The sequence below is a fragment of the Pseudomonas sp. REST10 genome, assembly GCF_029542605.1.
Classification (GTDB): Bacteria; Pseudomonadota; Gammaproteobacteria; order Pseudomonadales; family Pseudomonadaceae; genus Aquipseudomonas; species Aquipseudomonas khazarica.
This window is the reverse complement of record NZ_CP035677.1, coordinates 4,744,878-4,799,296: the sequence shown is the minus strand read 5'-3', so window position 1 is coordinate 4,799,296 and position 54,419 is coordinate 4,744,878. Positions and strand designations below refer to the sequence as shown.

The window sequence follows — 54,419 nt, the reverse complement described above, 5'->3', positions numbered from 1 at the left end:
CGCTTCGTTGTGCATGCTCAGCACCAGGATCGGCAGCCTGGTGTAGTGCCCGTGGATCCGCGCGATGAGGTCTTCGCCGCTGATGCCGGGCATGCTCATGTCCAGCAGGACCAGGTCGACCTCGGTGCTGCGCAGGCGCTCGAGCACCTGGCCGCCGTTCTCCGCTTCCGCGACCACCTGCAGGCGGCTGTCGAATTCGATCAGCTGCTTGAGCCCGTTGCGCATGATGGTGTGGTCGTCCGCGATCATGATGCGGGTCATGAGTCCTCCTTGGCCGGCGTGATGGGCAGGCTGGCCTGTACCGTGGTGCCTTGTCCGGGATGGCTGAAGATCACCACTTCGCCGCCGAGGCTGGTGCCGCGTTCGCGCATGCCGGCGAGGCCCAGGGAGCGCGTGTTGACGGCCGACGGGTCGAAGCCGCGCCCGTTGTCGGTGATATCCAGCTGGTAGACGTCGTCGAGCCGTTCCAGGCTCACCACCGCCCGGCTCGCGCCGGAATGGCGGGCGACGTTGTTCAGCGCTTCCTGCACGATGCGGAAGGCGGTGGTCGCCTGATCGTCGCTGAGGGCCGGTTCGTCGCTGTGCGTGGTCAGCTCGCACTCGATCCGGGTGTGCTGGCGAAATTCGCTGGTCAACCACTCCAGGGCCGGGTACAGGCCCATGTTGAGCACCGCCGGGCGCAGGCTGGTGGCGATGGAGCGCACCACCTGAATGGTTCGGTCACAGAGCTGCATCAGCCCGTCGACGGCATTGTCGAGACCGGGCGCCTTGGCGCCGAACTGCAGGTGCAGCATGGAAATGCCCATGCGCAAGGCCGTCAGGTGCTGGCCGAGTTCGTCATGGATTTCCTGGGCGATCAGCTTGCGTTCTTCCTCCCGGGCCGACTCCCGGCGGGTGGTCAGGTCGCGCAGCTGCTGGTTGCTCTGCGCCAGGCGCCGTTCGGCCTTGCGGATGTTGGTGATGTCCCTGGCCAGCGAGAGCACGCTGGTGATGGCGCCTGAGGAGTTGCGCTCGGGTACCAGTTGCACCAGGTAGTGGTGTTGCAGGTCGGCGGGGCCGTCGATGCCGTGAATCAGCTCCTCCTCGAGCGAGTCGCCGCTGAGGGCGACCTCGCGCACCAGGTCGGCCATGATGTCGACCTGGGAATTGTCACCGAAGGCATCGCGCGCAGGACGCCCGCGCGCCTCCACCAGCGGCAGCCGGCACAGGGCTTCGAGGGCCGGGTTGGCGTAGATCAGGCGGAAGTCCGGGGTCAGGCGGCCGACGGCGTCGTGGGTGTTCTCGATCAGCGCGCGGAACTGGCGTTCGTTGTGCAGCAGGGTGTCGGCCAGGCGCTGCTGTTCGGTGAGGTCATGCAGGAGTGCCAGGCAGTAGCCCCGGCGATCGTAGTAGAAACGGTTGAACCTCACCGAGACGTGGTAGCGCGTGCCATCCACGGGGTGGCTCAGCTCCAGCTGCACTGGGCCCTGGCCCTGCATCAGCTCGCGCAGCTCGTCATCCGAGTGCAGGGCCAGGGGCACCAGCGCCTGGCCGATGCTCTGTCCCATCAGGTACTGGCGGCGTTGGCCGAGCAGGCGAGTGGCGGCGTCGTTGAGGTAGCAGATGTTCAGACCGTCATCGAGCAGCAGCGCACCGTCGGTGGTGTAGTCGAGGGCGAAGCTGAGCAGGTAGGCCTGCTCGGCACGCTCCTGCGTGGACCGCGTCGGGGTAAAGCGGACCAGGAAGTGATCGATGCCGCTGTCCGCCTGCGACACCCAGCAGACGCTGGTGTGCATCCACTTGTAGGCGCCCTCCTGGCTGTGCAGGCGCAGCTCGCCGCAGGCGATGTCGAGCTGCTGGCGACGGGCACGCTCCAGTGCGTAGTCGAAGGTGTCGCGGTCCTGTGGATGCAGCCACTGCGTCAGCGGTTTGTTGCCGTGCTCGCCGATCAGTGCCTGCAGCGCCGGGTTGCTGTACTGCAGGCAGCCACGAACATCGAGCAGACCCAGGCCGAGAGGGGCGGACTGCCAGGCCGCGCTGAGCAGGGACTCTTCCGAGTGCTTGTCCTTCAAGGCGTTCCTCCAATGAGCGACCTGACCAGTATGGGTCAGTTTCTCGATGAAGGTGTGCCAGGCAGGGCCAGGCTGCGCGGCCGGGGCATTCAGCCCGGGATGTGCGCAGCCTGGCGTGGCTCGCAGGGGCTCAATGCGGTATCTCGATGCCGCGCATGCGCTCCGCACGCCGGCGCAGCAGTTCGATGGTGACCAGCAGGGCGATGGAGACCAGGATCAGCAGGGTGGCGATGGCCAGGATGCTCGGGTTGATCTGCTCGCGCAGGCCGGAGAACATCTGCCGGGGGATGGTGCGCTGCTGTGGGCCGGCCATGAACAGGATCACCACCACTTCGTCGAAGGAGGTGATGAAGGCGAACAGCGCGCCACTGATCACGCCGGGGCGGATCAGCGGCATGATCACGTCGAAGAACACGCGCACGGGCCGGGCGCCCAGATTCAGCGCCGCCCGCGCCAGGCTGTAGTCGAAGCCGGTGAGCGTGGCCGTCACGGTGATGATGACGAAGGGCGTGCCCAGTGCCGCGTGCGCCAGGATCACGCCCAGGTAGCCGCCTGCCAGCCCCAGGTCGGAATAGAAGAAGAACATGCCGGCTGCGGTGATGATCAGCGGCACGATCATCGGTGACAGCAGCAGGGCGGTGACGAAGCGCCTGAAGGGCATCTCGTCACGCGCCAGGCCCACCGCCGCACAGGTGCCCAGCACCGTGGCGAGGAGGGTCGAGAAGATGCCGATGATGAAGCTGTTCTTGATCGCCAGCAGCCATTTCGGGTCGCTGAATATCTCCCGGTACCAGCGCAGCGAATAGGCCTCCGGGTCGAGGGTGAGCATGCCTTCGGTGAAGCTGAAGAACGGCTCGGCGTTGAACGACAGCGGCACGATCACCAGGATCGGCAGGATCAGGAACAGCAGCACCAGCCAGGAGCCGGCCTTGAGCAGCCAGGTGCCGAGGTGGTGCCAGAAGCCGTAGTAGGCTGGGGTCTTCATCGCGTCCTCATCCCAACTTGATATTGCTGGCGCCGACGAAACGGTCGTACACCCAGTACAGCAGCAGGATCAGCCCGAGCAGCAGCGAGCCGAGCGCGGCCGCCAGCTCCCAGTTGTTCGAGCGCTGCATGTGGAAGGCGATGATGTTGCTGATCATCTGCCCGTCGGTGCCGCCGACCAGGGCCGGGGTGATGTAGTAGCCCACCGAGATGATGAACACCAGCAGCGCGCCTGCGCTGAGGCCGGGCAGGGTCATCGGGAAGTAGATGCGCAGGAACGCGGGGATCGGCTTGTCGCCGAGGCTCAGGGCCGCGCGCAGGTAGCTGGGGTCGATGCCGCGCATGACGCTGTACAGCGGCAGGATCATGAACGGCAGCAGGATATGGGTCATCGCCACCACCGTGGCGAACGAGGTGTAGAGCATCTCGATGGGCTGGTCGACCAGACCGAGCCCCACGAGGAAGGAGTTGATCACGCCGTTGGTCTGCAGCAGGGCTATCCACGAGGTGGTGCGCACCAGCAGCGAGGTCCAGAACGGCAGCAGCACCAGCACCAGCAGCAGGTTGGCGCGGTTCGACGGCAGCCCCGCCAGGTAGTAGGCCAGCGGGTAGCCGAGCAGGGCGCAGAGCAGGGTGATCACCAGCGCCATGTTCAGGGTCTTGGAGTACAGCTGCAGGTAGATCTGCGTGTCCTGACGCACCTGGATGCCCGTCTCCGGGTCCAGCTCCAGGTCGAGGGCCGTCAGGTAGTAGTCGTAGGTGTAGACCTTGCCGGCGCGCGCGATGGCGTACCACAGCTCGGGTTTGGCCCAGTTGCGATGGGCCTGCATCAGGGTCTTCACGCCCTGGCTCGGCAGCGCGTCGGCGTCGAGGCGCCCGACCCGGCGGGCACTGGATTTGACCACGCTGGACATGCCGGCGTAGGCGCGGTTGAACTCTTCGGCGAGCTTGCCCGACAGGCGCTGCTGGTTGAGCGCGTGCAGTTCGCCGACGAAGACCTGCAGGGTCTGCTCGTCCGGCAACTGCTGGTGATCGTCCCAGCGCTGCAGTTCGGTCAGGGTCTGCGGAATCAGTTCGGCCACGGTCGGGTGGTACACGCTGCGCCACAGCATGGTGCCGATCGGGGCGACGAAGGTGACGATGATGAACAGCAGCAGCGGCGCCACGAAGAGGAACGCGGTGAGGCGTTTCCGGCGACGGGCGCTGGCGGCTTGGCCGGCTTCGCTGGTGGTCAGGGATGACAAGGCATTACTCCGATTTCAGCATCTCTCCCGTTGCGGCGAGGCGCCGTGGCGAGGGCCCCGGCCGCGAGCGACGCGGCTGGAACCCTCCCACGAAAGCTCCGGGGAGAGCAGGGTCTGGCGCTTACTTCAGCAGCCACTCGTTGAACTTCTCGCCCAGCGACTCGCCGTAGTCGGCCCAGAACTCGGAGCCGGCCTGGATGCCCTGATCCAGGTGCGCGGTCGGCAGGTGCGGCGCGGCGCTCTGGTCAGCCAGCGGCATGGACGACTTGCGGGTCGGGCCATAGGCCACGTCCGGCATGCCGGCCAGCGGCTTGGAACCGGTGGCGAACTTGATGAACTCCATGGCCAGGTCCTTCTTCTTCGAACCCTTGACGATGGCCCAGGCGTCGAGGTCGTAGACGTGGCCGTCCCAGACGATCTCGAAGGGTTTCTTCTCCTGCACGATGGCGTCGTAGAAGCGGCCGTTGGCCGACTGCACCAGCACTGCGCCACCGTCGTTGAGCAGTTGCGGCGCCTGCGACCAGGAGTCGAACCAGACGATGTCCTTCTTGATGCTGTCGAGCTTGGCGAAGGCGCGTTGCTGGCCTTCCGGCGTCGCCAGCACTTCGTAGACGTCCTTCGGTGCCACGCCATCCGCCATCAGCGCCCACTCCATGTTCACCTGCGGGCGTTTGCGCATGGCGCGCTTGCCGGGAATCTTGCCGGTGTCGAAGAAGTCGCCGATGCTCGCGGCCTTGGTGCCACCGATGGTGTTGTCGTTGTAGGCGAACACCACCGACCAGACGATGTTGCCCACCGCGCACTCGCTGGCGAGGGCTTCCGGGATGAAGTCCTGGTCGGCCGGGGTGCCGTCGATGCCGGCCGGCAGCACGCTGTGGTCGACGGTCTCCAGCAGGCCTTCGGAGCAGGCGCGCTCGAGGTCGATCACCTCGAAGTCGACCACATCCCACTGGATGTTGCCGGACTCGACCTGAGCCTTGATCTCGGCGACACCGCCGGAGTAGTCCTCGAACAGTACCTTGACCCCGGACTCGGCCTGGTAGGGATCGATGACGTGCTTCTTCTGCGCCGCCCCGTAGGCACCGCCCCAGGACACCACGGTGAGGCTGTCCTGGGCGGTGGCGTTGCCGGCGGTGAGCCCCAGTGCCGCCACCAGGGCGAAGGTGGAAACGCTGGTAGTCAGTGATCTAGCCATTGCTGTGCTCCATTTGCTTCTACTAGTTGTGGGTGGGGACTGCAGATCGATCCAGCGCCTGGCTGTCTTCCGGCAGCCAGGTCAGGGCGACCTCTTCCTGAGTGCTCAGTTGCGGGGCTGAACTGTCGTTCAGGTTCTTCACCACCAGCTCGCTGCCGCTGGCGGTCTCGAAGTGGTAGCGAATGTATTCGCCGACGTAGTGGCGGGTGATGAAGCGCGCCTTGACCTGGTTGCCACCGCCGCCGAGGCGGTCGATGAAGCTGAGCTTCTCCGGGCGCACGGACACCGTGGTGGCCTGGCCGACCTCGCTGCAGTTGGCCTTGAGCGTGCTGACCAGGCCGCCGTCGTCGAGGCGCACCTGCACGCGATCGTCAGCGACCGCCTCGATCACCCCGGACAGTTTGTTGCTCTCGCCGATGAAGTCGGCGACGAACAGGTTGGCCGGGCGCTCGTACAGCACGTGGGGGGCTGCGCACTGCTGCACCACGCCGTTGTTGAACACGGCGATGCGGTCGCTCATGGTCAGTGCTTCGGTCTGGTCGTGGGTCACGTAGATCACGGTGAAACCGAGCTGCTCATGCAGGCGCTTGATCTCGTACTGCATCTGCTCGCGCAGCTTCTTGTCCAGCGCGCCGAGCGGCTCGTCCATCAGCACGATGTCCGGCGCGAAGATCAGCGCGCGGGCCAGTGCCACGCGCTGGCGCTGGCCGCCGGAGAGCTGGCCGGGATAGCGGCCGCCGAAGGCCTGCAGCTCGACCAGGGCCAGGTACTGCTCGACCTTGGCGCGAATCTCGTCCTTGGGCAGCTTGCGGATCTTCAGCGGGTAGGCGAGGTTCTCGCGGATGGTCATGTGCGGGAACAGCGCGTACTGCTGGAAGACCATGCCGATGTTGCGGTCGTAGGGCGCGATGCTGGTGACGTTGCGGCCGTTGATCAGGATCTCGCCGCTGGTCACGTCTTCGAAACCGGCGAGCATCATCAGGCAGGTGGTCTTGCCCGATCCGGAAGGGCCGAGCAGGGTGATGAACTCGCCCTTGGCCACGTTGAGGTTGAAGTCCTTGACCACCAGGGTCTTGTGATCGTAGGTCTTCTTGACGTTGGTGAATCGCAGGAACGCTTCGTTCCCAGCTTGCGCAGTCATAGTCCTCCCCATTGCCCGCAATATGGAGCCAGCTCGTGACCGAGGCTCCAACACCTGAGTCGATTCGTCCCTGTCGTGTGGGGCGATCGTTATGTCGATAACCAAAAGCAATAAGCAAGCCAGCCGATGAACGGTCATCTGCTAGCGCTCTGCCATGCAGGTTGAAGACTAGCTCAGGCAGCGCAACACGCGAGGAAGGTGTGGGGAGAGGTAACAGCGTGGCGAGGAGGGGGCACCTGCCGAAACGCACTCGGCAGGTGCAGGTTGCTCAACTGTTGGGCAGCAGGCGAACGGTCAGGCTCTTGATGTAGCGGGTCTCGGCGATGGCCAGGTGCACCGGGTGGTCAGGCCCCTGGGTGCCGCGCTCGAGCAGCTGGATATTGCGATCCAGGTGGCGTGCGCTGGTCAGCAGGATGTTCTGCAGGTGGTCTTCGTCGAGGTGCATCGAGCAGCTGGCGCTGACCAGGATGCCGTCCTTGTTGAGCATGCGCATGGCCGTTTCGTTGAGGCGGCGATAGGCGGCCTCGCCGTTCTTGATGTCCTTCTTGCGCTTGATGAAGGCGGGCGGGTCGGCGATCACCACGTCGAAGCGTTCTTCGGCGGCCTTCAGTTCACGCAGGGCGGCGAAGGCATCGCCCTCGACGCAGGTGACGTTCTCGCCCACGCCGTTGAGTGCGGCGTTGCGCTCGACACCGTCGAGGGCGAACCCCGAGGCGTCGACGCAGAACACTTCGCTGGCGCCGAAGGCGGCGGCCTGCACGCCCCAGCCGCCGATGTAGCTGAACAGGTCGAGCACGCGCTTGCCCTTCACGTAGGGCGCCAGGCGCGCGCGGTTCATGCGGTGGTCGTAGAACCAGCCGGTTTTCTGCCCGTCGATCACCGGGGCTTCGAACTTCACCCCGTTCTCTTCCAGCGCGACCCACTCCGGCACCTCGCCGTAGACGGTCTCGACGTAGCGCTGCAGGCCTTCGGCGTCACGCGCGCTGGAGTCGTTCTTGAACAGGATGCCGCTGGGCTTGAGTACCTGGATCAGCGCGGCGACGACGTCGTCCTTGTGCGCTTCCATGGTCGCCGAGGCCAGTTGCACCACGAGGATGTCGAAGAAACGGTCGACCACCAGGCCCGGCAGCAGGTCGGAGTCGCCGTACACCAGGCGGTAGCAGGGCTTGTCGAACAGGCGCTCGCGCAGGCTCAGGGCGACGTTGAGGCGATGCACCAGCAGCGACTTGTCCAGCACGTGCTTGACGTCGCGCGACAGCAGGCGGGCGCAGATCAGGTTGTTCGGGCTCATCGCGACGATGCCCAGCGGCTTGCCGCCGGCCGCTTCGAGGATGGCCTGGTCGCCGGCGGCGAAGCCGTGCAGCGGGGTGGCGGCGACGTCGATCTCGTTGCTGTAGACCCACAGGTGGCCGGCGCGCAGGCGTCGATCGGCGTTGGCTTTCAGGCGCAGGCTGGGCAGGGAGGGCATGAGTTCGGGCTCCGCAGATAAAAGAGCGGAATTATAGCGGGTTGCGCCTGCGCCCGCTGTTTACAAAAGTCTGCTGCTGGCCGGGTCGGGCTTTGGCTAAACTGTGGCGTATTTCTCATTTCGTACGTGCGTGCCATGGCCTTCGAACTCTCCGCCGAACAGATCCAGCAAGCCCTGCAGGGCATCAGTGTGCCGCCGCAGCCGCAGATCATGGTGGATCTGCAGATGGAGCAGATCATGCCCAACCCCGATCTGCGCACCATCGCCAAGCTGATCAGCCAGGACCCGGGGCTGTCCGGTGCGCTGCTGAAGATCGTCAACTCGGCGCATTTCGGCCTGTCCAACCGCATCGCCTCGATCCAGCAGGCGGTCAACCTGCTCGGTTGCAACACGGTGATCAACCTGATCAACGCGCAATCGATCAAGGGCGAGCTGACCGATGAGGCGATCCTGGTGCTCAACCGCTTCTGGGACAGCGCCCAGGACGTGGCCATGACCTGCCTGACGCTGGCCAAGCGCCTCGGCTACCAGTCGCCCGACGAGGCCTACAGCCTGGGTCTGTTCCACGATTGCGGCATCCCGCTGATGCTCAAGCGCTTCCCCAACTACATGGAAGTGCTGGAGGAGGCCTACGCCAGTGCCAGCGACGAACGCCGGGTGGTGGATACCGAGAACCGCATGCTCACCACCAACCATGCCGTGGTGGGTTACTTCACCGCACGCTCCTGGCGGTTGCCGGAGCACCTCTGCGAAGTCATCGCCAACCACCACAACGCGCTGTCGATCTTCAGCGACGAATCCTCGCGCGATGCGCAGCTCAAGACGCTGCTGGGCATCCTCAAGATGGCCGAGCACATCTGCGAGTCGCACCGTGTGCTCGGCGGGCAGGCCGTCGACCTGGAGTGGCAGTACATCTCGCAGCCAATCCTGGAATACGTGGGCCTGTCCGAGTACGACTTCGAGAACCTGCGCGAGAGCATTCGCGACCTGGCAGTGATGTAGCCAGGCGCCCCATGGCGGGCGGGCAGCGCCGCTCGCCGTGGCGCGCTACCGTTCTGCCTGTCGCTCCTGCTAAGGTGGCGCACCGCCGTTGTCCTGTCCTGCTGCCATGCCCGAACTGCCAGAAGTCGAAACCACCCGTCGCGGCATTGCGCCGTACCTCGAAGGCCAGCGCGTCACGCGCGTCATCGTGCGCGAGCGCCGTCTGCGCTGGCCCATCCCCGAAGACCTGGACGTGCGCCTGTCCGGCCAGCGCATCGAGTGCGTCGAGCGGCGCGCCAAGTACCTGCTGATCAAGGCCGAAGTCGGCAGCCTGATCAGCCACCTGGGCATGTCCGGCAGCTTGCGCCTGGTCGAATGCGGCCTGGTCGCGGCCAAGCACGAGCACGTGGATATCGAGCTGGAGTCGGGCCTGGCCCTGCGTTACACCGACCCGCGTCGTTTCGGCGCGCTGCTGTGGAGCGACGACCCGTTGCGCCACGAGCTGCTCAGCAAGCTCGGCCCCGAACCGCTGGGCGGTCTGTTCGACGGTGAGCGCCTTTTCCAGCTTTCTCGCGGGCGCAGCATGGCGGTCAAGCCCTTCATCATGGACAACGCCGTGGTGGTCGGGGTGGGCAACATCTACGCCACCGAGGCCCTGTTCGCCGCCGGTATCGATCCACGGCGCGAGGCCGGGGTGATCTCGCGGGCGCGCTACCTGCGCCTGGCCGAGGAGATCAAGCGCATTCTCGCCCACGCCATCGAGCGTGGCGGCACCACCCTGCGTGACTTCGTCGGCGGCGACGGCCAGCCTGGCTACTTCCAGCAGGAACTGTTCGCCTACGGGCGCGCTGGCGAGTTCTGCAAGGTCTGTGGCAGCACCCTGCGCGAGGTGAAACTGGGCCAGCGCGCCAGCGTGTACTGCCCCAAGTGTCAGCGCTGAGACGCTGACGGCGGCCCGCCGGATAGCCTGCGGCGGGTAGCCTGATACCCAGAATAAGAACAAGAGGTCGATCGATGTCCGCTAACTACCTGCCGCCCAATCCGGCTGCCGAATGGCTGGGACGCAGCGTGCTGAAACTCATGGGCTGGCGTATCGAGGGGGCGCTGCCGAAACTCGACAAATTCGTCGCCATCGGTGCCCACCACACGTCCAACTGGGACTTCGTGATCTTCATCGCACTGAAATTCGTGCTGCGCCTCAACGCCCGCTGGTTCGGCAAGCACAGCATCTTTCGCTGGCCGTTCGGTGGCCTGATGCGCGCCTGGGGCGGTATCGCCATCCGCCGCGAGCGTCAGCTGAACACCGTCGAGCAGGCCGTACAGGCCTTTCGCGAGCATGACGAGTTCATCCTGGTGCTCTCGCCCGAGGGCACGCGCAAGAAGGTCGAACGCTGGAAGATGGGCTTCTACCACATCGCCCAGGGGGCTGGCGTACCCATCGTCCTGGCGGCGCTGGATTACCAGCATCGCCGCGTGGTGATCGGCCCGACCTTTCAGCCCAGCGGCGACGAAAAGGCCGATCTGGCAGCTATGCTGGCGTTCTTCCGGCCTTATGTACCGAAAAAGCCGGAGTACGCGTTTCATGGCGATTGACGTCCGTCACGCTGACAATTGCCAATGCGCTGTTATAGTTACTGGCACTTTCCCGAAAAACCTGAAGGATCGATCCATGAAAGCGTTCCGCACAACCGCTGCTGTCCTGGCGCTGACCTCTGGCCTGCTGGCGCTGCCGGCACAGGCGGAAGTGGTTCAGCAGAACGCCAGCGGCGACCCGATCTACTCCGTCGAAGCCCCGAAGGGCTACGCCATGGTCGGTGACCTGGTCATCGCCCGCCCGCTGCTGATCGGCGCGACCGCCATCGGCGCTGCGGCCTTCATCGTCAGCCTGCCGTTCACCGCACTGGGCGGCAACGTCGGTGAAGCCGCACAATCCCTGGTGGTCGAGCCGGGCAAAGAGGCGTTCGTACGCTGCCTCGGCTGCACCAGCAGTGGCTACAAGCAGGACTGATCCGCTGTAGGCTCCTGTACACGGCCCCTCGCCTCGGTTTCGAGGCGAGGGGCCGTTTGCGTTTGTACACCGCTAAAAGGATGGAACGGTGCCGATGAAGTACCTGCGCTGGGTGATGCTGTGTCTGCTGGTCGTGGGCTTGATCGCCTCGTTCTGGTTCAGCCAGGGTTGGTTGCAGTTGTGCGCCGGCCTGGCGGTGTTCCTGTTCGGCATGCAGTGCCTGGAGGAGGGCCTGCGCCAACTGGCCGGCAGCAAGCTGGAGCAGATCCTCGCGCGCAGTACCTCCACGTCCTTCAAGAGCCTGCTGTTCGGCATCGGTGGCACGCTGCTGCTGCAGTCCAGCACCCTGGTGTCGCTGCTCACCATCGCCTTCATCAGCACCGGGCTGATCCAGCTGGCCGGCGGCATCGCCATCCTGTTCGGCGCCAACCTGGGCGCCACCAGCGGCATCTGGCTGCTGGCGCTGGCCGGGCAGAACCTCAGCCTCAGTCCCCTGGCGCTGCCGCTGCTGGTCTTCGGCGTGCTGGCCGGTTTCTTCGGCACCCGGAGCAAGGCGGCAGGGCGCATCGTGCTGGGCATTGCCTTCATCTTCCTCGGTATCGACCAGATCAAGGACGGCTTCGCCAGTTTCGGTGACCTGGACATGACCGGCATGCAGGCGGGCGGGCTGGCAGGCGCACTGCTGTTCACGGCCATCGGCATGGCCATCACCGTGGTACTGCAGTCTAGCCATGCGACCCTGATGCTGACGCTGGCGGCCCTGGCCAGTGGTCAGCTGGAACTGGGGCAGAGCCTGGCCATCGCCATCGGCTCGAACGTCGGCAGCAGCGTGACCACGGCGTTCGTCGGCTCCCTGGGCGGCAACCGCAGCGGCCAGCGCCTGGCCCTGGCCCATGTGCTGTTCAACATCACCACCGGGACGTTGGCCTTCTGTCTGCTCGGGCCGTTGACCTGGCTGGTGCACGCCCTGGCCGAACCGCTGGGGCTGGGCGACAACAGCCTGATCCAGCTGGCGATGTTCCACACCCTCTTCAACGCCATGGGCGTCGCCCTGTTCTGGCCATTGCAGGAGCGCCTGGCGCGCGTCCTGATTCGCTGGTTGCCGGAGCGCGCCGAGCCTCAGGTACTGATCACCGAGCTGCTGCCCGAGCAGGTCGTCGAGCCCCAGCGCACTCAGGCCCGCTACCTCAGCGAGCGCGCACTGGACTCGGTCGAGGCCGCTTCCGGGGCCGTGGTGCAGGAGCTGGGGCACCTCGGGCGCCTGAGCCTGGAGGTGATCTGCCACGCCCTCTACCTGCCCGTGGACCAGCTGGCGCGCTCGCGGGCCGACGAGCAGCTGCTGCAGGCCAAACCCTCGCACGCCGGCTTCGATGCCGAGCACCTCTACCAGTTTCATATCAAGGGCGTTTACGGCGACCTGCTGAGCTTCATGGGGCGCATGGAACTGCCGATGGACGAGGCGCACCAGCAGTTCTGGGTGAGCTGTCAGCTGGCCGCGTTGCAACTGGTGGATGCGGTCAAGGATGCCAAGCACCTGCAGAAGAACCTGGGGCACCACCTCGATGCGCCGCCATCGGCGGTGCGCGATGCCTACGTGGAACTGCGGCGCCACCTGCTGACGACCCTGCATGAGGTGCGCGAACTGGCGCGCAGCGATCTGCCCGAGGATGTCTGGCAGTCACGCCTGCGCTGGCTCGACGAGCAGGCGGCGGGTTTCGATGCGGGCTTCCGCCAGCGGCTGTTCGCCGATGTGCGCAGCGGACGCCTGGATGGCCTGCAGACCAGCTCGCTGATGAACGACCTGGGCTATGCCAGCCGCATCTTCCAGAGCCTGCGCAACGTGCTCATGCTTGGCAGCGAGCAGGCGCTGTTCCGCGAGCTGCGCCAGTTCGGCGACGAGCAGGAAAGCCTGATCAAGCTCTCGTAGCGGCCCGCCCCTCGCACGGGCTCCGTGGGAGGGGCTTCACGCGCTGGCGCCTGCGCTACTCGCTCGCCGGCACCAGCGCCTCACCGATCCCGCGAGGGTCGCTGGCCGCCTGGACGGCGCCACTCACCTTGTTCCAGAACAGCACCTGCTGGTTGCCGTACTGCCGGTCCAGGCGCTTGAGCTGGTAGCCGCGCTTCTGCAGCTCGGCGATCTGCTCGGCGCTGAAGGTGTCCGGCTCGTGCTCGATCACATCGGGCAGGAACTGATGGTGGTAGCGGGCCACGGCCGGCCAGCGCTCGATGGGCTGATCGTCCAGGTACTCCAGCATCGACAGCAGCACCATGCTGGGGATGCGGCTGCCGCCGGGGGTGCCGAAGGCGGTGAATTCGTCGTTGCTTTCGAGGAAGCTCGGGCTCATCGAGGACAGTGGGCGCTTGCCGCCGGCGATCGCGTTGACCTCGCTGCCGGCCAGGCCATAGGCATTCGAGCCCTGCACGTCGGCGGCGAAATCGTCCATTTCATCGTTGAGCAACACACCCGTGCCGGGCACGGTGAAGGCGGCACCGAACGGCAGGTTGACCGACAGGGTGGCGGCAACCGAGTTGCCCTGGGCGTCGAGTACGGCGAAGTGCGTGGTGTGGTCGCCTTCATGCCAGGTGCCGGCCGGTGGCAGGGCGGAGCTCGGTGTGGCCTGCTCAGGGTCGATGCTGCCGGCCAGCACGGCGAGGTGGCCGGGCGAGAGCATCTCCTGCAGCGGGTTCTTGACGAAATCCGGGTCGCCCAGCAGGGCGCGATCACGGTAAGCGCGGCGCAGGGCCTCGACCACGTAGTGCACGCGCTGCACCGGTTCGGCCTCCTGCCAGGGCAGTTGCTGGAGTATCGCCAGGCTCTGGGCCAGCGCCACGCCGCCTGCCGAGGGGGGCGGCGCGCTGATCAGCTCGTGGCCGTCCTCGAGGCGGAAGCGCAGCGGCTCGCGGCGCGCCACGCGGTACTCGCGCAGGTCGTCGAGCGTCCAGATACCGCCGGCCTGGCGTACGCCCGCGGCGAGGCGCTCGGCAATCGGGCCCTGGTAGAAACCAGCGCGGCCGTGATCGGCCAGGGCCTGCAGGGTGACGGCCAGGTCCGCCTGGCGCAGCAGCTGGCCTTCGGCGGGCACGTCGCCCTGGTCGAGGAACAGCTTCGCGCTTTCCGCATCGTCACGCAGCGCGGCCAGGCGCCAGGTGGCCCGTTCGCGGTAGACGCGGTCCACGGCAAAGCCTTCCCTGGCCAGGCGAATGGCCGGTGCCAGGCTGGTTTTCAGCGGCAGGCGCCCGTGATGCTCGGCCAGCTCCACCAGGGCGGCCGGCAAGCCGGGAATGGCGGCGGCCAGTGCGCCATTGAGCGACAGCTCGCGCTGCACCTTGCCGTCACGCACGTAGAGGTCCGCCTTGGCCTCCAGCGGCGCCCGTTCGCGTGCGTCGATGAAGTCGTAGCGGGGCGTGTCGCCTGCAGTGCGCAGGAGGAAGAAGCCGCCGCCGCCCAGGCCGGAGCCGTAGGGCTCTACCACGGCCAGCGCAGCGCTGGCGGCGACGGCAGCATCGAAGGCGTTGCCGCCGGCGTCGAGTATCTGCTTGGCGGCCGCGGTGGCGGCCGGGTGAGCGGTGGCGATGGCGGGCTGGTGCGGTGCTGCCTGGGCCAGCAGGCTGGCGCCGAGCAGCAGGGTCGATAGCAGGAGGTTGCGCAACATGCGATCTACCGGGGCGGCTGAAGGAGGCTGCAAGCTTAGCAGCCCTGGCCTGGCGATGGGCGATGCGCAGCCGCCACGGACGGCCTGTCGCCTCCCGGGCGGGGAGGAGGGATCAGGCCTTGCCGGTGATGATGCGGTACTTCTGCATCAGCTCATCCTTGCTCTCGACGTTGTTCTCGTCGAGCGGGATGCAGTCGACCGGGCACACCTGCTGGCACTGGGGTTCGTCGTAGTGACCGACGCACTCGGTGCACAGGTTGGGATCGATCACGTAGATCTCCTCACCCTGGGAAATGGCGCCGTTGGGGCACTCGGGTTCGCAGACGTCGCAGTTGATGCAGTCGTCGGTGATGATCAGGGACATGAAAACAACTCCTGTCGAGGCGACGCCGCGACACTGGCAGACAACGATGAGGCGAATTGTGCCGGATCGCTGCGTCTTGTGCCATTAGCTCGGCCGGTTGGGCGCTTTGCGTGCCTCTCCCGTTTACGGGGAGGGGCGGGGTGGGAATCGTGGCGCCGCTTTGCCCCTCTCTCATGAATGGGAGAGGGGCATCCGACAGGCGTGAACGGCCGGTGCTTATTGCTTGCGGAAGCGCTCGTTCAGGGCGTCGGCGACGGCCGGATGGACGAACTTGCTGATGTCGCCACCGAGCGCGGCGATCTCGCGGACCAGGGTCGAGGAGATGAAGGAGTACTTTTCCGACGGGGTCAGGAACAGGCTCTCGACATCCGGAGCCAGTTGCCGGTTCATGTTGGCCAGCTGGAACTCATACTCGAAGTCCGACACGGCGCGCAGGCCGCGCAGGAACACGTTGGCGCCCTGTTCCTTGACGAAGTGCGCAAGCAGGCTGGAGAAGCCCACGACTTCGACGTTGGGCAGGTGCCTGGTGACCTCGCGGGCCAGCTCCACGCGTTGTTCCAGCGGGAACAGCGGGTTCTTCTTGGGGCTGGCGGCGACGGCGATGATGACGTGATCGAACAGGCGCGCAGCGCGTTCGACCAGATCACCGTGGCCCTTGGTGATGGGGTCGAAGGTGCCGGGGTATAACACTCGATTCATCGGGACGTCCTGGCGGGTCGAAAAGGAGTCGGATGGTAGCGCAGCGCATCCCGGCGGCCAAGCCGCAGGGATGCGCCGTCTGTTCCTGACTCAGGGGCGGTGCGTCTAGCTCGGGCTTTTCAGGCGCTCGGCCAGGAGCGTCGCCAGTTTCGCCGTGAGCCCGTAGATCGACAGCTGCGGGTTGGCACCGATGCTGGTGGGGAACAGCGAGCCGTCATGGACTGACAGGTTGGCCAGCTGGTGGTGCCGGCCGAGGCTGTCCACCACCGCCGTCTGCGGGTCTTCACCCATGGCGCAGCCGCCCATCACGTGGGCGCTGCCCAGGCGCGTGCGGTACAGCGCCAGGTCGAGGTTGTCGATCATCTCCCGGGCCTCGCGCCAGGTGCTGACGAAGCGCGCATCGGCATGGGTCGGCATCACCGCCTTGGCGCCGGCGGCGAACTGGATCTCGGCCATTGTCAGGAAGGCCCGGCGCACACCGTCCCAGGTGTAGTCGGTCATCTGGTAGTCGAGCACCGGGCTGCCGTCGCCGCGCAGTTCCACGCGTCCTTCGGCGCTGTCCGGGTGGAAGCCGTCACGCAGCAGGGCGAGCATCACGTTGGTGTAGGGCAACTGCTCCATGCGCAGGGCATTCTCGCGGCCGAATTCGCCGAGCAGGGTGCTGGTCAGCGCCGGTTGCAGCGGCGGCACTTCCAATTTGTAGGACAGGCGCCCGGTGGTGCCGTCGTCCCACTGGAAGTGATCGGAATAGAGCGACTGGGGCGCGCCGTAGAAGGGGTTGATCACCTGCTCGAACTGCGCGGCGGAGAAGTTCACCAGGTGCAGGTAGGTACGACGGCCGATGCGCTGGTGCGGGTCCGGCGCTGCGGAACGCAGCAGGATGCCGGGGGTGTTGATGCCGCCGCCGGCCAGCACGTAGTGCCGTGCCTTGACGCGGATGCGCTTGCCGTTGGGCGCCACGCAGCGCTCGTCCATGCCCAGGCAGTCGAGGCCGACCACCTGATCGCCTTCGATCACCAGTTTGTCGGCGCGGGCCAGGTAGAGCAGCTCGCCGCCTGCCTCGAGAGTGGCGGGGATGGTGGTGACCAGCATCGACTGCTTGGCGTTGGTCGGGCAGCCCATGCCGCAATAGCCGAGGTTCCAGCAGCCGCGCACGTTGCGCGGGATCACCGCCCAGTGATAGCCAAGCTTGTCGCAACCGGTGCGGATCACCTCGTTGTTGGCATTCGGCGGTACCACCCAGGGTGCTACCCCCAGGCGCTGCTCCATCTTCTCGAACCAGGGCGCCATCGACTCGACGTCATGGCCTTGCACGCCATGGGCTTCGGCCCAGTGCGCCAGGGTCTGCGCGGGCGTGCGGAAACTGCTGGTCCAGTTGATCAGCGTGGTGCCCCCGACGGCGCGGCCTTGCAGGATGGTGATGGCGCAGTCCTTGCTCATGCGACCGATGCCTTCCTGATAGAGCGTCGGGTAGGCCTCGGCTTCCTGCATCTTGAAGTCATCGCTGGTCTTCAGCGGGCCTTCTTCGATCAGCAGCACCTTGTAGCCGGCGGCGCTGAGGATCTCCGCCGTGGTCCCGCCGCCGGCACCGCTGCCGACGATGGCGACATCCGCCTCCAGCGTCAGGTCGTTTTCCAGACGCGAACCGTCATGGGTTTTCCAGCCTTTGGCCAGGCCTTGCTTGAACAAATCGGGTACGGGCATCGTTTTTCCTCGGGCCACTGAAACCTGCTGTGCGGTCCGCGTGCGGCGTCAGGTCCTCGCCCGTGACTCGGCGTACTTCTGTACGGCCTCGTCACGTGCTGCGAGCCTTCCTTGCACTCGAATCGCTCGCTGCGGTTCCAGAGGCATCATTCTGATAATGGCGGTTGGCTGAATTCAGACGGTGGGCGGGCCGGGATAGCCGCAGTGCGCCCAGGACTCCGGCCGGCCATACCAGGCCATCATCACCAGTTGCAGCAGCGAGGCATGGCCCATGCGCAACAGGCTCAGGCTGCTGTTCTGCCAGCGATCGAGGAAGTGCCGCACATCGTCGGCACTGGCGTTCTCCCAACTGCCCCAGATCCCGGTCAGCGGGCCGCGGGTGATGGTCAGTGCCAGCACGTCGAACAGCTGCACGGTGAGCTTCCGCATTTCCGGGGAGAAGTGCGCCAGGCCGTTGTCGATGCTGCGCAAGGTGCCCTCGACGGCCTGCGGCATGCGTTCGCTGGCGACGGCGCCGTCGAGCATGACCGGGATCAGCGCCCTGAAAAACGGCAGGTCGCTGCTGCGCAGGATCAGGTAGCCGCTAGCCGGCGTGCCGGCCGAGCAACCACTGAGCGTGGCGGTGAGTCCGGCCGTGCCGAGCAGCGCCGTACCCATCAGGCCGACTTTGAGCAGGCTGCGCCGCGACAGCTGCGGCGCATCTGGAGTGGTGTCGTTCATTGTTGTTATCACCAGGCGTAGAGCGGGCCAGGCCCGCGTTGATCAGCGCACGAACAGTTTGTAGACCAGCTTCTGGATCGACTTGCCATAGGGCGGGTAGATCAGGCGTGCCGCGTTGAAGCGCTGCTTGATGAACACCCCCTTGGCCTTGCTGAACGTCAGGAACCCTTCGTGGCCGTGGTAGTGGCCCATGCCCGACGGGCCGATGCCACCGAACGGCATGTCGTCCTGGGCCACGTGCAGCAGGGTGTCGTTCAGGCACACGCCACCGGAATGGGTTTCGTGCAGCACGCGCTGCTGCTCGTGCTTGTCGTAGCCGAAGTAGTACAGCGCCAACGGGCGCGGCCGCGCGTTGACGTAGGCGAAGGCATCTTCCAGGCGGTCGTATGGCACCACCGGCAGCAGCGGGCCGAAGATCTCGTCCTGCATCAGCTTCATCTCGTCGTTGACGTCCAGTACCAGGCTCTGCGGCAGGCGCCGGCCCTGGGCTTCGGGGTAGAGCGGGACGATGCGTGCGCCCTTGGCCTCGGCGTCCTGCAGGTAGCCGTTGAGGCGTGCCAGCTGGCGCTCGTTGATGATCGCCGTGTAGTCCGGGTTGTCCTGCAGTTGCGGGTAGAAGCGCTGCACCACCTCGCGGTAGGCGCTGACGAAGCCTTCGACGCGGTCACGCGGTACCAGCACATAGTCCGGGGCCACGCAGGTCTGTCCGGCGTTGAGGGTCTTGCCGAAGGCAATGCGCTCGGCGGCGTCCGCCAGCGGCACCTCGGCCGATACGATGGCCGGCGACTTGCCGCCCAGTTCCAGAGTCACCGGGGTGAGGTTTTCCGCGGCAGCACGCATCACGTGCTTGCCGATGCTGGTGGCGCCGGTGAACAGCAGGTGGTCGAACGGCAACCTGGAGAAGGCCACGCCCACCTCGGCCTCGCCCAGGGCGACGCTGACCAGGTCCTCGGGGAAGATGCGCTCCAGCAGGTCCTTGATCAGTTGCGAGGTGGCCGGGGTGGACTCGCTCATCTTGATCATCACCCGGTTGCCGGCGGCCAGGGCGGCGGTCAACGGGCCGATGGCCAGGAACAGCGGGTAGTTCCACGGCACGATGATGCCGGCCACGCCCAGTGGCTGGTAGATGACCTTGGCCGAGGCCGGCAAGAACTGCATGCCGACGCTGCGGCGCGACGGCTTCATCCACTTGCGGATGCGTCGGGTCGCGTAGTCGATGCCATGCAGGCTCGGCATCAGCTCGGCGAGCAGGGTCTCGTCAGCGGAGCGGTTGCTGAAGTCTTCGGAGATCGCCGCGACCAGGGCGTCCTGCTGCTGGACCAGCAGCTCGCGCAGGGCCTTGAGCCACTGGATGCGCTGCTCGGCTGACGGCATGGGGTTGGCGCCGAAGGCAGAGCGTTGCAGGGCGAAGGTGCTGTCCAGCTGGTTGATCTGCTGTTGGCTGTGCTGCAGGTAGGCGATGTCGGCGACCATGGGGATTCTCCTCGACGTTCCAGCTGGGCGTGGTTGCACGCTCCGATTCGACTGAACTGGATTTTTAGAGCAATTACTCTAATGTGTCAAATAGGATGCCGCGCGACGCTGTCCGCTGCACCCTAACCAAAGGTCAGCGAAAGCCTGCCGGTTGCACCGGGGGTAACACTTCGCCGGTTTCTGCCTGTACCTTTGCCTCTTTTCGACGTCGAGACCGAGCTGCGAGATGGCGCCACCCAAGACCCGCGATCGCATCGTTGCCGAGAGCCTGGCCCTGTTCAACAGCCAGGGCGAGCGCAATGTCACCACCAACCACATCGCCGCGCACCTGGGGATTTCGCCGGGCAATCTGTATTACCACTTCCGCAACAAGCAGGTGATCATCGCCGAGCTGTTCGCCCAGTACGAAGCCCAGGTCGACAGCTTTCTGCGCCTGCCCGAGCAGCGCGCGCTGACGGTGGACGACAAGACCTTCTATCTGGAGGCGCTGCTGGCGGCGATGTGGCACTACCGCTTCCTGCATCGCGACCTGGAGCACCTGCTGGAGTCCGACGCCGAGCTGGCCGAGCGCTACCGCGCCTTCGCCCGGCGTTGCCTGGTTGGCGCGCAGTCCATCTACCAGGGGTTCGTCGACGCCGGCATCCTGCTGATGACCCCGGCGCAGATCGAGGCGCTGACACTCAACAGCTGGATCATCATGACCTCCTGGGTGCGCTTTCTCTGCACCGCCGGCGCCAACCCGGACAACCTCAGTCAGGACATGCTGCGCCGTGGCATCTATCAGGTGCTGGCGCTGGAAGGCGGCTACATAGCGCCCTCGGCACGCGAGGCGGTCGAGGCGCTGTACGGTCGTCTGCATGTGCCGCTGGAGCAGGTGCTGGGCTGATTGCCTCTCGTCTCCGGTCTCGGCAGGAGGGGCTACGTCAGCGCATGCCGCGCAGGAACGGCGTCGGTCGCGATCATTCGAGGCTCGCCAGCCACTGTGGGATACGCCGCTCCAGGTAATACACCGGCTTGCGCGGGCTGCCTTCGACGAAGCCGACATGGCCGCCCCTGGCGTGCAGTTCGAACTCGGTGCCGGGTGCCAGCTCGCTGGCTTCGGGCAGGCTGTGGCGGAAGATGAAAGGGTCGTCCGCCGCCTGGATCAGCAGGGCAGGGGTGCGGATCGCGCCGAGGTAGAAACGGCTCGACGCGCGGCGGTAGTAGTCGTGGGCGTCGGCGAAGCCATGCAGCGGCGCGGTGATGCGACCGTCGAAGTCCCAGAAGGTGCGCATGCCGTCCAGCGGTCCCAGCCGTTCCAGTACCGACAGGCGCTCGCCCTGGCCCTGCTCGGCGAACAGGCGCTGCTTGTCGTTCACGTAGGCGACCATCTCGCGCATGAAGTGCGCCTGGTATACCCGCGAGAAACCCAGGCCGATGCGGTCCGCGCACTGGTCCAGGCGAAACGGCACGGACACCGCCACGGCGCCGCGCAACTGGCTCTGCGCGCCGCTTTCCCCCAGGTACTTGAGCAGCACGTTGCCACCCAGCGAGTAGCCGACCGCATACAGCGCTGCCATCGGCCGTTGCGCACGCAGGTGGGCCACGGTCGCGGCCATGTCCTCGCTGGCCCCGGAATGGTAGCCGCGTGGCAGCAGGTTGGGTTCGCCTGAGCAGCCGCGCCAGTTCAGCGCCACGCTGGCCCAGCCGCGTGCAGCCAAGGTCTGCTGCAGGCCCAGCACGTACAGCGAGTCGGAGCTACCGGTCAGGCCGTGCAGCACCAGTACCAGCGGCGCGTGGGCGTCGTGCGGGCCATGCCAGTCGAGGTCGAGGAAGTCGCCGTCGTCCAGCCACAGACGCTCACGCCGGCGCTGCAATTGCGGCGGCTTGCGGCAGAAGGGGTTCCACAGCGTCTGCAGGTGCGGGCCGGGGAGCCACCAGGCGGGCTGGAAGGGCGTCATGGAACTGTCCTGTCGGGGGATGGTGTTTTTACCCATATACCGCCGTGTTGGTGGATGTAAAAGGCGACATCCACCCTACATGGCGTTCAGCGTGGCCTGGTCGGGTGGATGGCGCTTGCCTCGCCAGCACTCACCCCAGGCAGGTCACTGTGCGCTGCGTTGCCACAGCGCATAGTGCACCTGGCCGGTGTGTTTCTCGCGGTGCAGGCGCCAGTTGCCGGGCAGGCCCAGGGTCGAGGGCGCCGTTTCGCTTTCGGTATAGATCCAGGCGTCAGCGGCCAGCCAGCCCTGCGTTTCCAGCAGCGTGCAGGCAGCTTGCAGCAGGTCCTTGTGGAACGGCGGGTCGAGCAGGACGATGTCGAAGCATCGCGGGGCCGGGCGCGCCAGCAGCTGCAGGGCGTCGCCCAGCTGGATCTCGCCGGCGCTGCACTGCAGGGTCGCCAGGTGTCCGCGCAGGGCGTTCACCGACGCCGGGTTGAGATCGCAGGCCAGGCCGCTGGCGGCGCCACGCGACAGCGCTTCGAGCAGCAGGGCGCCGCTGCCGGCGAAGGGGTCGAGCACGTGGGCGCCCTCGACATGGGGTGCCAGCCAGTTGAACAGGGTCTCGCGCACCCGGTCCGGGGTCGGGCGCAGGCCCGGCCCGTCGGGAAAGGCGAAGCGCCGCGAGCGCCACTCGCCACCGATGATGCGCAACTGGCCCTGGCCGCCATGGGCCTTGCCGGGCGCCTTCTGCGGGGTACGGCCGCGCATCAGTGCGGCACCGTGCTGGGCAGCTCGCTGGGGCGCTCGGTGGGCGGCGGCAGTTCCTTCTGCGCTACGGTCGGGCCGGCAGTGACCACCACCAGCGCGGCGGGGTCGAGGTGCCTGGCCATCGCGGCCTTCACCTGCTCGGTGGTCAGGCCCTGCACGTCACGCATGAAGTCGTCCAGGTAGCTCAGCGGCAGGTCATAGAAGCCCATCGAGGCCAGTTGCCCGACGATATCGGCGTTGCTCGCGGTGGACAGCGGGAAGCTGCCGGCCAGCTCGCGCTTGGCGTTGTCCAGTTCCTGCTGGGTCGGGCCCTCGCGCAGGTAGTCGGTGAGCAGCTGTTTGACCAGCGCCAGGGTGCCCTCGCTGAGTTCGGCGCGGGTCTGCAGGTTGATCATGAACGGCCCGCGCGCCTGCATGGCGCTGAAGCCGGAATAGACGCCGTAGGTCAGGCCGCGTTTCTCGCGCACTTCGCTCATCAGGCGGGTGCCGAAGCCACCGCCGCCGAAGATCTGGTTGCCCAGGTACAGGGCGGCGTAGTCCGGATCGCGGCGGTCGATGCCGAGCTGGGCCAGCATCAGGTGCGTCTGGTTGGACGGGTACTCGATGTGGCTGCTGCCGGGCTTGGGCGTTTGCGGCTGGGCGATCGCGGCCAGCGCCGGACCCTGCGGCAGGGCGGCGGAGACCTGCCTGGCGATGGCCTCGGCCTCGCTGCGCGACAGGTCGCCGACCAGGGCGATCACCGCGTTGCCAGGGGTGTATGCGCGGGCGTGGAAGGCCTGCAGCTGCTGGCGGGTGATCGCCGGGATCGACTGCGGCGTGCCATCGCTCGGGTGTGCATAGGGATGCTTGCCGTACAGGTGCTCGAACAGTTCCAGGCTGGCCAGCTTGCCGGGGTTCTGCTTCTGGTACTCGAAGCCGGCGAGCAGCTGGTTCTTGATGCGCGCCAGCGAGTCGGCCGGGAAGGTCGGCTTGCCCAGCACCTGGCTGAACAGCGCCAGGGCCGGCTCGCGCTGCTCGCGGGCGCTGAGGCTGCGCAGGCTGGCCACGGCCATGTCGCGGTAGGAGCCGTTGCCGAAGTCGGCGCCGAGGCCCTCGAAACCGGCGGCGATGGCGCCGACGTCCTTGCCTGGCACGCCCTCGTTGAGCATGGCATTGGTCAGGGCCGCCAGGCCCGGCACGTCACCATCCTGGCTGCTGCCAGCGGCGAAGGTCAGGCGCAGGTCGAACATCGGCAGCTCATGGGCTTCGACGAACAGCACCTTGGCGCCTTGTGCGGTGTTCCAGGTCTGGATGTCCAGCGTGCGCCGGGTCGGTGCCTGGTTGTCGAGGGCCGCCAGTGATTGCAGCTTGGCGCCTTCGCCGGTGGCTGCTGGCGTGCCGACGACGCTGCAGGCGCCCAGTGCCAGGGCGGTGGACAGGGCCAGGCCGAGGAGACCCAGACGGCGGTGCTCAGTCTTCATGACGGGACTCCTGGTTACGGGACGCTTCGGGCAGGACGTGGGCGACGCTCAGGCGGTCGCGGACGAAGAAGGTGCGGGCAGCCTGCTGGATGTCGGCCGGGGTCACGGCTTCCAGCTCGGCCAGTTCCTGGTCGATCAGCTTCCAGGACAGGCCGACGGTCTCCAGCTGGCCGATGCTGGTGGCCTGGCTGGTGATCGAGTCGCGCTCATAGACCAGGCCGGCAATGACCTGGGCGCGCACCCGGGCCAGCTCGGCGGCGGATGGCGGCGTCTTCTTCAGGGCTTCCAGCTCGCGCCACAGGCCCGCTTCGGCCTGTTCCAGGGTCTTGCCTTTCTGCACGTTGGGCGTGGCCGTGAGGACGAACAGGCTGTCGCCACGGGTGAAGGCGTTGTACCAGGCGCTGGCGCCGGAGACGAGTTCCTCGCCACGTTCCAGGCGCGTGGACAGGCGCGCGCTGTAGCCGCCGTCGAGCAGGGCCGCCGCCAGGCGCAGGGCGTAGACCTGGCGCGGCGTCGCGGTGGTGGCCAGGCTGGGCACGTTGAAGCCCATCATCAGGTTCGGCAGCTGGGTCTTGAGGTAGAGCGTGGTGCGTCGTTCACCGGCGGCCTGCAGCTCCAGCGGCAGCTTGGCCTTGGGCACCTCGCGGCGCGGGATGGCGGCGAAGTAGCGCTGGGCCAGGCTCTTCACCTGATCGACGCTGACGTCGCCGACCACCACCAGGGTGGCGTTGTTCGGCGCGTACCACTGGCGGTACCAGGCGCGCAGTTCGTCGATGTGCATGCGCTCCAGGTCGGCCATCCAGCCGATGGTGGGGATGCTGTAGCCGCTGGCCGGGTAGGCCATGGCCTTGAACAGCTCGAAGGCCTTGGACGAGGGACGGTCGTCGGTGCGCAGGCGGCGTTCCTCCTTGATCACCTCGATTTCCTTGTCGAACTCGTTGGCCGGCAGCTGCAGGCTGGCCAGACGGTCGGCCTCCAGCTCCAGCGCCACGCCCAGACGGTCGCTGGCCAGGACCTGGTAGTAGGCGGTGTAGTCGTCGCTGGTGAAGGCGTTCTCTTCCGCCCCCAGGTCGCGCAGCACCTGCGAGGCCTCGCCCGGGCCGAGCTTGGCGCTGCCCTTGAACATCATGTGCTCCAGGGCATGGGACAGGCCGGTGGAGCCGGGTGTCTCGTAGCTGGAACCGACCTTGTACCAGAGCTGGGAGACCACCACGGGGGCGCGGTGGTCTTCGCGCACGATGACCTTGAGGCCATTGTCGAGACTGAATTCGTGGGTGGGTTGAGCGGGTGAGGCGAAGGCCACCATTGGCGCGCAAAGGGCGCCGAACAGCAGGCCGAGGGAGCGGCGGGCAATGGCATTCATCGAGAGTCTGACCTGTCGGATAGCCTGGGCGGTCGTACCGCCAGCGGGCGAAGAGGTGCTAGGATACCCCATCCTTTTCCGGGGCGGCGCAGCAAGGCTTTGCAGCCTGTGAGCGAACGCTCCCTTGAGATGCAAGCGACCCATGTTTGGTTCCAATGACGACAAGAAGTCGCCGGCCGATGCCGGCGCGCAGAACCCGCCTGTGACCGAAGAAAAGAAATCCCTGTTCAGCTGGTGGCGCAAGAAGCCCGCCGCGTCGACGCCTGAGTCGGCGCCCGAGTCCGTGCCGGGCGTGGCTGACGAGGCCGCGAATGCGCCTGCTGCCGAGGTGCAGGAGACGCCTGCGCCGCGCCTCGACACACTCCCCGAGCCGCAGCCGCAGCCGCAGCCGCAGCCGCAGCCGCAGCCGCAGCCGCAGCCGCAGCCGCAGCCCGAGGCCCCGGCGCCTGTCGTCGACGCCACGCCGGTGGTGCCGAGCCCTGCTCCGGCACTTGCCCCGGTTGTCGAGGCGGCGCCGAGCCCGGCTGTTGTCCCGGTCGCCGAGCCCACGCCGAGCCCGGCCATCGCAGTAGTGCCCGAGCCGGTCGCAGTCGCCGAACCGGCTGCCGCGGAAGTGCAGGCACCCGCCGCGCCGGTTGCTGCCACCCAGGACAAGCCGGGCTTCTTCGCCCGCCTCAAGCAGGGCCTGTCCAAGACCAGCGCCAGCCTGGGCGAGGGCATGGCCAGCCTGTTCCTTGGCAAGAAGGCCATCGACGACGACCTGCTCGACGACCTGGAAACCCGCCTGCTCACCGCTGATGTCGGCGTCGAGGCGACCACCGCGATCATCGGCAACCTGACCAAGCGCGTGGCGCGCAAGGAGCTGGCCGACAGCGGCGCGCTGTACAAGGCGCTGCAGGAAGAGCTGGTGACCCTGCTCAAGCCGGTCGAGCAGCCGCTGCAGATCGACAGTGCCAAGCAGCCCTACGTGATCCTCGTGGTCGGCGTGAACGGCGTCGGCAAGACCACCACCATCGGCAAGCTGGCCAAGAAGCTGCAGCTCGACGGCAAGAAAGTCATGCTCGCCGCTGGCGATACCTTCCGCGCCGCTGCCGTGGAGCAGCTGCAGGTCTGGGGTGAGCGCAACAACATCGCGGTGATCGCCCAGCACACCGGCGCCGACTCGGCTTCGGTGATCTTCGACGCGGTCCAGGCGGCCAAGTCGCGTGGCGTCGACGTGCTGATCGCCGACACCGCCGGGCGCCTGCACACCAAGGACAACCTGATGGAAGAGCTGAAGAAGGTCCGTCGGGTGATCGGCAAGCTGGACGACACGGCGCCGCACGAAGTGCTGCTGGTGCTCGACGCCGGCACCGGACAGAACGCCATCAGCCAGGCCAAGCAGTTCAATCAGACGGTGAACCTCACCGGTCTGGCGTTGACCAAGCTCGACGGCACCGCCAAGGGCGGGGTCATCTTCGCCCTGGCCAAGCAGTTCGGCCTGCCGATCCGCTACATCGGCGTGGGTGAAGGCATCGACGACCTGCGCCCGTTCCAGGCTCAGGACTTCGTCCAGGCACTCTTCGAGGAGCGTGAACGCGGATGATCCGATTCGAGCAGGTCGCCAAGCGTTATCCCAATGGCCATGTCGGGCTGCACGAACTGACCTTCCGCGTTCGCCCCGGCGAGTTTCTCTTCGTCACCGGCCACTCCGGCGCCGGCAAGAGCACGCTGCTGCGCCTGCTGCTGGCGATGGAGCGACCCACCAGCGGCAAGCTGCTGCTGGCCGGGCAGGACCTGTCGACCATCACCAACGCGCAGATTCCCTTCCTGCGCCGCCAGATCGGCGTGGTGTTCCAGAACCACCAGCTGCTGTTCGACCGCACGGTGTACGACAACGTCGCCCTGCCGCTGCAGATTCTCGGCCTGTCCAAGCCCGACATCGCCAGGCGCGTCGGTTCGGCGCTGGAGCGGGTCAGCCTCAGCGACAAGGCCGCCCAGGCTCCGGGTGACCTGTCCACCGGTCAGCAGCAGCGCGTCGGCATCGCCCGCGCCATCGTCCATCGCCCGGCACTGCTGCTGGCGGACGAACCCACCGGTAACCTCGACCCGCGCCTGGCCGCCGAGATCATGGGCGTGTTCGAAGACATCAATCAGCTGGGCACCACGGTGCTGATCGCCAGCCACGACCTGGCGCTGATCGCGCGCATGCGCCAGCGCATGCTCACCCTGCAACGTGGCCGCCTGATCGGCGATGGGGAGGCAGCCTGATGAGCGCGTCGAAGATGCCCACGCCGCAACCGGCCGAACGCGTCGGCGCGGCGCCGCGCAACAAGGTGGCGGCCCGTCCGGCGGACGAGCCGGATTTCCGTACCCTGTTCCACGCCTGGCTGGAAAGCCACCGCGCCAGCATCGTCGACAGCCTGCGCCGTCTGGCGCGCCAGCCCATCGGCAGCTTCTTCACCTGCCTGGTGATGGCCGTGGCGCTGAGCATGCCCATGGGCCTGTCGCTGCTGCTGGACAACGTCGAGAAACTCGGCGGCTCCTGGCAGCGTGCGGCGCAGATTTCCTTGTTCCTCGAGCTGTCCGCCAGTGAGCGTGAAGGCGAGGCGCTGCGCGAGCAGATCAAGGCGATGGACGATGTCGCCGACGTCGAGTGGATCAGTCGTGAGCAGGCGCTGGAAGAGTTCCAGCAGCTTTCCGGCCTCGGTCAGGCGCTCAAGGAGCTGCCGGAGAACCCGTTGCCGGGTGTGGTGCTGGTCACGCCCAAGGAGGTCGACAAGGCCAAGCTGGAAGCCTTGCGCCAGCGTTTGGCCGAACTGCCCAAGGTGGAACAGGCGCAGCTGGACCTGGTCTGGGTCGAACGCCTGACCGCGATTCTCAAACTGGGCGACCGCTTCGTCTTCGGTCTCAGCGTGCTGCTGATCCTGGCGCTGCTGTTGGTGATCGGCAACACCATCCGCCTGCACATCGAGAACCGCCGCGCGGAGATCGAAGTGATCAAGCTGGTCGGCGGCACCGACGGTTACGTGCGTCGCCCCTTCCTCTACATGGGCGCGCTGTACGGTTTCGGTGCCGGTGTCTTCGCCTGGCTGCTGCTGGCCTTCGGGCTGGATTGGCTGAATGATGCTGTAGTACGTTTGGCCGGCCTTTACGGTAGCGATTTCGCGCTGGGTGGCGTACCTTCGGGCGACGGCTTTTCGCTGCTGCTGGGCGCCGTGCTGTTGGGCTATATTGGCGCCTGGCTGGCGGTAGCGCGGCATCTGAACGAGCTGGCGCCGCGTTGATGGGCTTGCCCGGCAAGCTGAACGCCAGCTGACAAGTCATTGTTTTGGTTGATATTGACTATCTGTCAGGGAACTTATCCACAGGCCCTGCATCAGATAGCGCAGTGCTACACTGCACGAGTTTCGTGAATCGGAGGATTCGAATGTCCACTTCCTTGCAACCTGTTCATGCTCTGGTTCCAGGCGCCAACCTGGAAGCATACGTGCATGCGGTCAACAGCATTCCGCTGCTGACGCCCGAGCAGGAGCGTGAACTGGCCGAAAATCTCTACTACCAGCAGGATCTCGAGGCCGCCCGCCAGATGGTGCTGGCCCACCTGCGTTTCGTGGTGCACATCGCGCGCAGCTACTCCGGCTACGGTCTGGCCCAGGCCGACCTGATCCAGGAGGGCAACGTCGGCCTGATGAAGGCGGTCAAGCGCTTCAACCCGGAAATGGGCGTGCGCCTGGTGTCCTTCGCTGTGCACTGGATCCGTGCGGAAATCCACGAGTTCATCCTGAAGAACTGGCGCATCGTCAAAGTGGCCACCACCAAGGCCCAACGCAAGCTGTTCTTCAACCTGCGCAGCCAGAAGAAGCGTCTGGCCTGGCTGAACAACGATGAAGTGACCGCCGTGGCCGAGAGCCTGGGCGTCGAGCCGCACGAAGTGCGCGAGATGGAAAGCCGCCTGACCGGTCAGGACATGGCCTTCGATCCGGCCGCCGATGCCGACGACGACAGCGCCTACCAGTCGCCCGCGCACTATCTGGAAGACCATCGCTACGACCCGGCCCGCCAGCTCGAGGACGCCGACTGGAGCGATAGCTCCAGCAGCAACCTGCACGAAGCGCTGGAAAGCCTGGACGAGCGCAGCCGCGACATTCTCTACCAGCGCTGGCTGGCCGAGGAGAAGGCGACGCTGCATGACCTGGCCGCCAAGTACAATGTGTCGGCCGAGCGTATTCGCCAGCTGGAGAAGAACGCCATGAACAAGCTCAAGGGCTGTATCGCCGCCTGAGCCTGTCGAGCCAACGAGAAGCCGCACCTGGGTGCGGCTTTTTTCTGCCTGGAGCCATCGTGTGAACAAGCCACCCCTGAGAGCACAGCACGGGCTCCTGTTCATTGTCGTGGCCATGCTGTTCTTCGCCTGGGGCGCCTGGCTGATGCGCAGCACCGAGGTCCAGCCGGTTGCCAACCTGCAGACCTGGCGCGACGCGCTCCTGCAGCCTCTGGCGGACGATCATCTGCAACTGGCGGATCTGCAGCGTCTGGCCCCCGGCGAGCTGTGGCTGGAACCGCGCCTGGATGGTGCGCGCCTGAGCTACCGTGCCCGGCTTCAGGGAGAGGAGGGTGAATGGTCGCTGCAGGCCGTGCTGGCCTTGAGCGACAACCAGCGTGACAGCCTGATGGCGGCGCAAGGGTTGCGCCCGGGCGACGCCGAGCAGGTATTGCCCGCTGTGCTCGTCGAGCAGATGGCGCGTTTCTCCATCGCCAGTCTGAACCTTAGCGCCCCGGCGTCACTGGCCAGCCAACGTCTGGCTGCCAGCCTGGGGCAGCCGCGTCTCAGCCTGGAGCTGGCAGAGGGACAAGCCTGGGTCTACCCGCAGTGGGGGCTGACGGTGCACCTGCGTGGTGACGACATCGCGCTGCTGCATGCGCTGCCGCGCAAGGCCTTTCGCAGCCGCTAGGGCGCCTTACAGCCAGCCTGGCCACCAGTCCGGATATCTGGGCTTGAGCTGGTTGAGGTAGTGGCCGCCCCCCAGCTGGTTCATCTGCTGGCGGATCCAGGCGGAGCGACGCAGGATGTAGCCATCCGGGCGGCCCGCGCTCCAGCGCAGCGGGTTGGGCAGCACGGCGGCCAGTTGGCTGGCCTGCTGGCGATTCAGGTAGGGCGCGCCGACGCCGAAGTGCTGTTGCGCGGCGGCCTCGGCGCCGAAGACGCCGTCACCCCATTCCACGCTGTTGAGGTACACCTCGAGAATGCGCTCTTTCGACCAGAGCAGCTCGATCAGCGCGGTGAACCAGGCTTCCAGGCCCTTGCGCAGCCAGCTGCGGCCGGACCAGAGGAACAGATTCTTCGCCACCTGCTGACTCAGCGTGCTGGCGCCGCGCAACGAGCCGCCATTCTGGTTGTGCTGCAGGGCGGCCTGGATGGCGCCGAGATCGAAGCCCCAGTGGTTGGCGAACTTCTGGTCTTCCGCAGCGATCACCGCCATCTTCAGGCTGTCCGGCAGCTCGTTCCAGGGTCGCCACTGGCGCTTGAGTTCGAGGGGCTGCTCGCTGCCCCAGGACTCGATCTTGCGTTCGATCATCAGGGCCGTGCCGGGTGGCGGCACCCAGCGCAGGGCGAGCACCAGCAGCACGCTGGCCAGGATCAGCCAGAGCAGGAGTTTCAGCAGGCGGCGGGTCAGTGCTCGGAGCATGAGGCTTCGCAGTTATGAAATCAGCCGCTATTAAAACAAAAAATCGCCTGGAGCGATTTTTGACGTCGCTCCGCGACGGCCCGAAGGGTTGCCGCCAGGGATGGCAGGCCACAAAAAATCGCCGGGAGCGATTTTTGACGTCGCCTCGCGACGGCCCGAAGGGTTGCCGCCAGGGATGGCAGGCAACAAAAAGCGCTGGAGAAACTCCAGCGCGCACGCAGGATTGGCCGCGGGTGTGACAATAACAACCACTGCGCCCGCCGGCGCAGTGGTTAAACTGCGTCCACATCGACCTCATCAGGAGTTTCCATGGCCCGCCTCTGGTTGCTGTTATCCGCTTTCGCCGGCTTTACCGGTGTCGCCCTGGGTGCCTTCGCGGCTCATGGCCTGAAACACAAGCTGACGCCCGACTACCTGGCGGTGTTCCAGACGGGGACGCACTACCAGCTGGTGCATGCGCTGGCGCTGTTCGGTGTCGGCCTGCTGGCCCTGCATGTACCGGGGCGCCTGGTCAATCTGGCCGGCACGGCGTTCGCCGTGGGCATCGTGCTGTTCTCGGGCAGCCTCTACGGGCTCACCCTCAGTGGCATCGGCAAGTTGGGCATGATCACCCCATTCGGTGGTGTGGCCTTCCTCGTCGGCTGGCTGTGTCTGGGCCTGAGCGCCTGGAAAATGACCTGACCCTGGCGTCAGATGGCAGGGTCTGTTGCCGTTTCGGTGGGTGCGAAGCGGCAACAGACCCTATGACGAATGGCGCCTTTTAGCCTTGGTAGCGGCTGGCTATCGGGCTAGAATGCCGGCCCTCTTTCTAGTTATGACCGAGCCGTCATGCGCATTCAATTGAATGGTGAACTCTTCGAACTGCCGGAAAACCAGAGCGTCGCCGACCTGTTGGTTCGCCTCGATCTGACCGGCCGTCGCGTGGCGGTCGAGCTCAACCTGGACATCGTTCCACGCAGCCAGCACGACAGCACGCCGCTCGCCGAAGGCGACCAGGTGGAAGTGGTGCACGCCATCGGCGGCGGTTGATCCCTCTGAGGAGTTTCCCATGAGCCAAGTTCGCAGCGACAAGCCCTTCGTACTGGCCGGTCGTACCTTCCAGTCGCGTCTGCTGGTCGGCACCGGCAAGTACAAGGATATGGACGAAACCCGTGATGCCATCGCCGCTTCCGGCGCCGAGATCGTCACCGTGGCGGTGCGCCGTACCAACATCGGCCAGAATCCGGGTGAGCCGAACCTGCTCGACGTGATCAGCCCCGACAAGTACACCATCCTGCCCAATACCGCCGGCTGCTTTGATGCGGTCGAGGCCGTGCGCACCTGCCGCCTGGCGCGCGAGCTGCTCGATGGTCACAACCTGGTGAAGCTGGAAGTCCTGGCTGACCAGAAGACCCTGTTCCCCAATGTCATCGAAACCATCAAGGCCGCCGAAGTGCTGGTCAAGGATGGCTTCGACGTGATGGTGTACACCAGCGACGACCCGATCATCGCCCGCCAGCTGGCCGAGATCGGCTGCATCGCGGTGATGCCGCTGGCCGGCCTGATCGGCTCTGGCCTGGGCATCTGCAACCCGTACAACCTGCGCATCATCCTCGAGGAGGCCAAGGTGCCGGTGCTGGTCGATGCCGGTGTGGGCACGGCCTCCGATGCCGCCATTGCCATGGAACTGGGCTGCGAGGGCGTGCTGCTCAACAGCGCCATCGCCCACGCGCAGGACCCGATCCTCATGGCCCGCGCCATGCAGCATGCGGTCGAAGCCGGTCGTCTGGCCTACCTGGCCGGGCGCATGCCGAAGAAACTCTATGCCAGCGCCTCATCCCCGCTGGATGGCCTGATCAAGTAAGGACGATTGACTGCGCGTCGGCCCCGCCGCGTCAAAACAGGCTCGGAACGCCGCTTGCGGCTGACGCACTTTCCAGTGCGGCCGTGAAGCGAGTAACGCTCATGTGCTTCGGCACCGTCGTCCGCGACGCCGAGCGTTCCTTGCCTGTTCCGCCGAAGGCAGTGCAGGCCTTGCATGGCTCCGGCCCGCGAAATCGTAAAGCATTCTAGAAGAGCACAGCATGACTGACACCCAACAGCCCGAACTGACCGAAGACGGTCGCCAGCGCCGTACCATCAAGAGTTTCGTGATGCGTGCCGGGCGCATGACCGAAGGCCAGCAGCGCGGCCTGGACAAGGGCTGGCCGCTGTTCGGCCTGGAGCTGGAAGACGGCCTGCGCGATTTCGACCAGGTCTTCGGCCGCAGCGCGCCGCGCACCTTCGAGATCGGTTTCGGCATGGGCCATTCCACCCTGGAAATGGCTGCGGCTGCGCCGGAGCATGACTTCATCGGCGTCGAAGTGCACAAGCCGGGCGTGGGCGCACTGCTCAACGGGGTGATGACGCAGAACCTGAGCAACCTGCGCGTCTACAGCTGCGATGCTCTGGAAGTGCTGCGCGACTGCGTGGCCGATGCCAGCCTGGATCGCGTGCTGCTGTTCTTCCCCGACCCGTGGCACAAGGCCCGTCACCACAAGCGCCGCATCGTCCAGCCGGCCTTCGCCGAACTGGTCCGCAGCAAGTTGAAGGTCGGCGGGGTGCTGCACATGGCCACGGACTGGGAGAACTATGCTGAGCACATGCTTGAGGTGATGAACGCCGCGCCTGGTTATCGCAACCTGGCCGCCGACGGCACCTACGTGCCGCGCCCCGAGGAGCGCCCGGTGACCAAGTTCGAGCGCCGCGGCGAGCGTCTCGGGCATGGCGTGTGGGACCTCAAGTTCCAGCGTCAGGAGTAAGACCACGCTGCTTGCGATTGACCGGCAGGATGCACGATTAGATCGGGACAACCCGACGGCCAGGATGGCGCCTCACCTCAGAACACAACAACGATAAGCACGCTCACAGAGGGCGTGCAGGTATTGGCGACGCCGCTGTCATGGCGTCGCGAGGAGAGCATTGTGTTGAGATCGGTTTCCCTTCTTCTGCTGACTGCCCTGGCATTTCAGGCGCAGGCCAAGATCGATGCCAGCCAGGCAGCCCGCCTGGGGCAGGACCTGACCCCGCTGGGTGGCGAGCGCGCAGGCAATGCCAGCGGCACCATCCCCGCCTGGACCGGTGGCCTGGCCACGCCGCCTGCGGGCTACCGGCCGGGCATGCATCACCCTGATCCCTATGCCGACGACAAACTGCTGTACCGCGTCGACAGCCAGAACCTGGCGCAGTACGAGCAACTGCTGCCGGTTGGCCTGAAGACGCTGCTGCAGCAGAACCCCAGCTTCTACCTGCGGGTGTTCCCGACCCGTCGCAGCGCGGCGGCGCCCCAGCGGATCTACGACGCGACGCGTTTCAATGCGCTCAACGCCGAACTGATCTCCGGTGGCAACGGTGTGCAGGGCGCTGCGGCCGGCGTGCCCTTCCCGTTGCCGCAGAACGGCCAGGAAGCCATCTGGAACCACATCATGCGCTACCGTGGCGACCAGATCAGCATGGCCACCAACCAGGCCGCCGTGCTCTCCAATGGCAGCTACAACCTGCTCAAGCTCGAGCGTGACATCTACTTCCTCTACGGGCGCGATGGCGTTGCCCCGCAGGACCTGGACAACACCCTGTTCTACTACAAGTACAAGGTGGTGGCGCCGGCCAAGCTGGCCGGCTCGGCCCTGGTGGTGCAGGAGACCCTCGACCAGGTCCTGGCCATTCGCAAGGCCTGGCGTTTCAACCGTGGCGAACGCCGCGTACGGCGCCTGCCGATGCTCGCCTACGACACCCTGCAGCCGGACACCAACGGCATGGCCACCGCCGACCAGGTGGACTCCTACAACGGTGCGCCGGATCGCTACGAATGGCAGTTGCTGGGCAAGCGCGAGATGTTGATGCCCTACAACAGCTATGCCGTGCACCAGCGCGGTATTCCCTACGCCGACATCCTGCAGGCCAAACACGTCAACCCGGAGCTGTTGCGCTACGAACTGCACCGCGTCTGGGTGGTGGAAGCCGAGCTGCGCAAGGGCTTCAGCCATCCCTACGGCAAGCGTCGTTTCTACCTGGACGAGGACAGCTGGCAGATTCTCGCCGTCGACCTGTATGACCGCAGCGGCGCGTTGATCGGCCTGCAGGAGGCGCACCCGATTAGCTACTACGACGTGCCGATGTTCGGCTCGACCCTGGAGACCATCTACGACCTCAAGGGTGGGCGCTACTTCGCCGACGGCCTCGACAACAACGAGCCGATGTACGACTTCAATGCCAAGTTGAGCCCGCGCGACTTCACCCCGCAGGCCCTGCGCCGCGAAGGCAACTGAAGCCGCCTCAGGGGCGCGACCAGGCCATCGTCAGCTGCGCCTGGCCGGTGTGCGGGTCGTGCCCCTGAGCGATCACCTCGAAGCCGGCGCGACGGTAGAAGGCGGTTGCCCGCCCGTTGGCCTGGTAGACATCCAGTTCGAGCCGCGTGCGCTCGGCCATGACGGCCTCCAGCAACTGCAGGCCCAGACCGCAGCCCTGCTGCTCCGGGCTGACGAACAGCGCCGCGAGGCGCCCTTCATGCACGGATGCAAAGGCCAGGGGCGTGCCGCCCTGTTCCAGCACCAGCGTTTCGGCCTGCGGCAGATAGTGCTCGCGCATCGCGCCGAGCTGATCGCGCCAGAATGCCTCGGGTACGAAGTCGTGGGCCTGTAGCGAGGCGCTCAGCCAGATGTCGAGCAGCGCGTCGCAGTCAGTGTTCAGGTAGGGGCGGATCATGATGACGTCCTGTCGGGTCGAGTTCTGTGTATGGCGCCGCTGCCGGTGGTCGCTCACCGGCACTGGCGTGAGCCGGGCTAGTTGCGATCGGCGAGGATGCCGATGACCACGAAGATCAGAATCAGCACCGGTGCCAGGGTGAAGTTGTTGAAGTACGTCAGGCCCTTGGTCAGCCAGGGCGTGAGGAAGATGATCGCCAGGCCGTAGCCGACCGCGCAGAAGATCACGAACAGCAGGGTACGCAGGACGAAATTGAGATTGCCGATGGTGCGCTGGACCCAGGCATTGATCAGCGGGCCGAACAGCACCAGCAGGGTGGCCATGATGGCCAGGGAGATGTCGCTGAGGTGGCTGCGACTCCAGCGTGACAGGGTGACGATCAGGTCCAGTAGCAGATCCATGCAGGCTCCTTGGTAACGGTCGGTGCAGCACTGCCGGTGGCTGCACGAGCGAAGCGCACAAGCCTACCGGATTGCGGCCCTGCAGTGGGTGATCTAGGCCAGGAACAGCTGCAGCAGGTCGTTGAGAAACAGCTGGCCCCTGGCCGTGGCGACCAGACGCCTGTCGTCGGCCTGCAGCAGGCCCAGGCGTTCGCCCTCGCGCCGTGCGCCGTCGAGCTGTGCGAGTGGCAGGCCGGTGCGCTGGCTGAACAGCTCGACAGGCGCGCCCTCGGTCAGGCGCAGCACGTTCATCAGGAATTCGAACGGCAGCTCCTCGGCATCCAGCACGCGTTCGCCGGCCTGGTAGGCCTTGCTCGGGTCGAGGTAGTCCTTGGGCAGGCGCGTCTTCCAGGTTCGCAGGATGCGCCCGTCCGGTGTGCTCCGCTTGGCGTGGGCGCCGGCGCCGATGCCGAGAAAGTCACCGAAGGTCCAGTAGTTGAGGTTGTGCCGTGCCTGCCGCCCGGGACGGGCATAGGCGGAGACCTCGTACTGGGCGTAGCCCTCGGCGGCCAGCAGGGCCTGGCCGGCTTCCTGAATGTCCCACAGCAGGTCGTCCTCGGGCAGCTGCGGCGGCTGGCTCCAGAACACCGTGTTCGGCTCCATGGTCAGCTGGTACCAGGACAGGTGCGTCGGGGCCTGGGCGATGGCCGTGCGCAGGTCGAACAGGGCGTCCTCGATGCTCTGCTCGGGCAGGCCGTGCATCAGGTCGAGGTTGAAGTTGTCGAAGCCGGCGGCGCGCGCCATATCGGCGGCGCGAATCGCCTCGTCGCCATTGTGGATACGGCCCAGTGCCTTGAGCTTGGCCTCCTGGAAACTCTGCACGCCGATCGACAGGCGATTGATGCCCAGGCTGCGGTAGCCCTTGAACTTGGCCTGCTCGAAGGTGCCCGGATTGGCTTCCAGGGTGATCTCGATGTCGTCGGCGAAGGCGATGCGTCGCTCGACGCCCTCCAGCAAGCGCCCCAGCGCCCGGTCGGAGAACAGGCTGGGCGTGCCACCGCCGAAGAAGATCGAGGTCAGCGGTCGGCCATGGGCATGCTGCAGATCGCTGTCGAGATCGGCGAGCAGCGCGTCGACGTACTCCTCTTCCGGCAGGGTCGGCCCGGCCGCGTGGGAGTTGAAGTCGCAATAGGGACATTTGCGCACGCACCACGGGATGTGGATGTAGAGCGCCAGAGGCGGCAGCTCGAAGCCGCAAGCCGCAAGCTGCAAGTTCTCAGCGTTCTTGCTTGCGGCTTGTGGCTTGTCGCTTGCAACTTTCATAGCCCCAGGCGCTGCTTGAACAGTGCCATGGCGCGGGCGCGGTGGCTCAGGCGGTTCTTCTGTTCGGCTGGCAGTTCGGCGCTGGAGCAGCCGCTTTCCGGCACCCAGAACAGTGGGTCGTAGCCGAAGCCGTGTTCGCCGCGCGCCTCGTGCAGGATGCTGCCGTGCCACAGGCCTTCGCAGAGGATCGGCAGCGGGTCATCGGCATGGCGCACCAAGGCCAGGGCGCAGACGAACTGCGCGCCGCGCTGGGCATCCGGCACGTCTTTCAGGGCGTCGAGCAGCTTGGCGTTGTTCGCCGCATCGCCCTTGCCATCGGCGTAGCGCGCGGAGTAGATGCCGGGCGCGCCCCCCAGGTAGTCCACCGCCAGGCCGGAGTCGTCGGCCAGCGCCGGCAGGCCGGAGATGCGTGCGGCGTTGCGCGCCTTGAGGATGGCGTTCTCGACGAACGACAGACCGGTCTCCTCCGGCTCGACCTGGCTGAATTCGCCGATCGAGCGCACGCGCACGGCATCGCCGAGCATGGCCTGCAGCTCCTTGAGCTTGCCGGCGTTGTGGCTGGCCAGTACCAGTTCCTTGAAGCCATTCACGGGGTCAGTCATCCGGGAACATTTCCTGGTTGAAGGTGATGCGGTGTGCGTCGTCGCCCTGACGCACGTTCAGGGTGAAGCTCAGCACTTCGCGCGTCTTGAACGGGAACTGCGCCAGGTAGTAGATGGCGTCGCCCTCGCTGACCTGACGGAAGCTCAGCGCGGTGCTCTTGCCCAGCAGGTCCTTCACCTCGCCGTCGACCACGGCGGTGCTGGCCTTGCCGGCCTTGAGCACGGCGACGTTGATCACGCCCTGGGTCTTGCTGCGGGTCAGGCCGGCGGCTGCGGCGATGTCCGGTTGGATGAAGCTGGAGTTGAAGACGCTGTAGTGGACGTCGAGATCGCCGAAGCTCTGCTTGCGTTCTGCGGCAGCCGGCAAGGCCAGGCACAGGGCGATCAGGAAGGGGATGATGCGGCGCATGGTGTTCTCCTCGTTCAGACCGCGACGCGGCGGGCGGCAGGCTCCGCACCGCTGATGCGATAGATGCCGATCTCGCCCAGCAGGTTGGGCCAGGCGCGGCTTGCAAGGCCATGGCGGTGTTCGCGGTCCACCGCCAGGCGTTCTTCCACACGTGCTCCTTGAGCATGGCACAGGCGCTCGAAGTCTTCGAAGGTGCAGAAGTGAATGTTCGGTGTGTTGTACCAGGTGTAGGGCAGGAAGTCCGAAACCGGCATGCGACCTTTTGTCGTCAGGTACCAGCGGCAGCGCCAGTGGCCGAAGTTGGGGAAGGTGATGATGCAGGTCTTGCCGACGCGCAGCATCTCGGCCAGCACCTTGTCCGGGTAGTGCAGCGCCTGCAGCGACTGGGTCATCACCACCACGTCGAAGCTGTTGCTGGCGAAGTTGCCGAGCCCCAGGTCGAGGTTCTGCTCGATGACGTTGACGCCGCGCTCGATGCACAGGGCGATCTTGTCCGGGTCGATCTCCAGGCCGTAGCCGGAAACCTGCTTGTTGTCGCGCAGCCAGGCGAGCAGCTCGCCGTCGCCGCAGCCCAGGTCGAGCACGCGACTGCCCGGGGCGATCCACTCCTGGATGATGTCCAGATCCGCTCGCATGCTCATACCTCGATTCGCTTCATGTAACTGCCGAACGCCTGCAGGTAGCGCGGGATCGGCATGAGGAAGGCGTCATGGCCTTGCGGGGCGTCGATCTCCAGGTAGCAGACGTTCTTCTTCGCCGCCGTCAGGGCGTCGACGATTTCCCGCGAGCGGGCGGGGGAGAAGCGCCAGTCGGTGGTGAAGGACATCAGGCAGAAATCCGCCTTGGCCACGGCCAGGGTCTGCGCCAGGTCGCCATCCTGTGCGGCAGCCGGGTCGAAGTAGTCCAGCGCCTTGGTCATCAGCAGGTAGGTGTTGGCGTCGAAGCGGCCGGAGAACTCCTCGCCCTGGTAGCGCAGGTAGCTCTCGACCTGGAACTCGACGCTGTGGAAGTCGTAGTTGAGCTTCTCGCTCTTCAGGCCACGGCCGAATTTCTCGCCCATGGCGTCATCGGACAGGTAGGTGATGTGGCCGACCATGCGCGCCAGCATCAGGCCGCGCTTGGGAATCACGCCCTGCTCCTGGAAATGGCCGCCATGGAATTCCGGGTCGGTGAGGATGGCCTGGCGCGCCACTTCGTTGAAGGCGATGTTCTGCGCCGACAGCTTGGGTGCCGAGGCGATGGCCAGGCAGTGACGCACGCGCTCCGGGTAGCTGATGGTCCACTGCATGGCCTGCATGCCGCCGAGGCTGCCACCGATCACGGCGGCCCAGCGCTCGATACCGAGCTGGTCGGCCAGGCGTGCCTGGCTGTGCACCCAGTCTTCCACGGTCATCACCGGAAAGTCGGCGCCGTAGGGCTTGCCGGTGGCCGGGTTGGCGCTGCCGGGGCCGGTGGAACCGTTGCAGCCGCCGAGGTTGTTGAGGCTGACGACGAAGAACTTGCGGGTGTCGATGGGCTTGCCGGGGCCGATGCAGCTGTCCCACCAGCCGGGTTTGCGGTCGTCCGGGCTGTGGTAGCCGGCGGCGTGGTGGTGGCCGGACAGGGCATGGCAGATCAGCACGGCGTTGCTGCGTGCGGCGTTGAGTTCGCCATAGGTTTCGACGACCAGTTCGTACTCGGTCAGGCTGCGGCCGCAGGCCAGGGCCAATGGTTCGCTGAACTTGAACACCTGGGGACTGACCAGGCCGACGGAATCTTCGGGAAAGGCAGTGGGCATGGAGTCGCTGCTAAGGAATCGGAGGAGGGCGCCAGTCTAAAGAGCGAGGCTGACAGCGGCAAGCGAGCGGGCACTCCAGCTGCGCGCCACGCCGCGCCCAAGGGTGCGGCGCGGAGTGAACGGCCAGCGCGTGTCGTCGTGGCTTGCCGGGTCAGCGGCGTACCGCGGTTGGCAGGTTCACCACCTTACCCTGGCGCTGCACGGGCGCCGGACGCCGCAGGATGCGCAGCATGTCGGCAGCCTGGGCCAGTTGCTGTTCCAGCTCGTCCTTGTAGCGCGCCAGTTGCTGGCTGCGCTTGCGCGTCTGCTGGGTTTCCTGGGCCAGTGCCTTGAGCCGCAGCATGTGGCTTTCCAGCATCTGCTTGTGTTCCAGCGTGTGCTGCATCAGCGGCATCAGGGCGTCGGCCGCCCAATGTTCGGCATCCCGGCGCAGGCGCTGGTGCAGGCCGATCACTTCTTGCGCCAGGGTGGCGAAGAAGCGGCGGGTGAGGCTGCGCTGCTCGGTCAGCAGCGTCTTGACGTGCAGGCGGAACTGGTCGCCCTTGGCCTGCAGCTTGTTCAGCTCGCGCAGGTAGCGCTGGATCTTGAACTGCGGCGCATCGACACCGTTCAGCGGGTTGTCTTCGTTGTGCCGGCGGTAGATGGCGGCGACCATCTTGTTGGCCATCTCGGCCTCGTGCTGCAGGTTGTGCAGGTCGTGCTCCACGCTGCGGAAGAAGTGCAGGATGGCCTGGTTGATGCCCAGGGTGGTCCAGCTGCCGGTGAGGTTGCGGCGCACGGCACCGAGGTGCTCGTCCAGGCGTTCGCTGCGCGCGGCGTGGCGCAGCAGCTGGCCCTGGCGGTTGAGCAGGCGCTGGTTGGTCTTCAGGCCGAGCAGGCGCTTGTGATGCAGGGTGTGGTCTTCCTTGGTCTTGGCGGTCAGCTCGAACAGCAGCTGGCCATTGTCCTGCTGGTGGTTGCCGAGCAGGGCGAGCTGTTCGCTGACCTTCTCCAGGCGCAGGTTGAGCACGTGCTGGCTGTTGTTCAGCAGGGCCAGGACCTGGCGTACCACATGGTCCTCGATCAGGCGCTCCTTCTGCGCCACGATGCGCTCGCAGAGCAGGGTCTCCAGCTGCGTCATCTGGCTGCGGGCCAGCAGCTCCTCGTCCTTGCGCACCTTGGCCAGCAGCGCCTGCTTGGCCGAGAGCGGCAGCACGTCCTGCTGGGCGATGCCCAGTTGCTTGGCGGTTGCGCTCTGGATCTGGCTGATGGCGTTCTGCACGAAGGCCTCGCCGGCCAGGTCGTCCCACAGCACGTCGATCTTGTTCAGGACGGCGAACAGGCAGGTCTGGGTGTCTTCATCGAGCTGGCGGATATGCTGCTGCCAGATGCTCATGTCGCTGGCCGTGACGCCACTGTCGGCGGCCAGCAGGAAGATGATCGCCTGGGCGTTGGGCAGCATCGACAGGGTCAGTTCCGGCTCGCTGCCCAGGGCGTTCAGGCCGGGGGTGTCGAGAATGCGCAGGCCCTGGCGCAGCAGCGGGTGGTCGAAGTTGACCATGGCGTGACGCCAGGCCGGCACCAGCACCTGGCCGCGCTTGCCGGTGCCCTCGAGCATGTCCGGATGGAAGCCGAGCTGGATCGCCTGTTCCACCGGCATGGGCTTGGTCTTGGCCACCTGGCTGAAGGCCAGGGCCATGTTGGCTGGGTCGCTGGTGTCCAGCGGGATGTTCACCCAGTGCCGGGGAATGCGCTTGAACTGCGCGACGCTGGCGGAGGCCGTGCGCGTTTCGATCGGCAGCAGGCGGATGTAGGGGCGTTCCGAACGGGGGTCGAAGAACAGCTCGGTGGGGCACATGGTGGTGCGCCCGGCGTGCGAGGGCAGCATGCGCTGGCCGTACTCGGAGAAGAACAGGCTGTTGATCAGCTCGGTCTTGCCGCGGGAGAACTCACCGACGAAAGCCAGGGTGATGTGATCGGTGCGCAGGATCTTCAGCGCGCGTTCGAGCTTGGCCTGAACGGCGTCGGAGTTGAGGCGGTTCTGTTCCAGCCAGCTGCGATAGCGCGTGATCTCGCGCATCAGCTCGCGCTTCCAGGCAACGTAGGCGTCGACCTGTTGGCTGAGACGTTCCATGCTCATCCTGGCTCTCCTGTCGCAAGGGCAGCGGCTTGCCGGTTAAGGGGTTGAGTGGCTACGCGCTCACCGTCGTCGTGACGGGGCGCGGGTTGGCCGCCAGGACGCACGGCATTCGCAAGAATATTCTGCATTATGCGAGACGCGAAGCTGGCGTCAATTGCCTGCCTGTCAGTCCCGCCTTATGGTCGGGTATGGGGGCTGAGCGGTCATGTTCAGGCGCGCTGCAGTCCCGGCAGGGGCGGCAGGCTTTTCGGGGCGTGGATACGCAGGCGCTTCTGACGGTTGAGCTCGCCGCTTTCCAGGCTCACCTGGCTCTTGGCAACGCCGAAGGCCTTGGCCAGGAACGCCTGCAGCTGCGCGTTGGCCTTGCCCTCCACCGGCGGCGCGGTCAGGCGGATCTTCAGCCGCTCACCATGCAGCCCGGCGAACTCGTCCTTGCTCGCCTTGGGCTGCAGGTGACAGTCGAGGATCAGGTCCTCGCCGTCCCAGCGGAAGTAGCTCACCGCCTCAGAGGAACGGGCTGAGCATCGGCGGCAGGCCGGTGTAGGCTGCCAGGCTGCCGATGATGAAGCGGTCCGCGAGGTTGATCGCGATGAACGCGAAGATCGGCGAGATGTCCAGGCCGCCGAGGTTCGGCAGCAGGCGGCGGAAGGGCGCCAGCAGCGGCTCGCAGATCTGGTTCACCAGCTGGGCGCCGGGGTTGTAGCTGCCCGGTGCGACCCAGGAGAGGATCACGCTGACGATCAGGGCGAAGAAGAACACCTTGAGGAACAGCGAGGTCACGCCGATCACCGACCACACCAGCAGCTGCAGGATGAAGCCGCCGACGTTGTAGCCCATCAGGGTCAGGGTGACCACCATCAGGACCAGCTGGACCAGGATGGCCAGGACCAGCGAGGCCAGGTCCAGCCCGGAGAAGCCGGGGATGATCCGGCGCAGCGGCGTCAGCAGCGGCTGGGTGGCCTTGACCACGAACTGGCTCAGCGGGTTGTAGAAGTCGGCCCTGACCAGCTGCAGTATGAAACGCAGCAGCACGATCAGCAGGTACAGGCTGCCGAGGGTCTGGATGATGTAGATCAGCGCTTCGATGAGTCCGGACATGCTGTCTCCTTATTGACCGAGCTGTTCGGCCAGTTCGGCGGAACGGTTGGCGGCGGCATTGAGTGCCTGTTGCACCAGCGCTTCGAAGCCGCCGGCCTGGAAGGTTTTGATCGCCGCTTCGGTGGTGCCGTTCGGCGAGGTGACGCGGCGGCGCAGCTCGGCTGCGTCGACATCGCTCTCGCTGGCCATGCGTGCGGCGCCCAGTGCGGTCTGGATGCTCAGCTGCGCGGCGGTCTCGCGCGGCAGGCCGAGCTGCTCGCCGGCAGCGGTCATCGCTTCGATCAGCAGGAAGAAATAGGCCGGGCCGCTGCCGGATACAGCGGTCACGGCGTCGAGCTGGCTTTCCTCGTCCAGCCACAGGGCCAGGCCCACGGCGCTCAGGACCTGCTCCGCCTGCGCCTTCTGCGCGCTGCTGACTCGTGGATTGGCGAACAGGCCGGAAACGCCCTGACGCAGCAGGGCCGGCGTATTGGGCATGCAGCGCACCAGCGGGCGTTCACCCAGCCAGCCTTCCAGGCTGGCGCAACTGATGCCGGCGGCGATGGAGATGATCACCTGGTTGGGCGCGAGGTGCGGCGCCAGGTCCAGGCAGACCGCTTTCATGACCTGCGGCTTGACCGCCAGGACGATCAGGTCGGCGCCGGCGATGGCCTCGGCGTTGTTGCCGAAGGTGGCGATGCCGTGTGCCTGTTGCAGGCGCTCACGCTGCTCGGTGCCCGGTTCGCTGGCACGGATGGCGCTGGCCTCCACACCCTGGGCGCGCAGGCCGCCAATCAGGCTGGCGGCCATGTTGCCGGCGCCGACGAAGGTGATGATCGGGTTGCTCATTGCAGGAATTCCTTCATTCAGTGAGTGGGCTGGCCGTAGTCGCGGGCGCCGAACAGGGCGGTGCCGATGCGTACCCAGGTGGCGCCTTCGGCGATGGCGGCCTCCAGGTCATGGCTCATGCCCATGGACAGGGTGTCGAGGCTCAGCGCCAGGTCGTCGCGCAACTGGCGCAGGCGAGCGAAGGCGGCGTGTTGCGCGGCGATATCGTCGGTGGCTTCGGGAATCGCCATCAGCCCGCGCAACCTGAGGTTGGGCAGGGCGCTGATGGCCCTGGCCAGCTCCGGCAGTTCCTCGGGGCTGCAGCCGGATTTGCTGGCCTCGAGGCTGACGTTGACCTGCAGGCAGATGTTCAGCGCGGGCAGGTGCGCCGGGCGCTGGTCGGACAGGCGTTGGGCGATTTTCAGGCGATCCACCGAATGTACCCAGTCGAAATGCTCGGCGATGGGCCGGGTCTTGTTCGACTGAATGGGGCCGATGAAGTGCCAGATCAAGGGCAGGTCGCTCAAAGCGGCCTGTTTTTCCAGGGCTTCCTGCAGGTAGTTCTCGCCAAAATCGCGCAGGCCGGCGGCATGGGCCTCGCGAACGGCGTCCGCGGGCTTGGTCTTGCTCACCGCCAGCAGGCCGATATCCTGCAAATTGCGCTGCGAGGCTTGCGCCGCCTCACGGATGCGCGCACCGACCTTTGCAATATTCTCTGCTATCGTGGACATTACTTGCGCTCTATCAGCCCTGCCGTTCGAGAGGGTGTCTACACGTCGCTGTGCCCGGCCATTCCGCGCTGGAATCAGCCGAAAAATGCTCATGTACGGCTCGTACGTGCCACTTTTCGCCTGATTGCACCCCGCCTGACCGCTGCGCGCTGCCGTGTGAACACCGTCCAATGGGTCGCGGCATTCTACCTGCTTGCTTGTAATTGGGGAGTCCCATGGATATCACTGAGCTGCTTGCCTTCAGCGCCAAGCAAGGCGCGTCGGATTTGCACCTCTCGGCCGGTCTGCCGCCGATGATCCGCGTAGACGGCGATGTTCGCCGCATCAACCTGCCGCCGCTGGATCACAAGCAGGTGCATGCGCTGATCTACGACATCATGAATGACAAGCAGCGCAAGGATTTCGAAGAGTTCCTCGAGACCGACTTCTCCTTCGAAGTGCCTGGCGTCGCGCGTTTCCGGGTCAACGCCTTCAACCAGAACCGTGGCGCCGGTGCGGTGTTCCGTACCATTCCGTCCAAGGTCCTGACCATGGAAGACCTCGGCATGGGCGACGTGTTCCGCAAGATCACCGACGTGCCGCGCGGCCTGGTGCTGGTCACCGGCCCGACCGGTTCGGGCAAGTCGACCACCCTGGCGGCGATGCTCGACTACCTCAACAGCAACAAGTACCACCACATCCTCACCATCGAAGACCCGATCGAATTCGTTCACGAGTCGAAGAAATGCCTGGTCAACCAGCGCGAGGTGCACCGCGATACCCACGGCTTCTCCGAAGCCCTGCGCTCGGCACTGCGGGAAGACCCGGACATCATCCTGGTCGGTGAGATGCGTGACCTAGAGACCATCCGCCTGGCGCTGACCGCCGCGGAAACCGGTCACCTGGTCTTCGGCACCCTGCACACCACCTCCGCCGCCAAGACCATCGACCGGGTGGTCGACGTGTTCCCGGCCGAGGAGAAGTCGATGGTTCGCTCGATGCTCTCCGAATCGCTGCAGGCGGTGATCTCGCAGACCCTGCTGAAGAAGATCGGCGGTGGTCGTGTGGCCGCTCACGAAATCATGATCGGTACGCCGGCCATCCGTAACCTGATCCGTGAGGACAAGGTCGCGCAGATGTACTCGGCGATCCAGACCGGTGGTGCGCTGGGCATGCAGACCCTCGATGCCTGCCTCAAGACCCTGGTCAGCAAGGGGTTGGTCAGCCGCGACAGTGCGCGGGAAAAGGCCAAGACCCCGGAAAACTTCTAAACCGTTCGGCCGGCGCGTGTGGAGCACGCCCGCATGCGCCGCTGAGTGCCGAACAGTGCGTGTGGATTTGCGAGAGCGACGATGGAATTCGAAAAACTGCTGCGCCTGATGGTCGAAAAAGGTGGTTCCGACCTGTTCATCACTGCCGGCGTGCCGCCGTCGATGAAGGTCAACGGCAAGATCATGCCCGTGACCAAGAACCCCATGTCGCCGGAGCAGACTCGCGAAACCGTGCTCGGCGTGATGAACGAGGCGCAGCGCCGCGATTTCGCCGAGAACCACGAGTGCAACTTCGCCATCAGTGCGCGCGGCATCGGTCGTTTCCGCGTCAGTGCCTTCTACCAGCGCAACCTGGTGGGCATGGTGCTGCGTCGCATCGAGACCAACATCCCCACCATCGATGACCTCAAGCTGCCGGAAATCCTCAAGAAGCTGGCGCTGACCAAGCGCGGCCTGGTGCTGTTCGTCGGTGCGACCGGTACCGGTAAGTCCACCTCGCTGGCGGCGATGATCGGCTACCGCAACAAGAACAGCAGCGGCCACATCATCTCCATCGAAGATCCGATCGAGTACATCCACCAGCACCAGAACTGCATCGTCACCCAGCGCGAGGTCGGCATCGACACCGAGTCCTTCGAGGTGGCGCTGAAGAACACCCTGCGTCAGGCGCCGGACGTGATCCTCATCGGTGAGGTGCGTACCCGCGAGACCATGGACCACGCCGTGGCATTCGCCGAGACCGGTCACCTGTGCCTGGCGACCCTGCACGCCAACAACGCCAACCAGGCGCTGGACCGCATCATCAACTTCTTCCCGGCGGACCGGCAGAACCAGGTGTGGATGGACCTGTCGCTCAACCTCAAGGCCATCGTCGCCCAGCAGCTGGTGCCGACGCCGGATGGCAAGGGCCGCCGTGCGGTGATCGAGGTGCTGATCAACACCCCGCTGGCTGCCGACCTGATCCGCAAGGGTGAGGTGCACGAGCTCAAGGGCCTGATGAAGCGCTCCACCGAGCAGGGCATGCAGACCTTCGACCAGGCGCTGTACAACCTCTACACCCAGGGCGAGATCACCTACGAAGATGCCTTGCTCTACGCCGACTCGGCGAACGACCTGCGTCTGATGATCAAGCTCGGTTCGGAGACCGATGGCGACCACCTCACCAGCATGGCCAAGGGCCTGGAGCTGGAGGTCAGCGAGGAAGATCCGGGGCGTCGCTTCCGCTGATGCCTGAGAGGGGACGCAAGGCGTCCCCTTCGTTCATCCGGGCAATGCGTTTGCCCTTCCTGCCGGCCAGCACCCGTGCCTGGCCATCGCGCTGGGCACCGGCGCGCGCCTCGCTCATCAATTGCGGGATCAGTGGGCCTTCCGGCAGGTTCTTCCAGAACCTCAGCGGCAAGTGCTGTTGCATGGCCGTGCGATTGAGCCGCGCCGGGTTGAAGGTGCTGCCGTAATAGGCGCGCCACAGCGCCTGACCACTGTCATCGGGGTGCTGCGCCCAATCCTGCCACTGGGCCGGACAGTGCCGCTCGTGCTGCAGGCGCTGGCCATCCCAGTACACGCCGTCGCGCGGTGTTGCGATCAGCCAGCTGTGCTTGCCCAGGCGTTCGGCGAAATGGCCACTGGCCGCGGCGAGGATGTCGTGAGCGGGCTCGAACCAGGCGACGAAGTCCGGCGCAGCGGGGGCCATGCATGGCTGGAAGCGCACGAAGGCATGCAGGTGATGGGCCTCGCGGCGCACGGCCTTGAGGCGACGGTGCAGCTCGCTGCCGTCGGGGTCGCCGGCCAGCACGGCGCTGCGCTCACCCTGGACGAAGCGCCAGAGTACGCGGTAGAGCAGGCTCCAGCGCTCATCGCCGCGATACTGCGCGGCGCTCTCCAGCAGTTCCAGCAGCTCGGGCGATACGCGCAGACGTCCGCTGGGTTCCTGCGTCCGCTCGGCAGGCTGGTCGAACAGGCCGGGGGCCGCCTCGTCGTCCTGCCATTGCAGTTGATGCGGCGCCAGGCCTTGTAGCAGGGCACGGCGCGCCACCTGGCGCCAGGTGGCGAAGGTGCCGTCGAAGCGCAGGCAGTGCATCACCACAGCGCCATCTGCGCAGGGGTATCGCGCAGTTGCTGGCGCAGCACCACGGACTCGTGTTCGCCACGCGGTGGCCGGTAGTCCTGGGTGACGATGAACGGTTTGGCCTTCTCCAGCACGCAGCGCAGGCGGGTCAGGTCTTCGAAGCGGATGCGTCGTTCCCGTCTCAGCGCCCCCAGGCGGCGTGCGCTCAGCACGCCGATGCCCGGAACGCGGGCGATCAGGGTTTCGTCGGCGCGGTTGAGGTCGACGGGAAACTGCTCGCGGTTGGCCAGTGCCCAGGCCAGCTTGGGGTCGATGTCCAGTGCCAGGTTGCCGGGGCCGTCGAGCAGCTCGGTGGCGCTGAAGCCGTAGCCGCGCATGAGGAAGTCGGCCTGGTACAGGCGGTGTTCGCGCAGCAGTGGCGGGGCTTCGAACGGCACGCTCCCGGGGCTCTGCGGAATCGGGCTGAAGGCCGAGTAGTAGACGCGGCGCAGGCGGTAGTCGTGGTACAGGCTCTGGGCGTTGTGCAGGATGGTGCTGTCATCGGTGGCGTCGGCGCCGACGATCATCTGCGTGCTCTGCCCGGCCGGGGCGAAGCGCGGCGCCCGCCGTTCTTCCCGTGCTTCGCGTTCGCCCTGGTGGATGTTGTGCATGGCCTGGTGAATGCTGCCGACATTCTTCTCCGGGGCCAGGCGGACCAGGCTGGTCTCGGTGGGAAGCTCGATGTTGACGCTGAGGCGGTCGGCATACAGGCCGGCCTCGGCGATCAGCTCCGGCGCGGCGTCGGGAATGGTCTTGAGATGGATGTAGCCACGGAACTGGTGCTGTTCGCGCAGCAGCCTGGCGACGCGGATCAGCTGCTCCATGGTGTAGTCGGCCGAGCGGATGATGCCGGAGCTGAGGAACAGGCCGCTGATGCAGTTGCGCTTGTAGAAGTCGAGGGTCAGGGTGACCACTTCCTCGGGGGTGAAGCGCGCACGTGGCACGTCGCTGGAGCGGCGATTGATGCAGTACTGGCAGTCGTACAGGCAGAAATTGGTCAGCAGGACCTTGAGCAGCGCCACGCAGCGGCCATCCGGCGTGTAGCTGTGGCAGATGCCCATGCCGTTGGTCGAGCCGATGCCGTCCTTGCCCCTGGAACTGCGCTTGGGTGCGCCGCTGCTGGCGCAGGAGGCGTCGTACTTGGCGGCGTCGGCGAGGATGGTGAGTTTTTCGATCAGTTGCATGGCGGGCGATATCGATACTGTTTTTTTATACAGTATATGGGCGCCGTACAGCTATCAAGCAGTTCGTCCTGTTGCCTTGTCATGGCAGGCGTGCAACCTTCGCCTGGCGCGCAGCGTCTGAATCGTATCTCGCACAAGGAGTTCGTCATGCAACGACAGGACACGCACAGCAAGCTGATCGGCTACCTGCTGTGGATCTTCGGTTTCCTCGGTTCGCACCGTTTCTACTACGGCAAGCCGGTCACCGGCACCATCTGGTTCTTCACCCTCGGCCTGTTCTTCATCGGCTGGATCATCGACCTGTTCCTGATCCCCTCGATGGACCGCGAGGCCGACCTGCGCTTCACCGCCGGCGACACCGACTACAACGTGGCCTGGATCCTGCTGACCTTCCTCGGTGTGTTCGGCGTGCATCGCATGTACCAGGGCAAGTGGATCACCGGGATCATCTACCTGTTCACCGGCGGTCTGTTCCTGATCGGCGTGCTCTACGATTTCTGGACGCTGAACACGCAGGTTTCGCTGAAGAACGCGCAGCGCGCTTGAGCGGCAGAGGCCGGCGCTATGCACGGTCTGCTCCCTCTCAAGCAAGCGTCAGAGGGGAGACGGTTCCGTAGCCCGGATGCAATCCGGGGAAATGAAAAGGGCATCCTGTGGGATGCCCTTTTTTCGTGACGCGGCGGGATCAGTCGTCGCTGTCGTCGTCGTCCCCGCCGTCGACCTTCATGCCCAGCTCCTTGATCTTGCGAGTCAGGGTGTTGCGACCCCAGCCCAGCAGCAGTGCGGCATCCCGACGGCGGCCGGCGGTGTGCTTGAGGGCTGTCTCGATCATGATGCGCTCGAAGGCCGGTACCGCGGTGTCGAGCAGGTTGGACTGGCCACGGGCCAGGGCCTGGTCGGCCCACAGGCGCAGCGCCTGCTCCCAGTTGGTGACGGGCGCGGCATCCTGCGGTTGGGTCAGCAGCTCCGGCGGCAGGTCGTCGACATGCACCTCACGGCCCGAGGCCATCACCGTGATCCAGCGGCAGGTGTTCTCCAGCTGGCGCACGTTGCCCGGCCAGGGCAGGTGCTTGAGGTAGTCCTCGGTTTCGCTCTTGAGCAGCTTGGGCTCCACTGCCAGTTCCTGCGCGGCGCGGGCGAGGAAGTGGTTGGCCAGGGTCGGGATGTCCTCGCGGCGGTCGGCCAGACGCGGGATGTGGATGCGAATGACGTTGAGGCGGTGGAACAGGTCTTCACGGAACTTGCCGGCCTGCACCAGGGTTTCCAGGTTCTGGTGGGTGGCGGCGATGATGCGCACGTCCACCTTCACCGGGGTGTGGCCGCCGACGCGGTAGAACTCGCCATCGGCCAGTACGCGCAACAGGCGCGTCTGGGTGTCGGCCGGCATGTCGCCGATCTCGTCGAGGAACAGGGTGCCGCCGTCGGCCTGCTCGAAGCGTCCGCGGCGCTGGTTGGCCGCGCCGGTGAAGGCGCCTTTCTCGTGGCCGAACAGCTCGGACTCCATCAGGTCCTTGGGGATCGCCGCCATGTTCAGGGCGATGAAGGGCGCTGCGGCACGCGGGCTGTGGCGGTGCAGGGCATGTGCGACCAGCTCCTTGCCGGTCCCGGACTCGCCGTTGATCAGCACGGTGATGTTGGAGTGGGACAGCCGGCCAATGGCGCGGAACACCTCCTGCATCGCCGGCGCCTCGCCGATGATCTCGGGCGTGCGCGCCTGGGCGGCGGGGGCGGCCAGGCTCTGCTGTTCCTGGGCATGCTGGAAGGCACGCTTGACCAGCGACACGGCCTCGTCGACGTCGAACGGCTTGGGCAGGTACTCGAAGGCGCCGCCTTGGTAGCTGGCCACTGCGCTGTCCAGGTCGGAGTGCGCGGTCATGATGATCACCGGCAGGCGTGGATACAGCTCGCGAATGCGCGCCAGCAGGTCGAGGCCACTGGCGCCGGGCATACGGATGTCGGAGATGATCACGTCCGGCTGCTGGCGGGTCAGGCGGGCGAGGACACCGTCGGCACTGTCGAAACTCTGGGTGGTCATGCCTTCCTGTTGCAGGGCCTTTTCCAGTACCCAGCGGATGGAACGATCGTCGTCGACAATCCAGACGGTTTCACTGCGGCTCATGGCGTGGGCGCTCCTTGTTCCAGCGGCAGGAAGATCGAGAATACGGTGTGGCCGGGATAGCTCTCGCATTCGATCAGGCCTTGATGCTGGCTGATGATGTTCTGGGTGATGGCCAGGCCCAGGCCGGTGCCGTCGGCGCGGCCACTGACCATGGGATAGAAGATGGTTTCCTGCAGCTCCGGCGGGATGCCGGGGCCGTTGTCGATGATCTCCACCTTGACCACCAGGCGGTGGCGGGTGTGGCCGATGGTGAACTGGCGCAGGGTGCGGGTGCGCAGGCTGATGCGCCCAAGTCCCATGTCGTGCTTCTGCCCGGCGATCGCCTGCATGGCGTTGCGCACGATGTTGAGCACGGCCTGGATCATCTGCTCACGATCGATGAGCAGGTCGGGAATGCTCGGGTCATAGTCGCGCACCAGGGTGATGCCGCCCTGGCTTTCCGCCTCGATCAGGTTGGCGACGCGCTCCAGCACCTCATGCACGTTGGTCATCGCCAGCGACGGCAGCTTGTTCGAGCCGAGCATGCGGTCGACCAGGTTACGCAGGCGGTCGGCCTCCTCGATGATGACGTTGGTGTAGTCCTTGAGGTCTTCGTTGGGCAGTTCGCGCGAGAGCAACTGAGCCGCGCCGCGAATGCCGCCGAGCGGGTTCTTGATCTCGTGAGCCAGGCCGCGTACCAGCAGCTTGGTGGTCTCCTGCTTGGACAGCTGCGCCTCTTCCTTGGTGATGCGCAACAGGCGGTCGCGTGGGTGCACCTCCAGCAGCAGCAGGGTTTCGCCCTTGCTGAACAGCGGGGTCACCGCGTAGTCCACGGTCAGCGTCTGGCCGGTGGCCGAGGTCAGCACGGCTTCGCGCTTGTTGAACGGATGCGCCTGTTCCACCGCCTGGCGCAGCGAAGTCAGCGCTTCAGGCGATTCGGTGAACAGGTCGCTGATGAACTGACCATGGCTGCGCTGGCCGCTCACGGCCAGGAGCATTTCCGCCGCCGGGTTCATGTACTCAAGGCACAGCTGGCTGTTGAGCAACAGGGTGGCGGTGGTCAGGTTGTCGAGTAGCAGGCGGTGCAGTGCGTCGTTGATGGTCATAGGCAGCGCGTTCCGGCAATGGGCAGGAAAATGCAAGAAGCAAACCAAGGCCCCGAAAAGACGCATTTTTTGTGCGGTCTGCCAGGTTTTGGTTGTGTGGCGGCGCGGCTGGGCGGGGAAAAACGACCCAAAACAGGGAGAGTTTAGGAGGTGGTGCGTCAGTGCGCACCATAAAGGTGCGCTCTGTCAGAAGAAGGGCAGGATGCTCACGTCTTCCTTGGGTTTGTCCTTGAGCGGGCACTCGGGACGTACGCCGTAGTCGTTCTTCTTGCAGGGGTTGACCTTGCGCTTCTGCGCCAGGCTCATCCGGTGCATGTGGAACGGCTGTGGCGGTGTGCGCTCGACGATGAGCCCGGCGGCGTCGATGATTTCCGCGGCCAGCTGATGGGTGCCTCGGTCGACGTGCTGCAGCGAGAATACCGGGCTGCGGCTCGCCTCGCCCTGCAGCTCGCCATCGAGCAGCAGGCGATAGCTGTGCCCTGGCAGCAGGCCGGGTTCGCTGGTAAGGGTGACGATCATGTCGCCGGAGCCATTGTGAATCGAGGCGTCGGGCTCGGGGACGAGGATGCGCAGGACCTGATAGTGCATGACCGGTTTAGTAACGGCGGGCGCCGGGGCCACGCGCACGGTCGGTGCCGGCGCGTTGAGCTGCGCGCTGTTGGACGGGGCGAGGATCACCCGTTCGGCGCTGCTGCTGCGCGGTTTGTCCGTGAACACGCGGTTACCCTCGGCGTCGATGTAGGTGTACACCTGGGCCAGGGCGGTCTGGGTCATGAGCAGCAGGCCGAGCAACAGCGTACGCATGGTGATGGGGTGCTTCACGGCGCGCCACGAGCCGGGCTGTTGACGCTGATGCGCTGCACGGTGAAGGTCTCCGTCGCGCTCTGCTGGACGATGCGATCACCGGCCATCACCGCGACGGCCAGGCTGTGCTCGCCACGGTCGACGTTGGTCAGTTGCAGGCTCGGGACATTGCTCGCCTGGCCGTAGGGCTCGCCGTCGAGGATGAGGCGCAGGCGGTGGCCGGCTTGCAGGCGTGGCTGGATGTTCACGCTGACGATGAAAGTGCCGTTGTTGGCGCGCATCGCCTCTTCGTCAGGAATGCCCTGCAGGCTCAGCACGGAGTAGGGCGCTGCGCTCTGGCTGGTGTCGCTGTCGTGCTTCTGGTCGGCCGGGACGTTCGGCGTCTTCATGTCGACCGTGTTGGTGCGCGGCAGGGTGACGCTCTCGCTGGGCGTGCCTTCCGGTGGCTGATTGGTGAACACCGTGTTGCCGTTGGCGTCGGTGTATTTGTAGATCTGCGCGCTGGCCGGCAGGGCCAGGGCGAGCAACAGGCAGGCGAGTAACGGGCGCATGGGCCGATCCTTCCGCGGATGATGCGCTAAGCCTTGCACTGCTGAGGATTCCTGGCAAGCGCAGGGCGTCGTGGCTGTGATGCCCGGCCCTAAATCAGCTGCGCCGCGTCTGCCCCTGAAATGAAAAAAGCCCCGCCTGGCAGGGCCGGGCGGGGCTTTCGAACGCGCCGCCCGAAGGCGGCGCGGCACTGGCTTAGACGCTGTAGTACAGGTCGTATTCCAGCGGGTGTACGAAGGTACGTACCTTGATTTCTTCTTCGCTCTTCAGCTCGATGTAGGCATCGATGAAGTCGTCGGAGAACACGCCGCCCTTGGTCAGGAACGCGCGGCCCTTGTCCAGCTCTTCCAGGGCTTCTTTCAGGCTGCCGCAAACCTGCGGGATCAGCTTGCCTTCTTCCGGCGGCAGATCGTAGAGGTTCTTGTCAGCGGCATCGCCCGGGTGGATCTTGTTCTGGATGCCGTCCAGACCGGCCATCAGCAGAGCGGC

General features: G+C 65.9%; 56 protein-coding genes (2 of these 56 cut by a window edge). 19 read left to right on the top strand and 37 right to left on the bottom strand.

Translation table 11 applies throughout. The features are described from left to right. The 7 genes from EWH21_RS22670 to EWH21_RS22640 form a co-directional block, all read right to left on the bottom strand. Positions 1–261: the 5' portion of a response regulator transcription factor gene (locus EWH21_RS22670; protein ID WP_047588915.1), read on the bottom strand. It extends 369 nt beyond the left edge of the window; only the first 261 of its 630 coding nucleotides appear in the window; it begins with the start codon at positions 259–261; its stop codon lies beyond the left edge, outside the window. Continuing rightward, the gene (locus EWH21_RS22665) at positions 258–2,051 is read right to left on the bottom strand and encodes a PAS domain-containing protein (protein WP_277699383.1); all 1,794 of its coding nucleotides are present in this window, start codon (positions 2,049–2,051) and stop codon (positions 258–260) included. Before EWH21_RS22665 ends, EWH21_RS22670 begins: the two co-directional genes overlap by 4 nt. 130 nt (positions 2,052–2,181) lie before the next feature. Continuing rightward, the gene (locus tag EWH21_RS22660; RefSeq protein ID WP_037056483.1) at positions 2,182–3,036 is read right to left on the bottom strand and encodes an ABC transporter permease; all 855 of its coding nucleotides are present in this window, start codon (positions 3,034–3,036) and stop codon (positions 2,182–2,184) included. Between the two features lie 7 nt (positions 3,037–3,043). Next, positions 3,044–4,279, bottom strand: a complete 1,236-nt coding sequence (locus tag EWH21_RS22655; protein WP_134676404.1) for an ABC transporter permease — start codon at positions 4,277–4,279, stop codon at positions 3,044–3,046. 121 nt (positions 4,280–4,400) lie between these two features. Further along, positions 4,401–5,474, bottom strand: a complete 1,074-nt coding sequence (locus EWH21_RS22650) for an ABC transporter substrate-binding protein (RefSeq protein ID WP_037056481.1) — start codon at positions 5,472–5,474, stop codon at positions 4,401–4,403. 22 nt (positions 5,475–5,496) lie between these two features. Then, positions 5,497–6,615: an ABC transporter ATP-binding protein gene (locus tag EWH21_RS22645; protein ID WP_047591973.1), complete on the bottom strand. Its 1,119-nt coding sequence runs from the start codon at positions 6,613–6,615 to the stop codon at positions 5,497–5,499. Positions 6,616–6,883: 268 nt separating this feature from the next. Continuing rightward, positions 6,884–8,083: a class I SAM-dependent rRNA methyltransferase gene (locus tag EWH21_RS22640; protein WP_277699382.1), complete on the bottom strand. Its 1,200-nt coding sequence runs from the start codon at positions 8,081–8,083 to the stop codon at positions 6,884–6,886. A gap of 189 nt (positions 8,084–8,272) precedes the next feature. On the opposite strand from EWH21_RS22640, the gene EWH21_RS22635 reads away from it, so the two are divergent. The 5 genes from EWH21_RS22635 to EWH21_RS22615 all read left to right on the top strand — a co-directional run bounded on the left by EWH21_RS22635 (position 8,273) and on the right by EWH21_RS22615 (position 12,999). Next, positions 8,273–9,085 (top strand): HDOD domain-containing protein, encoded by an 813-nt coding sequence (locus tag EWH21_RS22635; protein WP_167494334.1) that lies wholly within the window; start codon positions 8,273–8,275, stop codon positions 9,083–9,085. A gap of 106 nt (positions 9,086–9,191) precedes the next feature. Further along, positions 9,192–10,004: a bifunctional DNA-formamidopyrimidine glycosylase/DNA-(apurinic or apyrimidinic site) lyase gene (mutM, locus tag EWH21_RS22630; protein ID WP_277699381.1), complete on the top strand. Its 813-nt coding sequence runs from the start codon at positions 9,192–9,194 to the stop codon at positions 10,002–10,004. Positions 10,005–10,078: 74 nt separating this feature from the next. Further along, positions 10,079–10,657: a lysophospholipid acyltransferase family protein gene (locus EWH21_RS22625; RefSeq protein ID WP_277699380.1), complete on the top strand. Its 579-nt coding sequence runs from the start codon at positions 10,079–10,081 to the stop codon at positions 10,655–10,657. 76 nt (positions 10,658–10,733) lie between these two features. Beyond that, positions 10,734–11,072 (top strand): hypothetical protein, encoded by a 339-nt coding sequence (locus EWH21_RS22620; protein WP_037056474.1) that lies wholly within the window; start codon positions 10,734–10,736, stop codon positions 11,070–11,072. A 94-nt stretch (positions 11,073–11,166) separates the two neighbouring features. Further along, positions 11,167–12,999, top strand: coding sequence for a Na/Pi symporter (locus tag EWH21_RS22615; protein ID WP_277699379.1), 1,833 nt, complete (start codon positions 11,167–11,169; stop codon positions 12,997–12,999). A gap of 55 nt (positions 13,000–13,054) precedes the next feature. Here EWH21_RS22615 and ggt read toward each other — a convergent pair whose 3' ends face one another. The 6 genes from ggt to EWH21_RS22585 form a co-directional block, all read right to left on the bottom strand. Next, positions 13,055–14,725, bottom strand: coding sequence for a gamma-glutamyltransferase (ggt, locus tag EWH21_RS22610; protein WP_277699378.1), 1,671 nt, complete (start codon positions 14,723–14,725; stop codon positions 13,055–13,057). Positions 14,726–14,837: 112 nt separating this feature from the next. Continuing rightward, complete coding sequence (locus EWH21_RS22605) at positions 14,838–15,089, bottom strand: YfhL family 4Fe-4S dicluster ferredoxin (protein WP_004373873.1); 252 nt, start codon at positions 15,087–15,089, stop codon at positions 14,838–14,840. 216 nt (positions 15,090–15,305) lie between these two features. Further along, positions 15,306–15,788, bottom strand: a complete 483-nt coding sequence (gene coaD, locus EWH21_RS22600; RefSeq protein WP_037056471.1) for a pantetheine-phosphate adenylyltransferase — start codon at positions 15,786–15,788, stop codon at positions 15,306–15,308. A 105-nt stretch (positions 15,789–15,893) separates the two neighbouring features. Further along, positions 15,894–17,492, bottom strand: coding sequence for a GMC family oxidoreductase (locus tag EWH21_RS22595; protein ID WP_277699377.1), 1,599 nt, complete (start codon positions 17,490–17,492; stop codon positions 15,894–15,896). A gap of 174 nt (positions 17,493–17,666) precedes the next feature. Continuing rightward, positions 17,667–18,212: a twin-arginine translocation pathway signal protein gene (locus EWH21_RS22590; protein WP_277699376.1), complete on the bottom strand. Its 546-nt coding sequence runs from the start codon at positions 18,210–18,212 to the stop codon at positions 17,667–17,669. Positions 18,213–18,254: 42 nt separating this feature from the next. Beyond that, entirely contained in the window at positions 18,255–19,685 is a 1,431-nt protein-coding gene (locus tag EWH21_RS22585; RefSeq protein WP_277699375.1) for a coniferyl aldehyde dehydrogenase, read from the bottom strand. A 226-nt stretch (positions 19,686–19,911) separates the two neighbouring features. Here EWH21_RS22585 and EWH21_RS22580 point away from each other — a divergent pair, with 226 nt between their 5' ends. Next, positions 19,912–20,571 carry a TetR/AcrR family transcriptional regulator gene (locus tag EWH21_RS22580; protein WP_037056465.1) on the top strand — a complete coding sequence of 220 codons (660 nt, stop codon included), beginning with the start codon at positions 19,912–19,914 and terminating at the stop codon, positions 20,569–20,571. A gap of 73 nt (positions 20,572–20,644) precedes the next feature. Here EWH21_RS22580 and EWH21_RS22575 read toward each other — a convergent pair whose 3' ends face one another. The 4 genes from EWH21_RS22575 to EWH21_RS22560 form a co-directional block, all read right to left on the bottom strand. Continuing rightward, entirely contained in the window at positions 20,645–21,625 is a 981-nt protein-coding gene (locus EWH21_RS22575; RefSeq protein WP_277699374.1) for a hydrolase, read from the bottom strand. Between the two features lie 144 nt (positions 21,626–21,769). Beyond that, the gene (rsmD, locus tag EWH21_RS22570; protein ID WP_134676414.1) at positions 21,770–22,375 is read right to left on the bottom strand and encodes a 16S rRNA (guanine(966)-N(2))-methyltransferase RsmD; all 606 of its coding nucleotides are present in this window, start codon (positions 22,373–22,375) and stop codon (positions 21,770–21,772) included. Continuing rightward, entirely contained in the window at positions 22,375–23,835 is a 1,461-nt protein-coding gene (locus EWH21_RS22565; protein WP_277699373.1) for a pitrilysin family protein, read from the bottom strand. The genes rsmD and EWH21_RS22565 overlap by 1 nt, the downstream gene beginning before the upstream one ends. Beyond that, positions 23,825–25,198, bottom strand: coding sequence for a pitrilysin family protein (locus EWH21_RS22560; RefSeq protein WP_037056455.1), 1,374 nt, complete (start codon positions 25,196–25,198; stop codon positions 23,825–23,827). The genes EWH21_RS22565 and EWH21_RS22560 overlap by 11 nt, the downstream gene beginning before the upstream one ends. Before the next feature lie 142 nt (positions 25,199–25,340). Here EWH21_RS22560 and ftsY point away from each other — a divergent pair, with 142 nt between their 5' ends. The 5 genes from ftsY (at position 25,341) to EWH21_RS22535 (ending at position 30,132) form a co-directional block, all read left to right on the top strand. Continuing rightward, a complete protein-coding gene (ftsY, locus tag EWH21_RS22555) occupies positions 25,341–26,783 on the top strand; it encodes a signal recognition particle-docking protein FtsY (RefSeq protein ID WP_277699372.1) in 1,443 nt (480 codons plus the stop codon). Then, positions 26,780–27,448, top strand: a complete 669-nt coding sequence (gene ftsE / locus EWH21_RS22550; RefSeq protein ID WP_037056449.1) for a cell division ATP-binding protein FtsE — start codon at positions 26,780–26,782, stop codon at positions 27,446–27,448. Before ftsY ends, ftsE begins: the two co-directional genes overlap by 4 nt. Then, positions 27,448–28,464, top strand: coding sequence for a permease-like cell division protein FtsX (gene ftsX, locus EWH21_RS22545; protein ID WP_134676418.1), 1,017 nt, complete (start codon positions 27,448–27,450; stop codon positions 28,462–28,464). The genes ftsE and ftsX overlap by 1 nt, the downstream gene beginning before the upstream one ends. Positions 28,465–28,607: 143 nt before the next feature. Then, positions 28,608–29,462 carry an RNA polymerase sigma factor RpoH gene (gene rpoH / locus EWH21_RS22540; protein WP_037056445.1) on the top strand — a complete coding sequence of 285 codons (855 nt, stop codon included), beginning with the start codon at positions 28,608–28,610 and terminating at the stop codon, positions 29,460–29,462. A 61-nt stretch (positions 29,463–29,523) separates the two neighbouring features. Next, positions 29,524–30,132: a hypothetical protein gene (locus tag EWH21_RS22535; RefSeq protein WP_277699371.1), complete on the top strand. Its 609-nt coding sequence runs from the start codon at positions 29,524–29,526 to the stop codon at positions 30,130–30,132. A 6-nt stretch (positions 30,133–30,138) separates the two neighbouring features. On the opposite strand, the gene mtgA is transcribed toward EWH21_RS22535, so the two are convergent. After that, the gene (gene mtgA / locus EWH21_RS22530) at positions 30,139–30,867 is read right to left on the bottom strand and encodes a monofunctional biosynthetic peptidoglycan transglycosylase (RefSeq protein ID WP_179555059.1); all 729 of its coding nucleotides are present in this window, start codon (positions 30,865–30,867) and stop codon (positions 30,139–30,141) included. Between the two features lie 309 nt (positions 30,868–31,176). Between mtgA and EWH21_RS22525 the strand changes: the two genes are divergently transcribed. The 5 genes from EWH21_RS22525 (at position 31,177) to EWH21_RS22505 (ending at position 35,153) form a co-directional block, all read left to right on the top strand. Continuing rightward, positions 31,177–31,548, top strand: a complete 372-nt coding sequence (locus EWH21_RS22525) for a DUF423 domain-containing protein (RefSeq protein ID WP_037056587.1) — start codon at positions 31,177–31,179, stop codon at positions 31,546–31,548. Positions 31,549–31,695: 147 nt separating this feature from the next. After that, entirely contained in the window at positions 31,696–31,896 is a 201-nt protein-coding gene (gene thiS / locus EWH21_RS22520) for a sulfur carrier protein ThiS (RefSeq protein WP_277699370.1), read from the top strand. 19 nt (positions 31,897–31,915) lie between these two features. After that, on the top strand, positions 31,916–32,710 hold the full coding sequence (locus EWH21_RS22515) for a thiazole synthase (protein ID WP_037056582.1): 795 nt from the start codon (positions 31,916–31,918) through the stop codon (positions 32,708–32,710). 220 nt (positions 32,711–32,930) lie between these two features. After that, a complete protein-coding gene (gene trmB / locus EWH21_RS22510; RefSeq protein ID WP_047585838.1) occupies positions 32,931–33,647 on the top strand; it encodes a tRNA (guanosine(46)-N7)-methyltransferase TrmB in 717 nt (238 codons plus the stop codon). A gap of 162 nt (positions 33,648–33,809) precedes the next feature. Continuing rightward, a complete protein-coding gene (locus EWH21_RS22505; protein WP_277699369.1) occupies positions 33,810–35,153 on the top strand; it encodes a DUF1329 domain-containing protein in 1,344 nt (447 codons plus the stop codon). A gap of 7 nt (positions 35,154–35,160) precedes the next feature. On the opposite strand, the gene EWH21_RS22500 is transcribed toward EWH21_RS22505, so the two are convergent. The 12 genes from EWH21_RS22500 to EWH21_RS22445 form a co-directional block, all read right to left on the bottom strand. Then, entirely contained in the window at positions 35,161–35,589 is a 429-nt protein-coding gene (locus EWH21_RS22500) for a GNAT family N-acetyltransferase (RefSeq protein ID WP_037056575.1), read from the bottom strand. A gap of 77 nt (positions 35,590–35,666) precedes the next feature. After that, a complete protein-coding gene (locus tag EWH21_RS22495) occupies positions 35,667–35,990 on the bottom strand; it encodes a DUF3392 domain-containing protein (RefSeq protein WP_037056572.1) in 324 nt (107 codons plus the stop codon). A gap of 93 nt (positions 35,991–36,083) precedes the next feature. Further along, positions 36,084–37,292, bottom strand: a complete 1,209-nt coding sequence (gene hemW, locus EWH21_RS22490) for a radical SAM family heme chaperone HemW (RefSeq protein ID WP_277699368.1) — start codon at positions 37,290–37,292, stop codon at positions 36,084–36,086. Continuing rightward, positions 37,289–37,882: an RdgB/HAM1 family non-canonical purine NTP pyrophosphatase gene (rdgB, locus tag EWH21_RS22485; RefSeq protein ID WP_134676520.1), complete on the bottom strand. Its 594-nt coding sequence runs from the start codon at positions 37,880–37,882 to the stop codon at positions 37,289–37,291. Before rdgB ends, hemW begins: the two co-directional genes overlap by 4 nt. 4 nt (positions 37,883–37,886) lie before the next feature. After that, complete coding sequence (locus tag EWH21_RS22480; RefSeq protein ID WP_047585832.1) at positions 37,887–38,303, bottom strand: DUF4426 domain-containing protein; 417 nt, start codon at positions 38,301–38,303, stop codon at positions 37,887–37,889. Positions 38,304–38,317: 14 nt separating this feature from the next. Continuing rightward, on the bottom strand, positions 38,318–38,938 hold the full coding sequence (metW, locus tag EWH21_RS22475; RefSeq protein ID WP_037056553.1) for a methionine biosynthesis protein MetW: 621 nt from the start codon (positions 38,936–38,938) through the stop codon (positions 38,318–38,320). Positions 38,939–38,940: 2 nt separating this feature from the next. Beyond that, positions 38,941–40,080 carry a homoserine O-acetyltransferase gene (locus EWH21_RS22470; RefSeq protein WP_037056551.1) on the bottom strand — a complete coding sequence of 380 codons (1,140 nt, stop codon included), beginning with the start codon at positions 40,078–40,080 and terminating at the stop codon, positions 38,941–38,943. Positions 40,081–40,231: 151 nt separating this feature from the next. After that, entirely contained in the window at positions 40,232–42,199 is a 1,968-nt protein-coding gene (locus EWH21_RS22465) for a dynamin-like GTPase family protein (RefSeq protein ID WP_037056548.1), read from the bottom strand. Between the two features lie 209 nt (positions 42,200–42,408). Then, positions 42,409–42,699 (bottom strand): DUF167 domain-containing protein, encoded by a 291-nt coding sequence (locus EWH21_RS22460; RefSeq protein ID WP_037056545.1) that lies wholly within the window; start codon positions 42,697–42,699, stop codon positions 42,409–42,411. Between the two features lie 4 nt (positions 42,700–42,703). Then, the gene (locus EWH21_RS22455; RefSeq protein WP_037056544.1) at positions 42,704–43,297 is read right to left on the bottom strand and encodes a YggT family protein; all 594 of its coding nucleotides are present in this window, start codon (positions 43,295–43,297) and stop codon (positions 42,704–42,706) included. A 9-nt stretch (positions 43,298–43,306) separates the two neighbouring features. Further along, positions 43,307–44,125, bottom strand: a complete 819-nt coding sequence (gene proC, locus EWH21_RS22450) for a pyrroline-5-carboxylate reductase (protein ID WP_037056542.1) — start codon at positions 44,123–44,125, stop codon at positions 43,307–43,309. A gap of 17 nt (positions 44,126–44,142) precedes the next feature. After that, a complete protein-coding gene (locus tag EWH21_RS22445) occupies positions 44,143–44,835 on the bottom strand; it encodes a YggS family pyridoxal phosphate-dependent enzyme (protein WP_277699366.1) in 693 nt (230 codons plus the stop codon). Between the two features lie 215 nt (positions 44,836–45,050). On the opposite strand from EWH21_RS22445, the gene EWH21_RS22440 reads away from it, so the two are divergent. Next, positions 45,051–46,085: a type IV pilus twitching motility protein PilT gene (locus tag EWH21_RS22440; RefSeq protein ID WP_037056538.1), complete on the top strand. Its 1,035-nt coding sequence runs from the start codon at positions 45,051–45,053 to the stop codon at positions 46,083–46,085. A gap of 81 nt (positions 46,086–46,166) precedes the next feature. Then, the gene (locus EWH21_RS22435; protein ID WP_037056536.1) at positions 46,167–47,312 is read left to right on the top strand and encodes a PilT/PilU family type 4a pilus ATPase; all 1,146 of its coding nucleotides are present in this window, start codon (positions 46,167–46,169) and stop codon (positions 47,310–47,312) included. On the opposite strand, the gene EWH21_RS22430 is transcribed toward EWH21_RS22435, so the two are convergent. Both EWH21_RS22430 and EWH21_RS22425 read right to left on the bottom strand, forming a co-directional pair. Beyond that, positions 47,278–48,162, bottom strand: coding sequence for a TIGR03915 family putative DNA repair protein (locus EWH21_RS22430; RefSeq protein WP_277699365.1), 885 nt, complete (start codon positions 48,160–48,162; stop codon positions 47,278–47,280). The two genes, EWH21_RS22435 and EWH21_RS22430, sit on opposite strands and share 35 nt — an antisense overlap. Next, the gene (locus EWH21_RS22425) at positions 48,162–49,373 is read right to left on the bottom strand and encodes a putative DNA modification/repair radical SAM protein (RefSeq protein WP_134676428.1); all 1,212 of its coding nucleotides are present in this window, start codon (positions 49,371–49,373) and stop codon (positions 48,162–48,164) included. Before EWH21_RS22425 ends, EWH21_RS22430 begins: the two co-directional genes overlap by 1 nt. A 147-nt stretch (positions 49,374–49,520) precedes the next feature. On the opposite strand from EWH21_RS22425, the gene EWH21_RS22420 reads away from it, so the two are divergent. Further along, positions 49,521–49,919, top strand: a complete 399-nt coding sequence (locus EWH21_RS22420; protein ID WP_037056528.1) for a TM2 domain-containing protein — start codon at positions 49,521–49,523, stop codon at positions 49,917–49,919. Positions 49,920–50,058: 139 nt separating this feature from the next. Here the strand turns inward: EWH21_RS22420 and ntrC are convergent, their stop codons facing one another. The 5 genes from ntrC to glnA form a co-directional block, all read right to left on the bottom strand. Continuing rightward, positions 50,059–51,492 (bottom strand): nitrogen regulation protein NR(I), encoded by a 1,434-nt coding sequence (gene ntrC / locus EWH21_RS22415; protein ID WP_037056525.1) that lies wholly within the window; start codon positions 51,490–51,492, stop codon positions 50,059–50,061. Continuing rightward, positions 51,489–52,577: a nitrogen regulation protein NR(II) gene (glnL, locus tag EWH21_RS22410; protein ID WP_277699364.1), complete on the bottom strand. Its 1,089-nt coding sequence runs from the start codon at positions 52,575–52,577 to the stop codon at positions 51,489–51,491. The genes ntrC and glnL overlap by 4 nt, the downstream gene beginning before the upstream one ends. 186 nt (positions 52,578–52,763) lie before the next feature. Then, a complete protein-coding gene (locus EWH21_RS22405) occupies positions 52,764–53,381 on the bottom strand; it encodes a DUF4124 domain-containing protein (protein ID WP_134676521.1) in 618 nt (205 codons plus the stop codon). Positions 53,382–53,395: 14 nt separating this feature from the next. Beyond that, the gene (locus EWH21_RS22400) at positions 53,396–53,932 is read right to left on the bottom strand and encodes a DUF4124 domain-containing protein (protein ID WP_277699363.1); all 537 of its coding nucleotides are present in this window, start codon (positions 53,930–53,932) and stop codon (positions 53,396–53,398) included. Between the two features lie 193 nt (positions 53,933–54,125). Continuing rightward, on the bottom strand, positions 54,126–54,419 hold the end of the coding sequence (gene glnA, locus EWH21_RS22395; RefSeq protein WP_037056518.1) for a glutamate--ammonia ligase. It continues 1,113 nt past the right edge of the window; the window shows 294 of its 1,407 coding nt (coding positions 1,114–1,407); the start codon falls outside the window, past its right edge — the gene reads right to left on this strand; it ends in the stop codon at positions 54,126–54,128.

Bases quoted from the DNA above. Each gene is read 5' to 3' on its own strand.
- EWH21_RS22660 (WP_037056483.1), bottom strand. From the start codon at position 3,036: ATGAAGACCCCAGCCTACTACGGCTTCTGGCACCACCTCGGCACCTGG.
- EWH21_RS22650 (WP_037056481.1), bottom strand. From the start codon at position 5,474: ATGGCTAGATCACTGACTACCAGCGTTTCCACCTTCGCCCTGGTGGCG.
- EWH21_RS22645 (WP_047591973.1), bottom strand. From the start codon at position 6,615: ATGACTGCGCAAGCTGGGAACGAAGCGTTCCTGCGATTCACCAACGTC.
- EWH21_RS22640 (WP_277699382.1), bottom strand. From the start codon at position 8,083: ATGCCCTCCCTGCCCAGCCTGCGCCTGAAAGCCAACGCCGATCGACGC.
- mutM (WP_277699381.1), top strand. From the start codon at position 9,192: ATGCCCGAACTGCCAGAAGTCGAAACCACCCGTCGCGGCATTGCGCCG.
- EWH21_RS22625 (WP_277699380.1), top strand. From the start codon at position 10,079: ATGTCCGCTAACTACCTGCCGCCCAATCCGGCTGCCGAATGGCTGGGA.
- EWH21_RS22620 (WP_037056474.1), top strand. From the start codon at position 10,734: ATGAAAGCGTTCCGCACAACCGCTGCTGTCCTGGCGCTGACCTCTGGC.
- EWH21_RS22615 (WP_277699379.1), top strand. From the start codon at position 11,167: ATGAAGTACCTGCGCTGGGTGATGCTGTGTCTGCTGGTCGTGGGCTTG.
- ggt (WP_277699378.1), bottom strand. From the start codon at position 14,725: ATGTTGCGCAACCTCCTGCTATCGACCCTGCTGCTCGGCGCCAGCCTG.
- EWH21_RS22605 (WP_004373873.1), bottom strand. From the start codon at position 15,089: ATGTCCCTGATCATCACCGACGACTGCATCAACTGCGACGTCTGCGAA.
- coaD (WP_037056471.1), bottom strand. From the start codon at position 15,788: ATGAATCGAGTGTTATACCCCGGCACCTTCGACCCCATCACCAAGGGC.
- EWH21_RS22595 (WP_277699377.1), bottom strand. From the start codon at position 17,492: ATGCCCGTACCCGATTTGTTCAAGCAAGGCCTGGCCAAAGGCTGGAAA.
- EWH21_RS22590 (WP_277699376.1), bottom strand. From the start codon at position 18,212: ATGAACGACACCACTCCAGATGCGCCGCAGCTGTCGCGGCGCAGCCTG.
- EWH21_RS22585 (WP_277699375.1), bottom strand. From the start codon at position 19,685: ATGGTCGCCGACATCGCCTACCTGCAGCACAGCCAACAGCAGATCAAC.
- EWH21_RS22580 (WP_037056465.1), top strand. From the start codon at position 19,912: ATGGCGCCACCCAAGACCCGCGATCGCATCGTTGCCGAGAGCCTGGCC.
- EWH21_RS22575 (WP_277699374.1), bottom strand. From the start codon at position 21,625: ATGACGCCCTTCCAGCCCGCCTGGTGGCTCCCCGGCCCGCACCTGCAG.
- rsmD (WP_134676414.1), bottom strand. From the start codon at position 22,375: ATGCGCGGCCGTACCCCGCAGAAGGCGCCCGGCAAGGCCCATGGCGGC.
- EWH21_RS22565 (WP_277699373.1), bottom strand. From the start codon at position 23,835: ATGAAGACTGAGCACCGCCGTCTGGGTCTCCTCGGCCTGGCCCTGTCC.
- EWH21_RS22560 (WP_037056455.1), bottom strand. From the start codon at position 25,198: ATGAATGCCATTGCCCGCCGCTCCCTCGGCCTGCTGTTCGGCGCCCTT.
- ftsY (WP_277699372.1), top strand. From the start codon at position 25,341: ATGTTTGGTTCCAATGACGACAAGAAGTCGCCGGCCGATGCCGGCGCG.
- ftsE (WP_037056449.1), top strand. From the start codon at position 26,780: ATGATCCGATTCGAGCAGGTCGCCAAGCGTTATCCCAATGGCCATGTC.
- ftsX (WP_134676418.1), top strand. From the start codon at position 27,448: ATGAGCGCGTCGAAGATGCCCACGCCGCAACCGGCCGAACGCGTCGGC.
- rpoH (WP_037056445.1), top strand. From the start codon at position 28,608: ATGTCCACTTCCTTGCAACCTGTTCATGCTCTGGTTCCAGGCGCCAAC.
- mtgA (WP_179555059.1), bottom strand. From the start codon at position 30,867: ATGCTCCGAGCACTGACCCGCCGCCTGCTGAAACTCCTGCTCTGGCTG.
- EWH21_RS22525 (WP_037056587.1), top strand. From the start codon at position 31,177: ATGGCCCGCCTCTGGTTGCTGTTATCCGCTTTCGCCGGCTTTACCGGT.
- thiS (WP_277699370.1), top strand. From the start codon at position 31,696: ATGCGCATTCAATTGAATGGTGAACTCTTCGAACTGCCGGAAAACCAG.
- EWH21_RS22515 (WP_037056582.1), top strand. From the start codon at position 31,916: ATGAGCCAAGTTCGCAGCGACAAGCCCTTCGTACTGGCCGGTCGTACC.
- trmB (WP_047585838.1), top strand. From the start codon at position 32,931: ATGACTGACACCCAACAGCCCGAACTGACCGAAGACGGTCGCCAGCGC.
- EWH21_RS22500 (WP_037056575.1), bottom strand. From the start codon at position 35,589: ATGATCCGCCCCTACCTGAACACTGACTGCGACGCGCTGCTCGACATC.
- EWH21_RS22495 (WP_037056572.1), bottom strand. From the start codon at position 35,990: ATGGATCTGCTACTGGACCTGATCGTCACCCTGTCACGCTGGAGTCGC.
- hemW (WP_277699368.1), bottom strand. From the start codon at position 37,292: ATGAAAGTTGCAAGCGACAAGCCACAAGCCGCAAGCAAGAACGCTGAG.
- EWH21_RS22480 (WP_047585832.1), bottom strand. From the start codon at position 38,303: ATGCGCCGCATCATCCCCTTCCTGATCGCCCTGTGCCTGGCCTTGCCG.
- metW (WP_037056553.1), bottom strand. From the start codon at position 38,938: ATGCGAGCGGATCTGGACATCATCCAGGAGTGGATCGCCCCGGGCAGT.
- EWH21_RS22470 (WP_037056551.1), bottom strand. From the start codon at position 40,080: ATGCCCACTGCCTTTCCCGAAGATTCCGTCGGCCTGGTCAGTCCCCAG.
- EWH21_RS22465 (WP_037056548.1), bottom strand. From the start codon at position 42,199: ATGAGCATGGAACGTCTCAGCCAACAGGTCGACGCCTACGTTGCCTGG.
- EWH21_RS22455 (WP_037056544.1), bottom strand. From the start codon at position 43,297: ATGTCCGGACTCATCGAAGCGCTGATCTACATCATCCAGACCCTCGGC.
- proC (WP_037056542.1), bottom strand. From the start codon at position 44,125: ATGAGCAACCCGATCATCACCTTCGTCGGCGCCGGCAACATGGCCGCC.
- EWH21_RS22445 (WP_277699366.1), bottom strand. From the start codon at position 44,835: ATGTCCACGATAGCAGAGAATATTGCAAAGGTCGGTGCGCGCATCCGT.
- EWH21_RS22440 (WP_037056538.1), top strand. From the start codon at position 45,051: ATGGATATCACTGAGCTGCTTGCCTTCAGCGCCAAGCAAGGCGCGTCG.
- EWH21_RS22435 (WP_037056536.1), top strand. From the start codon at position 46,167: ATGGAATTCGAAAAACTGCTGCGCCTGATGGTCGAAAAAGGTGGTTCC.
- EWH21_RS22430 (WP_277699365.1), bottom strand. From the start codon at position 48,162: ATGCACTGCCTGCGCTTCGACGGCACCTTCGCCACCTGGCGCCAGGTG.
- EWH21_RS22425 (WP_134676428.1), bottom strand. From the start codon at position 49,373: ATGCAACTGATCGAAAAACTCACCATCCTCGCCGACGCCGCCAAGTAC.
- EWH21_RS22420 (WP_037056528.1), top strand. From the start codon at position 49,521: ATGCAACGACAGGACACGCACAGCAAGCTGATCGGCTACCTGCTGTGG.
- ntrC (WP_037056525.1), bottom strand. From the start codon at position 51,492: ATGAGCCGCAGTGAAACCGTCTGGATTGTCGACGACGATCGTTCCATC.
- glnL (WP_277699364.1), bottom strand. From the start codon at position 52,577: ATGACCATCAACGACGCACTGCACCGCCTGCTACTCGACAACCTGACC.
- EWH21_RS22405 (WP_134676521.1), bottom strand. From the start codon at position 53,381: ATGCGTACGCTGTTGCTCGGCCTGCTGCTCATGACCCAGACCGCCCTG.
- EWH21_RS22400 (WP_277699363.1), bottom strand. From the start codon at position 53,932: ATGCGCCCGTTACTCGCCTGCCTGTTGCTCGCCCTGGCCCTGCCGGCC.